Annotated in this window: 57 protein-coding genes and 2 pseudogenes (2 of these 59 cut by a window edge); 26 read left to right on the forward strand and 33 right to left on the reverse strand. The window is 68.3% G+C overall.

Translation table 11 applies throughout. The annotated features are described in order from the left end of the window. From KBO27_RS01880 to KBO27_RS01910, 7 genes are all read right to left on the reverse strand, one after another. A protein-coding gene (locus KBO27_RS01880) for a bifunctional DNA primase/polymerase (protein WP_210968243.1) crosses the window boundary here: on the reverse strand, positions 1-381 show its beginning. The gene continues 627 nt to the left of window position 1, outside the view; 381 of the gene's 1,008 nt are visible here — the first part of the coding sequence; it begins with the start codon at positions 379-381; its stop codon lies off the left edge, out of view. Between the two features lie 27 nt (positions 382-408). Further along, positions 409-663 (reverse strand): hypothetical protein, encoded by a 255-nt coding sequence (locus tag KBO27_RS01885; protein WP_210968244.1) that lies wholly within the window; start codon positions 661-663, stop codon positions 409-411. A 141-nt stretch (positions 664-804) separates the two neighbouring features. Next, positions 805-3,000, reverse strand: a complete 2,196-nt coding sequence (locus KBO27_RS01890) for an FtsK/SpoIIIE domain-containing protein (protein WP_210968245.1) — start codon at positions 2,998-3,000, stop codon at positions 805-807. Continuing rightward, the gene (locus KBO27_RS01895) at positions 2,997-3,848 is read right to left on the reverse strand and encodes an ABC transporter permease (RefSeq protein ID WP_210968246.1); all 852 of its coding nucleotides are present in this window, start codon (positions 3,846-3,848) and stop codon (positions 2,997-2,999) included. The genes KBO27_RS01890 and KBO27_RS01895 overlap by 4 nt, the downstream gene beginning before the upstream one ends. Next, positions 3,845-4,129, reverse strand: a complete 285-nt coding sequence (locus KBO27_RS01900) for a hypothetical protein (RefSeq protein ID WP_210968247.1) — start codon at positions 4,127-4,129, stop codon at positions 3,845-3,847. The genes KBO27_RS01895 and KBO27_RS01900 overlap by 4 nt, the downstream gene beginning before the upstream one ends. 121 nt (positions 4,130-4,250) lie before the next feature. Then, positions 4,251-4,793 carry a hypothetical protein gene (locus KBO27_RS01905; protein WP_210968248.1) on the reverse strand — a complete coding sequence of 181 codons (543 nt, stop codon included), beginning with the start codon at positions 4,791-4,793 and terminating at the stop codon, positions 4,251-4,253. Next, the gene (locus KBO27_RS01910; protein ID WP_246536096.1) at positions 4,790-5,110 is read right to left on the reverse strand and encodes a hypothetical protein; all 321 of its coding nucleotides are present in this window, start codon (positions 5,108-5,110) and stop codon (positions 4,790-4,792) included. Before KBO27_RS01910 ends, KBO27_RS01905 begins: the two co-directional genes overlap by 4 nt. Before the next feature lie 165 nt (positions 5,111-5,275). Here KBO27_RS01910 and KBO27_RS01915 point away from each other — a divergent pair, with 165 nt between their 5' ends. After that, a complete protein-coding gene (locus KBO27_RS01915; protein WP_210968249.1) occupies positions 5,276-5,605 on the forward strand; it encodes a helix-turn-helix domain-containing protein in 330 nt (109 codons plus the stop codon). A 6-nt stretch (positions 5,606-5,611) separates the two neighbouring features. Here the strand turns inward: KBO27_RS01915 and KBO27_RS01920 are convergent, their stop codons facing one another. Beyond that, positions 5,612-5,887: a hypothetical protein gene (locus KBO27_RS01920; protein WP_210968250.1), complete on the reverse strand. Its 276-nt coding sequence runs from the start codon at positions 5,885-5,887 to the stop codon at positions 5,612-5,614. A 114-nt stretch (positions 5,888-6,001) separates the two neighbouring features. Here KBO27_RS01920 and KBO27_RS01925 point away from each other — a divergent pair, with 114 nt between their 5' ends. Continuing rightward, complete coding sequence (locus KBO27_RS01925) at positions 6,002-6,742, forward strand: helix-turn-helix domain-containing protein (protein WP_210968251.1); 741 nt, start codon at positions 6,002-6,004, stop codon at positions 6,740-6,742. 11 nt (positions 6,743-6,753) lie between these two features. Next, positions 6,754-7,230: an NUDIX hydrolase gene (locus KBO27_RS01930; RefSeq protein ID WP_210968252.1), complete on the forward strand. Its 477-nt coding sequence runs from the start codon at positions 6,754-6,756 to the stop codon at positions 7,228-7,230. On the opposite strand, the gene KBO27_RS01935 is transcribed toward KBO27_RS01930, so the two are convergent. The 4 genes from KBO27_RS01935 to KBO27_RS01950 all read right to left on the reverse strand — a co-directional run bounded on the left by KBO27_RS01935 (position 7,218) and on the right by KBO27_RS01950 (position 9,760). After that, positions 7,218-7,766, reverse strand: coding sequence for an HD domain-containing protein (locus KBO27_RS01935; RefSeq protein WP_210968253.1), 549 nt, complete (start codon positions 7,764-7,766; stop codon positions 7,218-7,220). The two genes, KBO27_RS01930 and KBO27_RS01935, sit on opposite strands and share 13 nt — an antisense overlap. Before the next feature lie 273 nt (positions 7,767-8,039). Then, positions 8,040-8,234, reverse strand: coding sequence for a hypothetical protein (locus tag KBO27_RS01940; protein WP_210968254.1), 195 nt, complete (start codon positions 8,232-8,234; stop codon positions 8,040-8,042). Beyond that, positions 8,231-8,461, reverse strand: a complete 231-nt coding sequence (locus tag KBO27_RS01945; protein WP_210968255.1) for a hypothetical protein — start codon at positions 8,459-8,461, stop codon at positions 8,231-8,233. Before KBO27_RS01945 ends, KBO27_RS01940 begins: the two co-directional genes overlap by 4 nt. A 90-nt stretch (positions 8,462-8,551) precedes the next feature. Then, the gene (locus KBO27_RS01950; RefSeq protein ID WP_210968256.1) at positions 8,552-9,760 is read right to left on the reverse strand and encodes a helix-turn-helix domain-containing protein; all 1,209 of its coding nucleotides are present in this window, start codon (positions 9,758-9,760) and stop codon (positions 8,552-8,554) included. Positions 9,761-10,035: 275 nt separating this feature from the next. Between KBO27_RS01950 and KBO27_RS01955 the strand changes: the two genes are divergently transcribed. Continuing rightward, positions 10,036-10,344, forward strand: a complete 309-nt coding sequence (locus tag KBO27_RS01955) for a hypothetical protein (protein ID WP_210968257.1) — start codon at positions 10,036-10,038, stop codon at positions 10,342-10,344. Between the two features lie 78 nt (positions 10,345-10,422). Here the strand turns inward: KBO27_RS01955 and KBO27_RS01960 are convergent, their stop codons facing one another. From KBO27_RS01960 to KBO27_RS01985, 6 genes and pseudogenes are all read right to left on the reverse strand, one after another. Then, positions 10,423-11,928 carry an AAA family ATPase gene (locus KBO27_RS01960; protein WP_210968258.1) on the reverse strand — a complete coding sequence of 502 codons (1,506 nt, stop codon included), beginning with the start codon at positions 11,926-11,928 and terminating at the stop codon, positions 10,423-10,425. A 1,089-nt stretch (positions 11,929-13,017) separates the two neighbouring features. Continuing rightward, the gene (locus KBO27_RS01965; RefSeq protein ID WP_210968259.1) at positions 13,018-14,205 is read right to left on the reverse strand and encodes a hypothetical protein; all 1,188 of its coding nucleotides are present in this window, start codon (positions 14,203-14,205) and stop codon (positions 13,018-13,020) included. A gap of 384 nt (positions 14,206-14,589) precedes the next feature. Further along, positions 14,590-15,669, reverse strand: coding sequence for a pentapeptide repeat-containing protein (locus tag KBO27_RS01970; RefSeq protein ID WP_210968260.1), 1,080 nt, complete (start codon positions 15,667-15,669; stop codon positions 14,590-14,592). Between the two features lie 109 nt (positions 15,670-15,778). Then, positions 15,779-16,705, reverse strand: a pseudogene (locus KBO27_RS01975) (tyrosine-type recombinase/integrase); the annotation flags it as partial. Between the two features lie 246 nt (positions 16,706-16,951). Beyond that, positions 16,952-18,355 carry a hypothetical protein gene (locus tag KBO27_RS01980; protein WP_210968262.1) on the reverse strand — a complete coding sequence of 468 codons (1,404 nt, stop codon included), beginning with the start codon at positions 18,353-18,355 and terminating at the stop codon, positions 16,952-16,954. Between the two features lie 285 nt (positions 18,356-18,640). Then, on the reverse strand, positions 18,641-19,093 hold the full coding sequence (locus KBO27_RS01985; protein ID WP_210968263.1) for a hypothetical protein: 453 nt from the start codon (positions 19,091-19,093) through the stop codon (positions 18,641-18,643). Between the two features lie 804 nt (positions 19,094-19,897). Between KBO27_RS01985 and KBO27_RS01990 the strand changes: the two genes are divergently transcribed. Continuing rightward, positions 19,898-20,347, forward strand: coding sequence for an ester cyclase (locus KBO27_RS01990; RefSeq protein ID WP_210968264.1), 450 nt, complete (start codon positions 19,898-19,900; stop codon positions 20,345-20,347). Between the two features lie 158 nt (positions 20,348-20,505). Here KBO27_RS01990 and KBO27_RS01995 read toward each other — a convergent pair whose 3' ends face one another. Next, positions 20,506-20,775: a hypothetical protein gene (locus tag KBO27_RS01995; RefSeq protein ID WP_210968265.1), complete on the reverse strand. Its 270-nt coding sequence runs from the start codon at positions 20,773-20,775 to the stop codon at positions 20,506-20,508. 616 nt (positions 20,776-21,391) lie between these two features. Beyond that, a complete protein-coding gene (locus tag KBO27_RS02000; RefSeq protein WP_210968266.1) occupies positions 21,392-22,144 on the reverse strand; it encodes an SDR family oxidoreductase in 753 nt (250 codons plus the stop codon). A 257-nt stretch (positions 22,145-22,401) separates the two neighbouring features. Here KBO27_RS02000 and KBO27_RS02005 point away from each other — a divergent pair, with 257 nt between their 5' ends. Further along, complete coding sequence (locus tag KBO27_RS02005; protein WP_210968267.1) at positions 22,402-22,812, forward strand: hypothetical protein; 411 nt, start codon at positions 22,402-22,404, stop codon at positions 22,810-22,812. A 75-nt stretch (positions 22,813-22,887) separates the two neighbouring features. Here KBO27_RS02005 and KBO27_RS02010 read toward each other — a convergent pair whose 3' ends face one another. The 6 genes from KBO27_RS02010 to yczE all read right to left on the reverse strand — a co-directional run bounded on the left by KBO27_RS02010 (position 22,888) and on the right by yczE (position 28,729). Further along, complete coding sequence (locus KBO27_RS02010; protein WP_307870197.1) at positions 22,888-23,532, reverse strand: esterase/lipase family protein; 645 nt, start codon at positions 23,530-23,532, stop codon at positions 22,888-22,890. 337 nt (positions 23,533-23,869) lie between these two features. After that, positions 23,870-26,221, reverse strand: a complete 2,352-nt coding sequence (locus KBO27_RS02015) for an ATP-binding cassette domain-containing protein (protein WP_210968615.1) — start codon at positions 26,219-26,221, stop codon at positions 23,870-23,872. Positions 26,222-26,232: 11 nt separating this feature from the next. After that, the gene (locus tag KBO27_RS02020) at positions 26,233-26,643 is read right to left on the reverse strand and encodes a VOC family protein (RefSeq protein ID WP_210968269.1); all 411 of its coding nucleotides are present in this window, start codon (positions 26,641-26,643) and stop codon (positions 26,233-26,235) included. Between the two features lie 10 nt (positions 26,644-26,653). Then, the gene (locus KBO27_RS02025; RefSeq protein WP_307870198.1) at positions 26,654-27,094 is read right to left on the reverse strand and encodes a helix-turn-helix transcriptional regulator; all 441 of its coding nucleotides are present in this window, start codon (positions 27,092-27,094) and stop codon (positions 26,654-26,656) included. A gap of 56 nt (positions 27,095-27,150) precedes the next feature. After that, positions 27,151-27,738 (reverse strand): TIGR03086 family metal-binding protein, encoded by a 588-nt coding sequence (locus KBO27_RS02030; RefSeq protein ID WP_210968271.1) that lies wholly within the window; start codon positions 27,736-27,738, stop codon positions 27,151-27,153. Between the two features lie 343 nt (positions 27,739-28,081). Then, positions 28,082-28,729, reverse strand: a complete 648-nt coding sequence (gene yczE / locus KBO27_RS02035) for a membrane protein YczE (RefSeq protein ID WP_246536098.1) — start codon at positions 28,727-28,729, stop codon at positions 28,082-28,084. 61 nt (positions 28,730-28,790) lie between these two features. On the opposite strand from yczE, the gene yczR reads away from it, so the two are divergent. Continuing rightward, complete coding sequence (gene yczR, locus KBO27_RS02040; protein WP_210968272.1) at positions 28,791-30,236, forward strand: MocR-like transcription factor YczR; 1,446 nt, start codon at positions 28,791-28,793, stop codon at positions 30,234-30,236. Between the two features lie 374 nt (positions 30,237-30,610). On the opposite strand, the gene KBO27_RS02045 is transcribed toward yczR, so the two are convergent. Beyond that, positions 30,611-31,561: a hypothetical protein gene (locus tag KBO27_RS02045; RefSeq protein ID WP_210968273.1), complete on the reverse strand. Its 951-nt coding sequence runs from the start codon at positions 31,559-31,561 to the stop codon at positions 30,611-30,613. A gap of 286 nt (positions 31,562-31,847) precedes the next feature. Between KBO27_RS02045 and KBO27_RS02050 the strand changes: the two genes are divergently transcribed. The 4 genes from KBO27_RS02050 (at position 31,848) to KBO27_RS02065 (ending at position 36,792) form a co-directional block, all read left to right on the forward strand. Further along, positions 31,848-33,005 (forward strand): S8 family peptidase, encoded by a 1,158-nt coding sequence (locus tag KBO27_RS02050; RefSeq protein ID WP_307870199.1) that lies wholly within the window; start codon positions 31,848-31,850, stop codon positions 33,003-33,005. A gap of 123 nt (positions 33,006-33,128) precedes the next feature. After that, positions 33,129-33,713 (forward strand): RNA polymerase sigma factor, encoded by a 585-nt coding sequence (locus KBO27_RS02055; protein WP_132671856.1) that lies wholly within the window; start codon positions 33,129-33,131, stop codon positions 33,711-33,713. Beyond that, positions 33,710-34,183, forward strand: coding sequence for a hypothetical protein (locus tag KBO27_RS02060; protein ID WP_210968274.1), 474 nt, complete (start codon positions 33,710-33,712; stop codon positions 34,181-34,183). Before KBO27_RS02055 ends, KBO27_RS02060 begins: the two co-directional genes overlap by 4 nt. Further along, positions 34,180-36,792 (forward strand): CHAT domain-containing protein, encoded by a 2,613-nt coding sequence (locus tag KBO27_RS02065; RefSeq protein WP_246536099.1) that lies wholly within the window; start codon positions 34,180-34,182, stop codon positions 36,790-36,792. Before KBO27_RS02060 ends, KBO27_RS02065 begins: the two co-directional genes overlap by 4 nt. 101 nt (positions 36,793-36,893) lie before the next feature. Here the strand turns inward: KBO27_RS02065 and KBO27_RS02070 are convergent, their stop codons facing one another. Further along, entirely contained in the window at positions 36,894-38,063 is a 1,170-nt protein-coding gene (locus tag KBO27_RS02070; protein WP_210968275.1) for a pyridoxal phosphate-dependent aminotransferase, read from the reverse strand. 257 nt (positions 38,064-38,320) lie between these two features. Between KBO27_RS02070 and KBO27_RS02075 the strand changes: the two genes are divergently transcribed. Next, the gene (locus KBO27_RS02075; protein ID WP_210968276.1) at positions 38,321-39,529 is read left to right on the forward strand and encodes a DUF445 domain-containing protein; all 1,209 of its coding nucleotides are present in this window, start codon (positions 38,321-38,323) and stop codon (positions 39,527-39,529) included. A 33-nt stretch (positions 39,530-39,562) separates the two neighbouring features. Here KBO27_RS02075 and KBO27_RS02080 read toward each other — a convergent pair whose 3' ends face one another. Beyond that, positions 39,563-40,108, reverse strand: a complete 546-nt coding sequence (locus tag KBO27_RS02080; RefSeq protein WP_210968277.1) for a CGNR zinc finger domain-containing protein — start codon at positions 40,106-40,108, stop codon at positions 39,563-39,565. 102 nt (positions 40,109-40,210) lie between these two features. Here KBO27_RS02080 and KBO27_RS02085 point away from each other — a divergent pair, with 102 nt between their 5' ends. The 6 genes from KBO27_RS02085 to KBO27_RS02110 all read left to right on the forward strand — a co-directional run bounded on the left by KBO27_RS02085 (position 40,211) and on the right by KBO27_RS02110 (position 43,512). Next, positions 40,211-40,591 (forward strand): VOC family protein, encoded by a 381-nt coding sequence (locus tag KBO27_RS02085; protein ID WP_210968278.1) that lies wholly within the window; start codon positions 40,211-40,213, stop codon positions 40,589-40,591. A 93-nt stretch (positions 40,592-40,684) separates the two neighbouring features. Then, positions 40,685-41,101, forward strand: a complete 417-nt coding sequence (locus tag KBO27_RS02090) for a helix-turn-helix domain-containing protein (protein WP_210968279.1) — start codon at positions 40,685-40,687, stop codon at positions 41,099-41,101. 8 nt (positions 41,102-41,109) lie between these two features. Next, a complete protein-coding gene (locus tag KBO27_RS02095; protein WP_210968280.1) occupies positions 41,110-41,802 on the forward strand; it encodes a hypothetical protein in 693 nt (230 codons plus the stop codon). Positions 41,803-41,918: 116 nt separating this feature from the next. Further along, positions 41,919-42,203, forward strand: a complete 285-nt coding sequence (locus KBO27_RS02100) for a DUF2516 family protein (protein WP_132621619.1) — start codon at positions 41,919-41,921, stop codon at positions 42,201-42,203. After that, the gene (locus KBO27_RS02105; protein ID WP_210968281.1) at positions 42,203-42,943 is read left to right on the forward strand and encodes an alpha/beta fold hydrolase; all 741 of its coding nucleotides are present in this window, start codon (positions 42,203-42,205) and stop codon (positions 42,941-42,943) included. Before KBO27_RS02100 ends, KBO27_RS02105 begins: the two co-directional genes overlap by 1 nt. Positions 42,944-42,963: 20 nt before the next feature. After that, positions 42,964-43,512, forward strand: coding sequence for a YbaK/EbsC family protein (locus KBO27_RS02110; RefSeq protein ID WP_210968282.1), 549 nt, complete (start codon positions 42,964-42,966; stop codon positions 43,510-43,512). A 50-nt stretch (positions 43,513-43,562) separates the two neighbouring features. Here KBO27_RS02110 and purU read toward each other — a convergent pair whose 3' ends face one another. The 4 genes and pseudogenes from purU to KBO27_RS02130 all read right to left on the reverse strand — a co-directional run bounded on the left by purU (position 43,563) and on the right by KBO27_RS02130 (position 46,684). Then, positions 43,563-44,435 (reverse strand): formyltetrahydrofolate deformylase, encoded by an 873-nt coding sequence (gene purU / locus KBO27_RS02115; protein WP_210968283.1) that lies wholly within the window; start codon positions 44,433-44,435, stop codon positions 43,563-43,565. Positions 44,436-44,467: 32 nt separating this feature from the next. Further along, on the reverse strand, positions 44,468-45,193 hold the full coding sequence (locus KBO27_RS02120) for a maleylpyruvate isomerase family mycothiol-dependent enzyme (RefSeq protein WP_210968284.1): 726 nt from the start codon (positions 45,191-45,193) through the stop codon (positions 44,468-44,470). 43 nt (positions 45,194-45,236) lie between these two features. Further along, positions 45,237-46,086 (reverse strand): annotated as a pseudogene (locus tag KBO27_RS02125) (class I SAM-dependent methyltransferase). A gap of 79 nt (positions 46,087-46,165) precedes the next feature. Further along, positions 46,166-46,684, reverse strand: a complete 519-nt coding sequence (locus KBO27_RS02130; RefSeq protein ID WP_210968285.1) for a DUF2505 domain-containing protein — start codon at positions 46,682-46,684, stop codon at positions 46,166-46,168. A 37-nt stretch (positions 46,685-46,721) separates the two neighbouring features. Here KBO27_RS02130 and KBO27_RS02135 point away from each other — a divergent pair, with 37 nt between their 5' ends. From KBO27_RS02135 to KBO27_RS02170, 8 genes are all read left to right on the forward strand, one after another. Continuing rightward, positions 46,722-47,834 (forward strand): UDP-N-acetylmuramate dehydrogenase, encoded by a 1,113-nt coding sequence (locus KBO27_RS02135; protein ID WP_210968619.1) that lies wholly within the window; start codon positions 46,722-46,724, stop codon positions 47,832-47,834. A gap of 77 nt (positions 47,835-47,911) precedes the next feature. After that, the gene (locus KBO27_RS02140; protein ID WP_210968286.1) at positions 47,912-48,919 is read left to right on the forward strand and encodes a chymotrypsin family serine protease; all 1,008 of its coding nucleotides are present in this window, start codon (positions 47,912-47,914) and stop codon (positions 48,917-48,919) included. Positions 48,920-49,196: 277 nt separating this feature from the next. Further along, positions 49,197-50,333, forward strand: a complete 1,137-nt coding sequence (locus KBO27_RS02145; RefSeq protein WP_210968620.1) for a L,D-transpeptidase — start codon at positions 49,197-49,199, stop codon at positions 50,331-50,333. A 208-nt stretch (positions 50,334-50,541) separates the two neighbouring features. After that, positions 50,542-51,837, forward strand: a complete 1,296-nt coding sequence (gene mshA / locus KBO27_RS02150) for a D-inositol-3-phosphate glycosyltransferase (RefSeq protein WP_372448811.1) — start codon at positions 50,542-50,544, stop codon at positions 51,835-51,837. Continuing rightward, on the forward strand, positions 51,834-52,316 hold the full coding sequence (locus tag KBO27_RS02155; protein ID WP_210968288.1) for a type III secretion system chaperone family protein: 483 nt from the start codon (positions 51,834-51,836) through the stop codon (positions 52,314-52,316). The genes mshA and KBO27_RS02155 overlap by 4 nt, the downstream gene beginning before the upstream one ends. A 640-nt stretch (positions 52,317-52,956) precedes the next feature. After that, on the forward strand, positions 52,957-53,700 hold the full coding sequence (locus KBO27_RS02160; protein ID WP_210968289.1) for a phosphoglyceromutase: 744 nt from the start codon (positions 52,957-52,959) through the stop codon (positions 53,698-53,700). A gap of 251 nt (positions 53,701-53,951) precedes the next feature. After that, positions 53,952-55,190: an ATP-binding protein gene (locus KBO27_RS02165; RefSeq protein WP_210968290.1), complete on the forward strand. Its 1,239-nt coding sequence runs from the start codon at positions 53,952-53,954 to the stop codon at positions 55,188-55,190. Further along, on the forward strand, positions 55,187-55,328 hold the beginning of the coding sequence (locus KBO27_RS02170; RefSeq protein ID WP_132621411.1) for a response regulator. Its footprint extends 539 nt past the window's final position; 142 of the gene's 681 nt are visible here — the first part of the coding sequence; the start codon lies at positions 55,187-55,189; its stop codon lies off the right edge, out of view. The genes KBO27_RS02165 and KBO27_RS02170 overlap by 4 nt, the downstream gene beginning before the upstream one ends.

Here is a 55,328-nt window from a genome sequence, read left to right on the forward strand (position 1 = left end):
CGCGCTGGCGGCGATGGTCAGGGCGTCGAGGGCTTCCAACCCGTCGCCGACCGGGCTGGGCACGTCGTGCGCGGCGGGGGCCGGTGCCTTGGGCTTGCGGTCGAGGTCGAGCACGACCAGGCCGGACGGTCCGGTCGCGATCCCGACGCCGGCACGAGGCGTGCGGGTCCACCACTGCCGGATCAGCTCCTGATCGGTGGTGGCGGCGAGCAGGCCGTGGCAGGGCTGCTCGGCTGTCAGGCACGGGCACGCGGTCGGTGCGGTGTGGCCGGCCTTGCAGTGCGGGCAGTTGGCGAACGGGCGCTTGCTGCCGGGCCGGAGCGGGAAGACGTGCATGTCCTGGGCGGCGAGCCAGCTGGCGATGTCGAGGTGAGTGCTCATGCGGGATGGGCCTTCCAAGTAGGACGGTCAGTCGCGGTGGTGGGCGCGGTGGACGCGGCGAGCGGCGTTGATGGCTCGACGGCCAGGGCGCAGGCGAAGGCCGGTGCCGCCGCAGCGCCGGCAGAGGCGGATCGCGCGGCCGAACGGGGAGCGGAGCTTTCCGCCACCTCGGCAGCTGCGGCAGGCCTTGAACGGCCAGAACCAGCACGTCGCGCCGTAACCGAACGTGACCAAGAGGAGTGCGAGGAACAGGAGGGTGCTAGCGGGGTCAGTGGGGGTCACAGGTGGCCTCCAGGGCGGTTTTTGGGCGCACTGGCCCGCAGCGCGCTAGGAGCTAGAGCGCTGGTCAGTGGGAATGAAGGTCGTTAGCGGGGCCGCTAGGTCTAGCGGGCTGGTCGGCTAGACCTAGCGGCGTTGCTGGGCTTAGCCAGCACCCCGCCCGTGGTCACGCTGCGTGTGGGTTTCGGCGACGTCGGCGCGGTGGAAGCCGCGTCGGTTGCGGCCGGTGCCGTGCTCGTCGGTGCCCCAGATCTGGCGGTTGGCGCGCACGCCGTGGCGCTTGAGCGCGGCGGTGAGCTCGTCGGCCTCCCACTCGCCGTAGACCTCCGGGCGTAGCTCGGCGAGGCGGGCAACCGCGGTTTCGTTCCACACCTTCGCCTCGGCCTCGGAGAACACCGCGAGGATGTCTTCGAGCAACGTGTCCTTCTTGGACGCCGACTCGTCGACGTCCGGGGCCTCGCCGATGGCGTGGCCGGTCAAGGTGCCAGCCTGCTCGCGCAGCGTGCGGGCGTAGGTAGCGACCTTTTCCGAGGCCGGGCCGTCCAGACCTGCGACGGTGCGGACGATTTGGGCGTCGGAGCCTTCGCCGACCAGGTAGCCGATGCCCTTGTCAGCCCACGCGAATGTCGTGGCCCGCACGCCCTGCTTGTACTTGGAGGTGCCCAGGACCATGTCGTTTTCGGTCTGGCCCTGCACCTTCAGGCAGAACCGGGTCGACACGTTCGCCGAGATGCCCGTGGGCAGGCTCTTCGCGTCGGGGCGCTGGGTGGCCAGCATGATGATGATCCCGAGCGCGGGTCCTCGTTTGACCAGGTCGGTGCAGATGGCTTCGAATTCCTCGCCGTAGTCGGGGTGCTCGAACCACACCTGGCACTCATCCACCCCGATGACGATCGGGTGCAGACCGAGCGACTTCTTGCCCGCCAGTTCGGGGGTGACCTTGTTCTCCGGCGCCAGGCCCTGCTTGGCCAGGTCCCGGATCAGCTTCGCCCTGCGGCGGAGCTCGTCGCGGAGTTTCCGCAGGTCACCAATAGCCTTCTCGATCTCCTCGTCGTCGTCTCCGACGCCGTGGGCGTGGGTGACCTTTTCCAGGGGGTCGAGGTCGCCGGTGCCCTTGAGGTCGTAGGTGTGCAGCTCGGCGCGGGGGTCGAGTGCGGCGATGAGCAGGAGCTCGCGGAGGGCGAAGGTCTTGCCCATGCGCGGGATCGCCCCGATCGCCACGCTGGTGAACATCAGCCGGAGGTCAACCCAGCGGCCGCGCTGGTCGGTGCCGAAGGGCTGGGGTTGGAAGAGGTCGACCTTGACGCCCTTGCGCAGTGCCCAGGCGGGTTGCTTGGCCTTGCGCATGTCCTGATCCCCCACCCACAGGATCAGCCGGGCCGCGTGCTCACTGTTGTCGGCCTCGGGCCACACGCAGCCGAGCGGCCGGCGGAGACCGGAGGCGAGCTTTTCGCGGCGGTCCATGATGTCGCCCGGCGTCACCCCGTGCGGCAGGTCGATGTCGGCCCGCCACCCCTTGCCATCGCGGGAGATCGGCTTGGGGAACCCGATCCCCTCGCCGCCCTTGCCCATTGCCTGGTTGATCCCGGAAATGCCGAGTGCGGACAGGGCGATTTCGACGGCGTTGCTGGTCAGCTTCGGCACCTTCGTCGCCTCCACCGCCCTGCTGGCGATGGGCTGATCCGCCGGAGCACCCAACCAACCCACAGCACCCACGGCGCCGGCCACGATCGCGTACTGGACCAGCTCCGGCAGCAGCTCGCGGCCGAGGAAGAACGCCGCCAGGGCGGCCACGCCCATGCCCACGGTCGTGTAAACCCGACCTCGCACGCGGCTATCACGCTGACCAGAGAGCCGCAGGTACTCGGCGGCATCAGCACGGTCAGCGGCAGCGTGCCGAACCGGCCGGCCTTCAGCGTCGGTCACCCACCGCAGGAAACCGCGGAGCAGCCGCAGGGTCCCTTGCGGAACGCGGATGAGGATGCGGGCGATGTAGACCGGGCACCGCACCGCGTGGAAGGCCAGGGTGTGGCCGGCGTAGCCGACCGCCCACTTCGCAGTCTCGCGGAACTCCTCGACGCTGCTCGCCCACTGGGGCAGAACGGGTTCGCGCTTCTCCCGGCGAACCAGACTCGACCCATCCCCAGCGGGCTCGGTCCGATCGACCTGCGGGGCCTGGTCCTCCTCGACCAACTCGCCGTCGAAGACCTGCGGGTCTGCCTCGGCTTCGGCCTGCTCGTGGTTGAGGCGTTCGGAGGGGAAGCGCAGCACCCGCGCGGCCTGCTCCTCGGCCTGGTGCTCGTTGTCCTCGGGCTTGGGGGTGTTCGGCTGTTCGGTCATCGCTGCACCTCCCGGTGGGTGTCTTTGATCAGGTGGGCCAGGCCGGCGCCCATGCCGAGCACGGCGACGGGCAGGCAGGCCACGGCTGCGGTGATGAGCCAGGGCGCGGAGGTCATGCCGGCGGCCTTCATCAGGTGGAAAGCGATCTGCCCCAACGCCCCCAGCCCGAGCGAGCCGAGCGCGGAGTACTTCGCAAACCGCCGAGCACGAGCCGGGACCTGGCCGGACAGCCAGACCCGCAGGGCGTAGGCCGCGTAGGTCTCCACCCCGATCGGCAGCGTGATCGCGGTATTGATCGCGAACCCATCGGCGATCCCCGGCAGCGGGTGCACGATCCCGAACCCGGTCAGCTGACCGAGTCCGACCCACCCAGACCAGATCGCCACGAACGCCGGCAGCGCCAGCAGCATCACCGGCCACACCGCCACCGGCCTCGACGTGGACCCCTCGGCGGGTTTAGCCGGGTCCGCGCCCGTGGTGATCGGCTCAGACTCCGCCTCACGCACCGGCTCCAACTCCTCGGCCGAGACCGTCTCGGACTCGCCGACCGGTTCCACGTGGGCAGTCTCGGACTCGGCCTCGGTGGTTTCGTCCTCGTGGGTCTCGGTGGGTTCGTCGGTGTCCGGAGTGGGTCCGGCGACGACGTGCAGACCCGCCGGGTTGGGAGCCTTGACCGGCTGCTCGTCTGCGAGGCGGTCCAGGATTTCCCGGGCCTTCGGTGCCCCGATCCGCAGCTCAGCCATCAACTGGTTCCGGCTCGGCATCCGCCCCATGTCCTCGGCCATCTGACGCGCCTGCGGCAGCAGTTCGTCGATTGGCACGGGGTAGGCGCTCTTCGCGGTGGTCATCGGAACACCCCCACCGGAAGCCGCGGAGCAGGCACCCGAGCACCCAGCCCGTCAACAACGGCCATGACCAGGCGTAGGGCCACGCCCAGGCCGACCAGCCCGACGCCGATAGTGCGGGCGATGCCGGAGGTCACTGCGAGTGCGAACAGGGCCACGACGGGCAGGACGGTCACGAGGGTGATCCGCAGCAGGCTAGCCACTGCCAGCAGTACCAGCGGCAGCACCACAACCACCACGAGTTCCAGAACCAGGCTCAACAGCCCGATAACCAGGGTTTTCATCGCACACCCCCACGGGGGCTGGTGGCGATCCGTAGCATCAGAGATCTCCTAACGGTTTCGTGATCGGTGGGAGACCCGGCCCAGCAGTTGGTTTGGCGACTGGCCTGCTGGGTCGGGGTCATCAAAAAGGCCAGGTGGTCTCGCCGCCGTCGACGCGATCGGCGGCCCGAAACAGGGCCTCGGCCATCCAGGCGTCGTTGTTCTGATCGGCCCAGTAGGCCTCATCCCGCGCCGCATTCGGCCCGTACCGCTTGACGTACTCCCTGGCCTTCCGGTCGCAGCGCAGCTCGCGTTCCGCCCGCTCCGACGCGCACGCCTCGACCGCCGGTTCGTCGGCCGGTTCGGTGCGCTTGACCAGCAAGGGCTTGCCGGTGATCTGGGACCGCCACGGCCCCTTCTTGCCTTGAAGCCCTCGGCGTTCCATCTCCAGGTAGGCCGCCGTGGGGACCTCATCGACGTGCGGCGGGGGCGCGTCGATCTCGAAGCGGTACGCACCGCAGTCACAGGTCCACCGCACCGACACCTCGCTGACCTGCTCACCACTGCTCGGCTTGTGCTCCGGGCAGGTCAGCTCACGCCGCCGCCTGGCACCCCTCGATCCGTCCTCGGTCGAAAACCGCGGCGCCCGCCGCCCGGACAACAGCCAACTCATCAGCCCGTTCACGCCGCCTCCCCGGAGTCCGAACCCGCGTCCACCTCGGTCGTGATGAGCCGCAGCGTGGCGTTGGCCTCGCGGCGGTCGTAGCGCCGAAGCCGCGTGCGCTCCGCTGCGCCGAGCTCCGACCAGACGAAGGGCGCCACCGGCAGTTCGCCCAGTTCCTCGGCGATGACGTGCGACCAGTAGTCCTGCACCGCCTGCTGCTCGAACTCACTCAGTTCGACCTCGCAGTTGGCCAGCTCGGCGCCGAACGAGGCGTAGGCCTCGATGTCGTGCTGTTCGTCCAGGTCAGCGGCGAACGGGTCGTGGTTGTGAGAGTCCATCTCTCTGGCTCCTTCCTTGAGCAATGCGAGAACATTAGCGCAATTATTAGCGCTACGGAAGCGACGGGAGGTGGCCACGGAAAACTCCGGCGTGGGATTTTTCGGGGAAGGTGGAATTTCAGCGCTAGGATTTGCGCTGATAGGAGTGGGTCAACGGGAGGTGTCGTGGGCAAGGACTGGGACGCAGTAGCGACCGCAATCAACACCCGATTGGCGGAGCTCGACCTGACGCAGCGGGAGCTCTCCGAGCGGTCCGGGGTGAGCACCGCGACCCTGCGCCAGCTCCAGAACAACTACGAGCCACGCCGACGCAGCCCGCGCCTGCTCGCCGCCATCTCCGAGGCGCTCCGGTGGCCACCCGACCGCCTGGCCCAAGTCCTCGAAGGTGAGGCCCCGGAGGACGAGGGGGGCCTTCGGGCGGACGTCGTCCGACTCCGCCAGGAGGTGGCTGAGCTGCGGGAACGTCTCGTCGCGCTGGAGGAGAAGCAGGTCTGACATCGGTCAGCCGCCGATCGCCTGCAGGAAGGTCGCCAGGGCGTCGCCGGCGCCGGTGAACTTCGTCCACAAGTCGCCGATCACGTGAGCGGACTCGACCGGCTGCTTGATGATCATCGATCCAACCGCGAACAGGACCAGAAAACCGATCAGCTTCGGCATCACGCCGCCGCCGGCCTTCGGCATCATCGGAAACGCGTTCTTCGCCATAGTTGCCTCCTCGGTCATCCCCGCCGCCGACTTGGTGGTCGGGGTCTTTTCCGTCTCTGGCAACAAGTTCACCGCGAAACCGCAGACGTTCCCACGGGTCTTTCCGGGTCGCTTGCAGACGTCTTCGCAGCTCTATACCGTCTGCTCGACGTCCCGAAAGATCCTCAAAACGTCCCTGGGGGTGAGATGGCGAACGAGCGTCTGCGTGCTGCGGTACGCGCGGCCGGCCTCACGATCTACGAGGTCGCCGCCAAGGTGCGAGTCGATGAGAAGACCGCCGAACGCTGGATCACCATGGAGCGGAAGCCTCACCGGCAGACCCGGAGAAAGGTCGCTGAGCTGCTCGGTACGTCCGAGCTCCAGCTGTGGCCCTCTCTGGCGGAGGATCCGCACACCACCCCGAACCAGGGCGTCGAGCTGGTGCACCTCTACCCGTCTCGGTCGGCCGTGCCGTTCGAGCTGTGGAACGAACTGATCCACGGCGTGAAGGAGCGCATGGAGGTGCTGGTCTTCTCCGGCCAGTTCCTCGTGGAGCAGCACAACATCCTGCCGGTGATCAGGCGGAAAGCCGAAGAGGGCACGGTCTTTCGCTTCGCAGTGGGGGACGAGACCTCACCCGCGGTCATCCAACGTGCTGTTGAGGAGGGCACGACCGGCGGTCTGGAAGGCCGGATCCAGATGATGCGGCGCTACCTGAGCAAGGTCGCCGAGCTGGACAACGTCGAGATCCGAACCCACGGGACGATCCTCTACAACTCGATCTACCGGTTCGACGATCAGATGCTCGTCAACGGGCACGCCTTCGGCTCACTCGCCGGCGAGAACCCCGTGCTGCACCTGCGGGAGGTGGAAGACGGCCCGATGTGGGAGCACTACCTGCGATCGTTCGAGCGCGTGTGGCAGGAAGCCACGCCGGAAACCGTTTGAGGAGCGCAACTGTGGCTCGCGTGGACTACTTCAACGACCCGAACGCGCCGGCGGCCAACTCCGTCGTTCCTTCGGTGACCGCAGCCATCCGCAACGACGCCGGCGACATCCTGCTGATCCACAAGATTGACAACGACCTGTGGGCGCTGCCGGGTGGCGGCCACGACGCCGGCGAATCCCTCACCGACACCGTGGTTCGCGAGGTCAAGGAGGAGACTGGCCTGGATGTCGAGGTCGTGCGACTGGTCGGCACCTACACCAACCCCAACCACGTCATGGCCTACGACGATGGGGAAGTGCGGCAGCAGTTCTCGCTGTGCTTCGAGGCCAAGTGGGTCGGTGGCCGGCCGCGCGAAGACGGCAGCGAAACGAAGGAGGTCCGCTGGGTCGCCCCAACGGACCTCGATCGCCTGAACATCCACAGCTCGATGCGCCTGCGCATCGATCACGCGCTGGACGAGACGCGCACGCAGCCCTACTTGGGCTGACCGGCGCGGCGCTGTTCGGTGCGCTGGACGGCTTCAGCCAGCACCGGACGCGCCTTGACCCACGTGCGGTGAACCGGGTCCTCGGGGGCGTAGCGGCTGAAGATCTCCTCGATCCGCTCGTCGTAGGTCAGGCGTTGTCCTGCCGGCCCCGTGGTGAGGTCGGCCGTGACCAGGGCATCCAGCAGGACGGAATCCTCGAACGGGAACTCGGCGAGCTCGTCGGACATGCCGCGTTCGGCCGCCTCGAACCGCGCCCCGGAGTGGTGCGCAACGAGGTTCACGATCACCTCGGGCCATCCCTGGTCCCGCAGGTAGCGGGCACCGTCGAGTGGGTGGAACTTGGTGTGGCCGATCTCGGGTGCGTATCCGATGTCGTGCAGCCAAGCCGCGGCGACCAAGGTGTCTCGGTCCTGCGGTGGCACGGCGTCGCTGAGCTCGGACGCTCGTGCAGCGACTGCCTGAACGTGCTTCCAACGGCGCCCCAGCGGGGCCACGAAGCGTTCGGCGGTCTCGGCGGCTTGCTGGACCAGCTCCATGTGCGCTCACGCTACCTTTCACGGTCTCAATCGGTCATCGGCGAGTTGGGTTGTGCATCGGAGCCCGGCGATTACGGAGCGCTGTGCCGGAATCTCGCGGATCTTTCGGGGAGGCCCGGCCTTGTCCTTGCCTCGCTGGTCAGTGGTGGTGTCGGCGATTTCATGGCGCGCTGAGAGCGCCGTACGCAGCTTGTTCACGCAGGTCTGGAGGGATGGGAGGGGTGTGGAACACCGAGGGGCGCGGAGTTCGGGGCCATCCGCACCCCTCGGTGGCTAGGGGATCTCGGATGCAAGGTGTTCGGCGATGCAGTTTCGGCAGGCTCGGGCGGAGTTTGGGTGGTTGCTCTCGCCGGCATTGAGGCCACAGAGGGTCAGGCCGTGGTCGTTCTGGCGGCGTTCGTGCACGACGCCGAGGTGATCGGTCCACACCTGCGCGTAGCGCTGCTCGGACTTCGTCGGGGCGCTCATGCCTCGGCCTGCTTCCGGCACATGAGGTCGCAGGCGTGGATGCGGGCGTACTCGCGCAGGCTCACCGCGACGCAGTCGTCGCAGGCGTGGGTGGGTTGGGTGCCGTAGTTGCCGACGGGTTGGCCGCAGAAGGTGGTTCCGGTTCCGGCGTTGCGGATGTGGACGCAGCCGTCAGGGCTGGTCCACAGGCCCGCGTCGAGCGGTGGCGTTGGTCGTGCCGCATCCATGCACCCAACGCTGCCGAAGCAACACCGGACGTGGTCGGAAATGCGGAGCTATGCGCATCAACGGTGGGCTGATGCGCATAGCCATGATGGTTAGCGGCTGGTCATGGTCCGGTAGGAGTCCTGGAGCTCGCCTGCGGTTGGGAGCTTTCCTGCGGTGACGTGGTTGACGACTTCGCGGACGCGCCACCAGTTGGACGGGGCAACCTGCCCGGACTCGATCGCGGTCTGGGCGGCGTCGGCGGCCTCGTCTAGGCGGCCGTTGCGGGCTGCGCACAGGGCGAGGTCGACGTGGGCGGTGGCGTAGCGGCGGGGCCAGGGCTGGAAGTCGTTGGTGGGGCGGAAGCGGTCGATGACCTGGCGGGCGTGCTGTTCGCCCTCGGGGTCGCCGAGCCAGGCCAGGGTGGTGGCGGTGTATGCCGCGGCTTTGCCGGGGTCGTAGCGGTAGTGATGTTCGGCCGGCACCGGCTTCGGCAAGTGCGCCGATAGCGAGTGCACGCGCTCAACGGTGCGGTAGGTGGCATCGGCTTTACCGAGCCGCGCCCACGCCCGGCCTTCCTGCGCGGTCGCCTGGATCTCCGCCGAGCTCCCGGACGGGGCGATCGATTGGGCGTGCTGGGACAGCTCGGCGGCGCGTCGGTAGTCGCCGCCGGTCAGCGTGCGCCAGGCTTCGGTTTCGTAGCACCAGGCGCGGATCTCGTCCTGCTCGGCATGGGTGGCCAGGCCGGCTGCGGTGCGCAGCCGGGCGGTGGCCGGCGCGTGCTGGTTCAGGTCGATGTGCACGGTGGCGGCCAGCAGGGAGAACCAGCCGCCGAGCACCAGGAGGTGGCGGTGTGCGGCGAGGGTTTTGCGGGGTGCGTCGATGAGCTGGGAGATGTAGCCCAGGTGCTCCCGCAGCCGAGGCAGCAGATCGTGCGGACTGGACGCGGGGTAGGCCGTGGCCAGATCGTCGAAGGCCATTTCCAGCTGGGCCAGCGTCTCGGCGCTGATGTCGGAGGCCGCGACCCTACGGGCCAGCTCCATCGCATCAGTCTCATCACTCGGCTGCACCGCGCCGGCGGCCGGGATGCCCCTGGTCGCAGGTCGCGGGGGAGCGGCGGTGGCCCGAGCGCGGAGCTCGCCGCCGGCGCACAGCAGCGCGTCTAAAGCGTCCACGGTCGCGGATTCGGGGCGTTGCCGGTCATTTTCGTACCGGGAGAGATTGCCCTGGTCGAGGTGCAGTTCCTGGGCAAGTTGGGCTTGAGACAGGCCGGCCGCACGACGATGCCGCCGCAAGGCCTGCCCGAAAGACTCCTCGGACATGGTCCTCTACCTTCCCGCCGGAAACCCCCACCGGCGCCCCCAGAGCGTCCCCTGGGGGCTAGTACCTCCGGCGGGAGGCCAAGATCCAGCATGCCAGCCACAACACGGCTCAATCGAGTACAACGCCAAACTGGCGATCATTCGAACTCTCGTTCTACGATGCTGTGCAAGTCGGGTCAGGGCGATGGGGAAGATCCCCTGACCCGATGCGGGCCGGTCGACCTGCACCCCAATTCGGCCGGCCCGCCCCACGGGCACACCAGAGCGGGCACCACATGGCAGACAAGGACGGGGACTGGCAGGGCACCCGGCGACGACCAGACACCCCAGTCCCTATCTGGATCAAGCTCGCGTACGTGCTGCCGCCCAGGGCACGTCCTCGCGGTCTCGACGGCGTACCGCTCCGAGTCCGCGCCGCCGGTATCGACATCACCAAGACCATTCCCGGCGTCCTGCTGGCGTGGCACCAGACCATCACCGGTGACTGGTGGGCGCTCGCGACTTTCGAGCTCACAAACCGCTCGCAAAAGCCCGGCCTGGTGGTGACTCAGCTCGTACCGGCTGCCGCTGTGAGCCCGCGCTGAGAATCGGGCGAAATGCTCCCGAGGGTGTGGACGGGATCGGCAGCTGCTACCTGTCGATACCTACGGAACCGTTTCTTGCTAAGTGCGGCTCCACGAGTCGCGGACGTGCGCAAACACCCGTCGAAACTCGTCTTCGACCTCTACGGTGCGCAGCCAGAGGCTTACCAAGTGCTCTACGAGCACGTGTTCTTCGACGGCGAGGTGCCGAGCGGCGCGGGTGAACCAGAATTGGTGATGGGCGAACCGCACCTGGTCCAGTGCCAGGACGAGGTCGTCAACGTTGCGGGCCAGGAGGTCAGCCAATGCCTTGGGATCGGCGTGTACCTGCCGGAGCAGCTCCTCGTCGGGCACGTTGCCGGGAAGGAACTCCACCGGGAACCCGCGGTCCCCTTCGACATGTTCCCTCTGGTCGCCATCGAGGAGTACGCAGACCTGCAATGCTTGCGACCGGCTTAGCACGCGGGCGCCGGCCAGCGCCTCGTCTCGCCCGCCGGCGTCGACAACGTCGACCTGCTCGGCCAACGTCCGGTCACACCGCACCAACGCTGCGGTGACTATTCGCCTAGCCAATTCGTCCTCGACGAATACGAGGCCACCGAGAGACGTACGGTGTCCCAGGGTCCGTAGCGCTGCCTCATTTGTCGCGGGTCGAATCATGCGGGCGCCGTCCGGTCCCGGCGTTAGCATGCGCAGCATCGACGCTGGCGTGCGGGCGATCATGGCTGTCGAGTGCGTAGCGATGATTGTCTGGATGTTGTGGGCCAATGTGGAGCGGGCTAGTTCGTCGAGTAGGGCGACGTGCCCAACTGGCGACAGGTGGGTCTCAGGCTCGTCTATGAAAATCGTGCTGCCAGGTCGGGCCGTGCGCACGACGTAGAGGAGGAAATGCACCCACAGTTCTCCACGGCTCATCCGCTCGGCGGGAACAGTTCGTCCGTCGACGATACCCTCAGGGCGTGGCACGATAAGGTCCTTCTCGGCTTCGTAGCTGTACCAGCGGAGTTCGTCGTAGTGACGGCCGGTGATGTCGCGTAGTACGCGTAATTCCGCCGCGCTGTAAGGGAACGGACCCGCCGTGTGTTTCTCGGCCTCGTCGTCCCTCCCATGTTCGAACGCCCAATTGAGGTTGATGTCGAACGCTGTCACAACGTCCACGTACTCCCCGTAGGGCGGTGGGTATTCGTGCGGCCATGAATAGCCGCTGAATTCCTTACCTATCGGCTGTTCTAGGTCAACTTCCCATGTCGTCGAAACACCGTCTGCGTAGTGACGCATGGTGTGCTTCCCACTCACCCCATTGCTGTTTTCGAGGTAGGTGAACGAGCCGTCGCCCTTCTTTCCCAGGCGGGTGTAAGGCTCCGTAGGCGGACCGCTCAAGCCCAGCTGCGGGCGGTCCGGGAGCGAAGTGACAAGCGTCCGCAGGAGATAGGTCTTTCCCGCGCCGTGATTACCTGTGAGGACAGTGAATCGGCCCCAGTCCATCTCGTCCGGCGCGAATACGGGCGATGACGTGATCGAGACGCGCTCCAACCCGAGGGGGCCAGCCTCAGACAGCCTTCGCCAGATCTTCTCCCGAGCGTCCACGCGTCGCCCTCTTCTCGTCTAGTGCCGCTGCAAGGACTATTGCTTCTTACCAGTTGATCTAGTGGTGCACCCAGGGGCAACTCCTCGGACATGGATCTCTACCTTCCCGCCGGAAACCCCCACCGGGCCCCAGAGCGTCCCCTGGGGGCTAACACCTCCGGTGGGACCCAGCACCGTCGATCGCGATCGAGTGCAACGGCGCACCGACTCGGACTACAGCATCTGTCCGCGTTCGCATTCCCGGAAGCTAGTCCGATCGTTCGTACCACTTCATACGAATGGGCGTACGGTAGCGAAATTACCGTAGACCTCAGCAGAATTACCGTAGGCAAAACGTTTCCCTTGTTTCGCGAGGCGCGGCAGGCTCAAGCGCAGCACTGCAAGGCGGATATCGCAGAACAAAGCAGAAGGGAAATCATGGCAATCCGAGACAAGTCACTGAGTGAGGTTCCGGTGCGCTATCGTGGGCGACCCAGGGTGCATAAAGAACCGCCCGCGCTGTGGATGGCTTGGACGCTCCTCGTGGGCCTAGGGAGCGATGCGGTGCGATGGATTCTACCGGATCAATTCCGTCCTTAGCCCCTTCGCATCTGACCATCTGAACGATGGCTCTACCCAGGCTTGTTCTGATCCAAGCACCCGGCTACTCGTCCGATTCTACGCGAAGCGTTACTCCGAATGGGCTTACTACATCAAAAGTGTCGCATGCGATCGCAAGTTTGTAGTAGCGATCGCACTTTCCCCGTCGCCCAAAGCAAGCAAGCATTAATCACCGCCGTGTGACCACCGCCGAAACCGCGCCGCGCAGCGTGGAAAGAACGACAAAAGAAGGGATCTCATGGGCAGCCGAAAAAGGAGAGGGAACACGATTCTGATGCGCAACCATCCGCGCCGCGTGAGCGAAGAGCGGCCCGCACTTTGGATGGCTTGGACACTCTTCGTAGGGGTAGTACGCGAAGCGGTACGGTGGATACTCCACGATCAATTCCGCTCCTAGTTCAAGGCGACTTGGTCGAACTGAGGACTGCCCTCAGTTCGGCCAGGTTGCGTTGCACCGGCACACCGCTCCGTAGTTGGTGCCGACACTCTTTATTGAGATGACCAGTCTTGCGACATGCCGAACACAGCGTGCGCACTTTCATTTGATCTGGCGTGCAAGAGCATGCCGCCGTTGGTGAGTCGTGTGACAGGGAACGGTAGATTTTCCGGGTCGATTGGGCGTCTTGCCCAGGGATTCAGCCAGAGCCGTGGGAGCTTACTGGCGGGCTCCCAAAGTTCGGAACCTCCTCCGATAAGAACCGCCGAGATACCAGATCCTTGCTCCGGATTTTTTCTCCAAACGCCGTTATGTGCACGGTCCCACTTGGCTTGTTGGCCAACTGGACCATTCTCGATATAGCTGAGACGAAGTTCGCCAAACAAGGCATCCACAGCGTCGTCCTGGTGAAAATAAGGAGCCCAAGGAAGAAGTGCGATCATATACGGTTTATCGAGAACACCATATTTTGATCGTTTCTTCTTCAGCGTTCGAACAGCCGCCTCGCGATCTTTTACCATCCCGACGGCCATCGGGTAGACTTCGAGGTGAATACCCTCTTCTGTGCGATTCTCGGGCGGGATCGGGTAAGCCGAAAATCGCAGTCGCCAATCCCTAACCGAGATGACCGTTACGGGCGGCCATTCAATCGTATCTGCATCGTGCTCAACGGTGGTTGGGTCTAGCGACTCCAGCCAGTTTTTAAGGGGACTCGTTACCTCCGTGATGCGAGGACGTTCTGTACCGAACACCTCGAACTCAAGTCCTACAAAAAAGTTCGGATTGCTCAGCTTGTTGACGGCATCGTATATCCAGCCCGCACGCTCGCTTTGGCTGCTGTCGACTATGTCTGAGAAAAATGTAGCAGCCTCAAGGTAAAATTCCAAATCGTCACGCGTTGCGAGGAAATCCGGATGATTTCCGGAGTCCGCCAGCTCGGGGTGTACCTCGATCTGGAACCCTAGGGCATCAAAGAGGGTATAGACGTACAATTCCCACCAAGCTGGAAAATGTTGTTCTCGGTTATCGGATTTGAACCGGCTAGCCAAGTCGATTGCGTTATCCTCTGGGTATTCCAGAAACCACTGCTCCAGCAAATTTCGTAAACGTTCGAAATATGAATTTTTGGCGCGGTTGAGGAAAGAGTACGCGCCTTCTCCGTGCGCCTTGGGCGATAAATCTGTCCGCTCGAACTCGTCAAACAAGCTGGAGCGCGAAGCTTCATCTGAGATTTTAGTCACACCAAAGATGTTACAGATCGTTATCTCTCCAGCGCGCAACTCATGCCCGCGGCGCCTCGTGCAGGCACATGCTCGGGCCGCCAGCGTGGGCGCACCTGGTCTCAGTTTGGGTCTCATTCGAGGGCGTTCACGGAGGTTCGGAACGGGCTCGGCGCGTTCACGGCGATCCTCTGACCTGCCGATTTTCCGTCCGTGGCCTCCGCTGAACCGGTGATCGTAGAACTGAAAAGCGGAAGGTCGGCGGTTCGACCCCGCCCCTGGCCACCGCTCATAGCTGCGAGAACAGCCCCCGTCGATCTCGACGGGGGCTTCTTCGTCTCATTTTTCGTCTCAGTTCCCACTCCCGGGCGTGGGCTTCGCAAAGCCTCCACCCGTGGGAGAAGTTCACAGATCGCCAGTGCGGGTATGCGTGAGGTCCACGTCCCTAAGGTCTGTGCCAACAAGCGTCGTGGCCCTCAAATCGGTGCCGCCGAGGTTGGCTCCATCGAGAAGAGCACCGGAGAGGTCCATGCCGACGAAGCTGATGTTGGATAGGTCCGCGTCTTTGAGGACAGCGCCAGCGAGCTGTGCGCTGACGAAGTTGGCGCTAGCAAGATCAATGCCGACAGCGCTAATGCCAGTGAGGTTGGTCGCATTGATCTCCGTACGGGTTACGCTCGCGCCCGTCAAACGTGCGGATCGCAGATTGGCGTTGATGAGGGAAGTGTCCGCGAGGTTCGCGTTGGTCAAGTCTGCTCCGGCGAGCGTTGCGCCGAGCAACTTGGCGCGACTCAGGTTGGCTCCGGTGAGATTCGCGCCGGTGAGGTCAATACCGCTCAAGTCCGCGCCAGAGAGGTCTACGCCGGCGAAGTCCATCTTCGCCAACCGTGCACCGGAAAGATTGATGGGTTTGGCCTCTGCGCTGTGGCTTTGGCTTTTGATGATGTCTGCTGCGGTGTAGAGGTCGGCCGCCGCAGTGGTGTCTACTGGCGGCCACATCAGCAGGGCGTCTGTTAGCGGAGCAGGCGGATGTGTACGGACGAACGCGGCCAGTACGTCCATCGCAGCTGAGTGGTCCCGCGGCGAGTCGGATGCGATCCGGTTCAGCGCATAGGCACCCCCGATACGGACCTCGGGCTTTTCAGCGCCTAGTTGCTCGACCGCCTTGGTGAAGCGGTCGGTGATTTGTCCCTGCTCAGCTGTATTCGCCTGATCACGTGCGATCACGACGTTGACAGCCGTAAAGATCAACGCCGCCGCCGTTGCAACACCCGTTATGAAGGTGCCGATTTGCCCCCAGTCGACACGCCTGGCGGTCCTTGGATCTGAGGGTTGCCCGTTGGGTGGCTCCCATGGTTCGTGGGTAGCGCTCCTAGGCTCCTGTACTCGAGTATCAAGAGTTCCGGGCGGTTTCAGTCCGATACGACCATGCCCGGCGATTTGGCGTCGGGTGTTGGGGGTGTGCCGCCGATCCATGGTGATCATGATCCCAGCCTGGTTCCCCGTTAGAGGGATAAATGCCAGATCCAGTTGATCGGCTGAGGGCTGTGCACCGGGCGGGCGCCGCAACAGCAGCTGGCACCCGCCCGGTATCTCACCGCATTCCCCAGAAGTACGTGTTGAGGCGGTCCGCAACGTCCCGTCTGAGTGCGTCGGTGACGTGCATGTAGCGCTGCTTCATGGAGATCGTCGACCAGCCCATGAGGTCCATGACCGTTCGATCTGGCACTCCGAGGATGAGTAGAACTGTGGCTGCCGTGTGCCGGGCGTCGTGCAGCCGGGCCTCGCGGACATTGGCTTCAGCAAGTAGTGACTTCCACTCATCGAGGTCCTGGCGAGGATCCAGTGGTCGGCCGTTCGGTTGGGCGAACATCCAACCTTCCTCGCGCCATTCGTTGACTGCCTGCTCGCGTTCGGCGTTCTGAACATCCCGGTGCCGCAGGATGAGCTCGAAGAGCTCATCGGGAAGCGAGATCGTCCTCCGTCCGGCCTTCGACTTGACGTCGACCTCGACCAAGCCTCCCCCTTTGCGCTGGGGGCACCAGCGGGCGTGATCGGTGCAATCCGTGGAACAGGGTGGTGGGCACGCGCGAGTGTGGCGCTTGCACGCGGGCGGGCACGGCTTCGTCTTGTGGTACTTCTGCCCGCACTGGTGCGGGTCGTCGCACCCGTGCTGCCATGTCTGCCGTTGGAGAGCCCTCTTGATCCGCAGGGTTTTCCGCCGCTCGTCGAGGCAGTCCCACTTCAGAGCAAGTGACTCGCCTTGCCGAGTGCCGAGGGCCAACGCGATGACGAAGCGGACGCCGTTTCGGCGGCCCAACGCGACCTTGAGGATCTGCTGAACCTCTTCGGCATCCAGTGGCTCGATCTCTTCCTCGTCGACACGAGGCGCTTTGGCGATCTCCAGGGGGTTACGCACGATATAGCCGCGCTTCATCGCCTCGCCGAAAGCCGTGCGGGCAGTCCGGTGCACCTGGTGCGCCGTACCAGGCTTCAACCCGGACTCCATCATCTTCAAGTACAACATCACTAAAACGTCCCCGGCGTCCTACTGGCCTGGCACCAAACCCTCACGGGTGACTGGTGGGCGCTCGCCACCTTCGAACTCACCAACCGTTCGGGTAAGCCCGGCCTCGTGGTCACCCAGCTCGTGCCAGCCAACGCCATCAAACCGCGCTGAGGACCGGCCTCCAACTCGTGTCAGGTGTTGGCGTTTCGGTTGTGGATGTGCGCCGCGTCCACGGCGCCTGCGCGTAGTTGACAGGGTTCAGCGAGTCAGCGCGGTGTCGAGGAGCATGAGGGTGCGCGGTTGCTCGGCCGAATCCAACACCTGCCAGCGAGCCACTTCCCGACCGGACGTAACCCCGACACCACTGAACGCAAGTTGGTAACGCGGTAGTGGCGTCGAAGTCAATGTCTCGCGGTGGGCCCAGTTCCACCGCAACAAGGTCTGCTTGAGCGGCCCGGCACCACGGTAGCGTTCATCCAGCAGCGGCCGTGTCACGGCCGGGTGGGTGAGGTAGTCCACAATGGGGACCGGCGCGTGGAAAGCCAACGCACCTACTTCCCCAGGGCTGCCGACGGGCTGTCCGCCGGTGAGTCGTCCGAGATCCGCGGCGACGGCGGCGTACTGCGGGGTGCTGGCATAGTTTCCAGTCAGGTAGGCCATTGTCCAAGGGGCTGGCAACGACGCGACCAGCGATCCGGTAGCTAGCACGAGAGCGGCTACGAGTGTGGCGAGCCCGAGACGGTTCGAGCAGTACAGGCTGAGCGCCGTAGCCAGGACCGAGCAGGCCACCAATGGCGCGAAGTACCAAAATTGCGGGTAAGCCCCACCCAGCCACATCACCGCCCAATGCGCCCAACCCGCAATAAGCGCTGCCAACACAACGCGCGCATGACGGCCACCCCGGGTCAGAGCCCACACGCCGCACGTCAAGCCCATCACAACCGGCAGCGCGGTCAAGAACGTCGCGACCGGCCACCGGGCGAAGTAGTACGAACCCACTGACGTCGCCATTGTGAGCGACGCGCCGCTGCTGCTCTTGAGCCATGTCGTGTCCGGCACCGCGCCGCCGAGGGCGAACCACGACCACACGTGCCACGGCACGACCACCATGGAGCCAACGGCGGTCGCTGAAATTGATCGCCGCCACGGCAGCAAAGCGAAGATCAGCACGGCCGCTGGCACGATCAGGTCGAGTCGAGTCAGCAGCGCTACACCTGCGACCACTCCGGTGGCCGCGGCACGGTCGGCGGCCGCGTAGCGGGCGACACCGGTGAGCGTCGCGACCGCGAGGTAGGTCTCGAGACCCACGGTGGATGCCAACAGGGGTGAGCACGCCACCAAGGTCAACGCAAGGTACGACGCTGCCCAGTGAAGCCCGAGACAACGGCGTAGCCCTTCGGCCCACCGGCCGGTCACAGCGAGGGTCAGGGAGAGAACAATCCCGACGGCATACACCACGTGACCATTGGCGAGTAGGCTCCCTGCAGCCAGCAGCAACATATTCAGGGCGGAGCTCTGCGTGTTTGCAGTAACCCCTGGCAATGCGCCCCATACGCCGTGCTCAGCGAGGTTCCGGGCATAAGTCAGCGTGATCATCGCATCGTCCGACATGGCTCGGTGCGTGACCAGGAACAGCGCCAGCCCGAGCACAGCGCCGTACATGGCGGAACCCCACCGGCTCATCCCAAGACGCCACCAGCGGGCCGAACTACCACCCTCTAGGACTGCGGGTGCTGGCAACTTGTCCAACAGTGTGCTCACCCAGCGAAGGATCCGCGTGAAGCGCTTTATAAAGCCGCAGGTCACTCGAAAGAGGGCATGTCAGGCAGATGGGGCAAATGCGACACCGACCACCGATGGCCGAGTCGGGCAGGCTGGAATGTCGGGGTGTGCGGTGGGGTGGGTGCGGCTGCTCGGTTTTGGTGATCGTTTGACGCGCGGACAGATCTAGTAAAACCCTTTGTCGCGGAATTGGTCTCGCAGCTCCTTGACGACTTCCTGCCGCTGGGTGTCCTCGGGCCACGGGGCGAGCTTGTAGGTGCCCAGCACTCTTCGCACGGTGCTGACACCAGCACGACTTGTGCAACGCCCGCATACCGAGGGAAAGACACGCTTGGGATTGGCCAACATGTCCAGCAGCTCAGCCGGGGTGAACGCCCACGCGTCGCGGCGATCATCGACTAAACGGCATGGGTCATTCCGGTCGATGGGATCGAACTCCGCATGCAGCTTCACGGTCAGATTGCCCGGTTCAGCATGTTGCTGCAGCAGAAACCTGGGCGGGGTCGTGACCTGTCCACGCAATCCCATCTGCTGGAGCTGACGCTCCAGCAGGTCGCGAAAGTAGTTGATCTGCTGGTCGGATAACTCGCCGACCACATCCACGCTGATCCGAGTCATGGCACGTAACCCTAGCCCGAATGGGTGAATGATCGGCAGTTCGCTCCCGTAGCCCCACGTTTACCGCGGTCGTCGATGCGCGGTCTGTGGTCTCAGTTCTGGTCTCATTCGTACGCGTTCACGGCAGTTCGAATGCGGCGCGGCGTGTTCACGGCGATCCTCTGCCGAGTGTCGGTTCGTGATCTCCGCTGAACCGGTGATCGTAGAACTGAAAAGCGGAAGGTCGGCGGTTCGACCCCGCCCCTGGCCACCGCTCAGAGCTAGAAAGCCCCTCCCGGTCCGGGAGGGGCTTTTTTCGTGAGGGGTCCTGATCGGTGTTTGCGCTGGTCAGGCCATCGAGTGTCACTTGACGCCCGGGATGTGGGGTCTAGGAACCACTGGGCGGTCATCCGTTCGGATTCTTGCCCTGCGGTGGTCGGAGTACGACCGGCTCCTGGGACTCCCACTTCATGCGGAACGCGCGCTGTCGGCGCCATTCCCCCAGTGGTCGGAAGGTGCGGGCTCCACGCTCGGCGCTCGGCCCCCGGCACAGATCAGACCTGAGGAGCGTTTCGCGATCTGCTGATCGCTAGGTCTAGGGCGGCCTTGGTCGTCCAGGCCACTGCGCTTCTCAGGTCGATCCCCGGGCATTACCCCGGCCCATCACACGGTGCCGGAGTTGTGCGGGGCACGACAGGGCACAAAGTCCTCCTCTGCGCAATGGCGTCCGCCGTTCTCCCGCCGGCCCACGACGAAAGACCCTGGCGCGAGGCTTCTGGGCAGGAGCACGGTCGGTTGTGCTTCAGCAGGAGAGGGGGCGCACCCATGACGGAGGCGAGCGAGGTCCAGCGGCGCATGTTCGAGTGCGTGTTGCAACGCGACTTCGACGGGCTCAGAGAACTGTGCCACCAGGAATACGAATACATCAGTCCCGACGGTGCACGGCATGCCGGCGCAGAAGCTGCCGTGGCTGTGGCCGACAAGTACACGACCGCCTTCTCCGACATGGTGTTCGAGGTGGTGGCGGAGTACACGTGCGGCGAATCCGCGTGCGTTCGGGTGTACGAGGTCAGCGGGGTCCATGAGAACGAGCTGGAAGGGATCGCGCCGACGTGGCGGGAAATCCACGTCCACCTGTGCAGCATCGTCGAGATCGAGGACGGCAAGATCCGCCGTGAGTACGACTTCTTCGACAACGCGAGCTTGCTGAGTCAGCTCGGAGTGGTGCCGACTCCCAGGTCTTCGGAGCAACGGGCCCAGTCCGCCTGGACGTGACGGCCGCCGACCGCACGCACCGGACGACCGCAGACCTTTCGTCTCAGACAGCTGGCACGTTGAGCGGATGCGTTCCAGCTGGTCGTTGGCGAGGTGGTAGGCGCGTTCCCATCGTTTCCAGGTGGGCTCGGTCTGCCACCAGGCGCGGAGTCGTTCAATCAGCCTGTTTGCTCGCTCTCTGGCTCGTTGTGACTCGGCCGCCTGCGGGCCCCTGTCGTGACCACGAGGTATGCCAGGGCCGACCAGATGAGTTGTGTTGCTGCGACTCCGGTGAAGAACACGACGGTTTCTTGCCAGGACAGCGGGTCGCTGATGTCGAAGAAGATGTGTCTTGCCGTGTGCCCGCCGAACATGAGCGCCATGAACCGGAGCCATCCGGCTCGCTCGTGCGTTTCGATCAGCAGGCAGGCGCGTAGCCGTTCACGCATGCCGATCACCCAGTGCGGCGCGTCGTTCTCGCCGCTGATCTACGAGTTCGACGCGTGATCGTCGGACGGCGTGAGTTACTTGCGGCGTCGGCCTGAGCTCGGAAGGCCTGCGGGGATTGCGTGGACGCTGTTCGAGGACTGGACGGGCCGCGCCTTCGATCGGACTGCCGGCTCTTCCACGCGCTTGATCTCGACGACCATCCCCAAGGCGGGGTCTCCGACGTCGACTTGTCGTCCTGAACCTGGGCAGCTCTCCGAGGTGCCGGGCGCGTTGTGGGAGTACATCTGGCCGTCGCGGGCGCTGACCTTGATGTCTTGGGCGCAGTCCCGGCACCGGTGAGTGCGAAGCTCGTGGCCGGCCTGGTCGGTCTTCGTTCCGGAGTCGTTCGGCGGGTCGGGCTCAACCATCAGCGTGTTGGACGCGGGACAGGTCGTGCGCGTGCCCAACCGCGATCCGGCAGGCCGGTGGATCTTCATCCGGCCGGTTCGCAGATTGACAGCCGTGTTCTTCCCGCAGAGCTCGCACTCGTGCTCCACGGCCCAGGGGCTAAGACGTGAAACCATGCCCCGATCTTCGGGCAGGGCACCGACAACCGTCCTTCTTGACGCGGGACGGTCACCGCTCTGTCGTGGTGTTGGTTTCGGTGAGGTGTTGGGCGAAGGTTTTGGGGCTTCGGGTGTGGTCGCCTTGGGGGAGGAGGGCGCCGGTGGCGAGTTGTTCGCCGAGGCGGCCGGGGATGGGGAGGGGGAGGACCGGGCGGTGTCGGCCGCGGGCGGTGAGGAGGCGTCGGGCCATGTCGGTCATCTGGAGTCGTTCGGGTCCGGCCAGGTCTGGGGCGTGGCCGGCCGGGGCCTGCGTCGCGTAGCGGGTCAGCGCTTCGGCGACCTCGTCGGCTGCGACGGGTTGCGAGAGCATGCGGGGGATCACCGCGATCGGCGATTTCATCGCCAGCAGGGGTTCGGGGAATTCGAAGAACTGCGTGGCGCGCAGGATCGTCCACGGCACGTCCCCCGCCTCGACGAGTTCTTCCTGGACGCGCTTGCCGAAGTAGTAGCCGAGGTCGACCGCGTCGCAGCCGACGATCGACAACGTGACGAGGTGATCGACGTCGGCTTGCCGCGCCGCGCGCAGCAGGTTCGCCGTGGCGCGGGAGAAGAAGTCGATCGAGACCTTCTTCCTGGTGGTGACCACGTTGCTGACGTCGATCACCGCGCGGCAATCGCGCAGTGCTTCGAGCAGGCCTTCCCCGGTGATCAGGTTCGTCCCGCGCGAACGCGCGATGACGACCGGCTCGTGCCCGGCGGCGCGCACCTTCGCCACGACCTTGCTCCCCACCAGTCCGGTGCCCCCGGCGATCGCGATCTTCACAGCAGCTCCCGCTCGTGCTGGCCGGCATTGCCCGGCGTCGCGGTGAAGACGAGATAGCCCGGCCTCGGTGTGACGTGAAGTGAGCCACGTCGCGTCGGCGGCGCGCGCTGTCACGGATGCCGGCTCGGTCTCGTCGTAACCGCGACCAGCATTTCGTCCGGCGCCTCGCGATTTGAGGTGGAGGGCGAGAGCATCGAGGACAGGAGAAGCTCGTGATCAGCTCAAGCGAAGCACTGCAGAGGAGATCTCCGAAGGTCGTGATCGATCGTGCGTGCCTGGGGATTCTGACCTTCGCATCCGTGCTCCCCGGCGCGTGGGCGTACTTCGCGCCGAGGTTCTTCTACGACGCGTTCCCCGGTCTAGGCCTGAGCTGGCTGCCGCAGTTGGGGCCGTACAACGAGCACTTCGTCAAGGACGTCGGCGCGATGTTCCTGGCGTTGGCGGTGCTCAGCGTGATCGCACTCCGGCACGCCGATGACGGGCGGTCGTCGCGGATGGCCGGTGCGGTGTGGCTGGTGTTCAACGTCCTGCACTTCGGCTACCACGTGACGATGCTGCACATGTACGAACCGCTGGACCAGGTCCTCAACGTGATCGTGCTCGGGGCCCTGATCGTCGTGTCGGTTCCCCTGGTGGTGCCACCACGACGCGGAAGCTCGGGGAGCTGACCGCGAATATCCACAGTGTACTGGAGTGAGGGGCGGGCCGAGATACCCTGGCCCGCCCCGGTTCTCAGGTCAGCGTCATGCGACGAAGGTGCGGACGTCCTGCGAAACGCCGTCGTCGGTGAGGAACCCGAGGTGCATGATGCACCCGGTCTGGGTGTTGCGCGCACCCGAGACGACCGTGCTGTCATCGGGGTCGATGGTCTCGTCGCAGGTCGACCACCACGTGCCGTAGTTGACCGCGCCCGGTGATTCGTCCCCGTCGTTGAGGGTGGTCAGGAATTCCGACCCGGGCCGCATTTCCACGCAGGACGCGTCGAAGCAGGAGTTCGCCGACGTGGTGCCGTGGTTCGGGCCCGCCAGCGAGACCCAGTCGTCGACCTTGTCGGCTCCGCCGACGAACTTGAGGTACCAGCGGCTGTTGAGCCCGCCCATCGAGTGCGTGACGATGTCGACCTCGGTCGCACCGGTCCGGGCGAGCACGTCGTCGACGACGGCGGAGAGCTGGTCGGCGGTGGTCTTGTTGGACTGCGCGGTGTTGTAGTTCCAGGCGGTGAGCTCGCCATCGGTGTAGCCGTCGGCCTTGAAGTCGGCAACCAGCTCGTTCCAGTTGGAGGCGCTGCCGTTCCAACCGTGCACGAAGATCACCGGGTTGCGTTCGACTGCGGTTGCGGGGCCTGCGGTGAGGGGCAGAGCGGTTGCTGCCGCTAAGGCGGCGGTCACGAACAGACGGGTTCCACGCATGGGGTTCCCTTTCGCTTGGAGGCAACATCGCCGGGCGGATGTACCAACGGGTTGGCCCTCGCAGAGGTGCGCCTGCCCCGTTCTCATCACCCCGATGGCCGCTAACCGCGTTATAGGGCGTTTTCGGACGCGTGCGCGAAGAACCTGGTCGCGGAGGGTGGACGCCCGAAGCGGTGGACATCACTCCGGAAGGAGTGTGGGGCGCGCCGCTGCGCCCCCGACGTTCGCGGAGCAAACGGAAATCCCCTCCCGATCTCGGGAGGGGATTCCTCGAAGCCCGCTGGTCCGCTTGGGGCGAAGGGTGTTTCGTCCGGGCTCAGGCTCGGACGTAGTCGGCCAGGTGCTGGGCGGTCAGGGTCTTGCCTGATGCGACCAGGTCGGCCGGGGTGCCTTCGAAGATGACCTGGCCGCCGTCGTGACCGGCACCCGGGCCGAGGTCGATGATCCAGTCCGCGTGGGCCATGACGGCCTGGTGGTGCTCGATGACGATGACCGACTTGCCGGAGTCCACGAGCCGGTCGAGCAGGCCGAGGAGCTGTTCCACGTCCGCCAGGTGGAGACCGGTGGTGGGCTCGTCGAGGACGTAGACGCCGCCCTTGTCGCCCATGTGCGTGGCCAGCTTGAGGCGTTGCCGCTCACCACCGGAGAGCGTGGTCAGCGGCTGGCCGAGGCGCAGGTAACCCAGGCCCACCTGGTCCATGCGCTCCAGGATCTTGTGCGCGGCGGGCGTGCGGGCGTCGCCGCCGCCGAAGAACTCCTCGGCCTGGGCGACGGACATGTCCAGCACCTCGCTGATGTCGCGCCCGCCGAAGCGGTACTCCAGCACCGAGGCGTTGAACCGCTTGCCCTCGCACTCCTCGCACGTCGTGGCAACGGTTTCCATGATCCCGAGGTCGGTGTAGACGACCCCGGCACCGTTGCAGGTGGGGCACGCGCCTTCGGAATTCGCGCTGAACAGAGCGGGTTTCACGCCGTTGGCCTTGGCGAACGCCTTGCGGATCGGGTCGAGCAGCCCGGTGTAGGTGGCCGGGTTGCTGCGCCGCGACCCGCGGATGCCGCTCTGGTCGATCGACACCACGCCTTCCCCTGCCGGGATCGAGCCGTGGATCAGCGAGCTCTTGCCGGAACCCGCGACGCCCGTGACCGCGCACAGCACGCCCAGCGGCACGTCGACGTCCACCTCGCGCAGGTTGTTCGCCGTCGCGCCGCGGATCTCCAGCGCCCCGGTCGCCTCGCGGAACTCCGACTTGAGCGAGGCCCGGTCGTCGAAGTGCTTGCCGGTCACGGTGTCGCTGGTGCGCAGACCGGCCACGTCGCCCTCGAAGCAGACCGTGCCGCCGTCGGTTCCGGCGCCCGGACCCAGGTCGACGACGTGATCGGCGATGGCGATCGTCTCCGGCTTGTGCTCGACGACCAGGACCGTGTTGCCCTTGTCGCGCAGCCGCAGCAGCAGGTCGTTCATCCGCTGGATGTCGTGCGGGTGCAGCCCGATCGTCGGCTCGTCGAACACGTAGGTCACGTCGGTCAGCGACGATCCGAGGTGCCGGATCATCTTGGTGCGCTGGGCTTCACCGCCCGACAGGGTGCCGGCGGGCCGGTCCAGCGAGAGGTAGCCGAGGCCGATCTCGACGAACGAGTCCAGGGTGTGCCGGAGCTTGCCGAGCAGCGGTTTCACCGACGGTTCGTCGAGCCCGCTGACCCATTCGGCAAGGTCGCTGATCTGCATCCGGCAGGCGTCGGCGATGGTGATGCCCGCGATCTTCGACGACCGGGCCCCTTCGCTGAGCCGCGTGCCGTCGCACTCCGGGCAGGTCGCGAAGGTGATCGCGCGGTCCACGAAAGCGCGGATGTGCGGCTGCATCCCCTCGCGGTCCTTGGACAGCATCGACTTCTGGATCCGCGGGATCAGGCCCTCGTAGGTGACGTTGACGCCCTCGACCTTGACCCGCGTGGCCTCCTTGTGGAGGAGGTCGTGCAGTTCTTTCTTCGTGTAGGAGCGGATCGGCTTGTCCGGGTCGAGGAACCCCGAACCCATGTAGATCCGCCCGTACCAGCCGTCCATGGTGTAGCCGGGGATGGTCAACGCGCCCTCGCGCAGCGACTTCGAGTCGTCGTAGAGCTGGGCGAGGTCGAAGTCGGAGACGTTGCCGCGCCCCTCGCACCTCGGGCACATGCCGCCGGTGATGCTGAACTCGCGGCGCTCCTTGACCTTCGTCCCGCCGCGTTCCATCGTGACCGCGCCGGCCCCGCTGATGGAGGCGACGTTGAACGAGAACGCCTGCGGGGAGCCGATGTGCGGTGTCCCGAGCTTGCTGAACAGGATCCGCAGCATCGCGTTAGCGTCGGTGGCGGTGCCGACCGTGGAACGCGGGTCCGCGCCCATCCGCTCCTGGTCGACGATGATCGCCGTGGTCAGCCCGTCGAGCACGTCGACGTCGGGTCGCGCCAGGGTCGGCATGAAGCCCTGAAGGAACGCGCTGTAGGTCTCGTTGATCATCCGCTGCGACTCGGAGGCGATGGTGCCGAAGACCAGCGAGCTCTTGCCCGATCCCGACACGCCGGTGAACACGGTCAACCGGCGCTTGGGGATCTCGACGCTCACGTCCTGCAAGTTGTTCACCCGCGCCCCGTGAACCCGGATCAGGTCGTGGCTGTCGGCGATGTGCATCGCGGCTCCGTTCACTGCGCTTCCTGGATTCGGATCATGTTCCCGGCGGGGTCCCGGACGGCGCAGTCGCGCACGCCGTAGGGCTGGTCGGTGGGTTCCTGGACGATCTCGGCGTCGCCGGCCTGCAGCGCGTCGAACGTGGCGGTGAGATCGGGTGTGGCGAGCAGGATTCCGGCGTAGGTCCCCTTGGCCATCATCTCGCTGATCAGCTGTCGCTCGTCGTCGGTGATGCCCGGGTCGACGCCCGGCGGGTGCAGCACGATCGAGGTGCCGGGCTGCCCGGGCGGGCCGACGGTCAGCCAGCGCATCCCGGCGTAGCCGACGTCCTTGCGGACCTCGAAGCCGAGCAGATCGCGGTAGAAGGCCAGGGCCGCCTCAGGGTCGTCCTGCGGGAGGAAGCTGGCGTTGATGCTGATGTCCATGGCAATCACGCTATGAGCTGCTCTGCGACGGCGCTTCTCGATTCCTGACCGGTCTGGTGACCTGCTTGGCCAGGCACGGCACGATCGCCGCCGTCCCGGCCGCCTCGCGCCGGTACGTGCTGGGCGGGACGCCGACGAGCTCGGTGAACCGGGTGCTGAAGGTGCCCAGCGACGAGCAGCCGACCTCGAAGCACACCTCGGTGACGCTCAGGTCACCTCGCCTCAGCAGCGCCATCGCCCGCTCGATCCGCCTGGTCATCAGGTAGGCGTAGACGGATTCGCCGTAGGCGGCCCGGAACCGCCTGCTGAGGTGCCCGGCGGACATGTTCACCCCGCGCGCCAGCGCCTCGACGTCCAGCGGTCGCGCGTACTCGCGGTCGATCCGATCCCGGACCCGTCTCAGCAGCGCGAGGTCCCGCAACCGCGCCGATCTGCCCGATGAGCCACCCACCTGCGAAATCCTGCCACGCCGGTCCGACAACCGCGCCCGTTTCATCCCGAAACGGATCAGGGCTCGCGGCCGGTGAAGGCCAGCAGCTCCTCGAACGGGCTCGCGTCCCCGGGCGCCGGCGTGGCCGCGGCGAACATCCCTTCGGCGCGCAGGTCGTCCTCGCTGCTCTGGGACTGGAACCGCATGACGGCGTCGACGGCGGCGTCGTCCGGTGAGTACGGCAGCCCGGCGGTGCGGGCCAGGTCCCAGCCGTGGATCACGGCCTCCGACAGGCTGATGTTGGCGACGACCCAGCCCGGTGTCGGGCCGAACGCGAACTCGAGCTGCTGATCGAGAACGCCCGGCCCGCTGAAGGCGGCCACGTTGAACCGCGCCGCTTCGCCGAACGCCGCCGCGACCTCGTCGGCGGGGAGCTGCGGGTCTTCGGCGGGCAGCTCGGAAGCCTGCCCGGCCGCGACCTGCCCGAAGTACCTCGCACCACCGACGAGATGGTTGCCGACCTGGCCGGCGGTCCACCCCTCGCACGGGCTCGGATCCCCGAACCGCTGCGGCGGCACCGCCCGCAGCACCGCCGAGGTGGCCTCGAAGGCTCGCTCCAACAACCCGACCAGCTCGGGGCCGGTCACCGGTTCCCGCTTCTGCATGCCCGCTCCTCGTCTCCCGCCGTCGCAGAGGTAGACCGGCGATCCCGCGGAAAGTCATCGCCGCCTTCTTGTCGGTGTCCGCCGGTAGTGTCCGGATCACCGAGGACGGGGAGGGATCGTGATGCCGGCGCTGCCGTCCGATGTGGTCGAGCCACCTTGGCCCTCCGGCGGCAGGGGTGGAACGCGATGCCGGGTGCGCTGAACAGGGCACGCGCGGTCTGGATGTAGCGACGCCCCCGCGCTCAACCGGCCTGGGGGTTACCGGGAGTGCGGGGGCGTCAAGGTCCACCCCTGGGGGTCAGGTGGACGGCGTCAATGCTACTGCGTGGTATCCGAGATGTCTCTAGGGGCAGAGATCTTTTTTCACTCGCACGGCGGTGAACCGCAGGCAGGTTTGTGTGAGTGGCCCGATCGCCATCGCGTAGAGGACGGTCCCGAGCCCCGCGGTGCCGCCGAGCAGCCAACCCGCTGCGAGCACGCAGACCTCGATGGACGTCCGCACCAGACGCACCGACCAGCCCGTTCGCTCGTGCAGCCCGGTCATCAGGCCGTCCCGAGGGCCCGGTCCGAGGCGGGCGCCGACGTAGGTCGCTGTCGCCAGCGCGTTGAGCGAGACCCCGGCGATCAGCAGCGGGACCCGGATGCCCAGAGCCTCCACCGGGGGGAGCAGCGCGAGGGTGGCGTCCACCGCCACCCCGATCAGCAGCACGTTGCCGACCGTTCCCACGCCCGGCCGCTGCCGCAGCGGTAGCCAGGAGAGCAGGACCGCGACGCCCACCACCGCGTTCGCCATCCCGATGCTCACGCCCAGCCGCTCCGAGATCCCCTGGTCGAGCACGCTCCACGGCGACAGGCCGAGGTCGCTGCGCACCATCAGCGCCAGGCTCGCCCCGTAGAGCAGGAGACCGCTGATGAGCTGCGGGAACCGGGCGTGCGGGCGGAAGCGCATCGACAGCGGCGAGAGGTCCACTGGAGCGGTGATCGAAGCCATGCGTCCTTCTTATCGGCCAATTGGACTTCATATCGATAGCCAATCGGGCTAGATTGGACCCATGTTGCCGACACCGGGCGCCCACATCTACGGCCAGAAGCTCGTCGATCTCCTCGGGGCTTGGCACGGTGCGTCGCGGCCTTCCTCGCAGCTGCTCGCCGAGGGCGTTCGCCAGCTCGTGCTCGACGGACGGCTCCCGCCGGGGACCCGGCTGCCCGCCGAGCGGGAGCTCGCCGCCGCCCTCGACGTGAGCCGGACCCTGGTCGCGAGGGCCCTCGAGCGGTTGCGCGAGGACGACTTCGTGGCGAGTCGCCGAGGTGCCGGCTCGTGGGTGAAGCTGCCGGATTCGCGGCGGGGCAACGAGATGCACGGCGGCTGGTTCCCGTCCAACGACCCGGGCGTGATCAACCTGGCCCAGGCGACCCCGGGAGCTCCGCTCGAGATGCGAGCAGCCGTGGAGCGCGCGCAGGTCCGCCTCGTCGAGCAGCTCGGCGACCACGGCTACCAGCCGCACGGGCTCCCCGCGCTGCGCACCCGCATCGCCGAGCGCTACACCGCGCGCGGTCTGCCGACCAACCCCGAGCAGATCCTGGTCACCAACGGTGCTCAGCACGCGTTCGCGCTGGTCCTGCGGACTTTGGTCGCTCCGGGCGAGCGGGTGCTCGTCGAGCACCCCACCTACCCCAACGCCGTCGAGGCCCTGCGCGGCCACGGGGTGACCCCGGTGGCCGTGCCGATGACCGACGACGGCTGGGACCTGGAGCTGCTCAACGCCACGCTCCGCCAGACCGCGCCTCGGCTCGCCTACCTGATCCCCGACTTCCACAACCCCACCGGCGTGCGGATGGATGCCGAGGGCCGGTCCCGGCTGGCGACGACCTTGGCGAGGACCTGCACGAACGCGGTCATCGACGAGACGCTGATCGACATCGACCTCACCGGGGAGGAACCCCCGCCGCCGATGGCGAGCTTCACCGAGCGGGCCATCACCATCGGCTCGGCGGGCAAGTCGTTCTGGGGCGGCCTGCGGCTCGGCTGGATCCGGGCGAGCGAGGAGTTCGTGCAGCGGCTGGTGCTCGGGCGCGCGGCCGTCGATCTGGGCACGCCGGTGCTGGAGCAGCTGGTGCTCGCGGAACTGCTCGACGACGCCGAACCGGTTCTGGCCCGGCGGCGGGAGGAAACCCGGCAGCGGCTCGACGTGTTGGTCGCCGCGCTTCGGGAACACCTGCCGGAGTGGCGTTTCCGCCTGCCCGACGGCGGGCTGTCGCTCTGGTGCGACGTCGGCGAACCCATCTCCAGCAGGCTGGCGGTCGCGGCCGAGGCGCACGCGGTGCGGTTGGCGCCGGGCGCTCGCTTCTCGGTCAACGGATCGCTCGAGCGCTGGATCCGCATGCCCTACACGTTGCCGGGTGAACGGCTGGTCGAAGCCATCCAGCGACTCGCTGCGGCAGCGGGTTCGGTGCGGCCAGGACCAGCACCGAACCCGCTCACCGTTCCGATCGCCTGAAGCTGACACCCCTCGTAGAAAGCTTCAGGCCCGCGCCAGGTGGAATCCGTGCGGATCCCGCACGGATTCCACCCAGGAGTAGTAGTCGGCCGCCCGTCGGCACGGCCCCTCGACGTGCCGACGGGCGGTTCGACCAGAGGGCGCCGCCCCGGTGCCGCAGGGGCAATCGCGGCACCGGGGCCAGGGCCCAGTCCTGTGCTTGGAGCAGGTCAGAGACGCTTAATCAGCGATGTTCTTGATCGACGCTGCCGGACAGGCTGGTGGCGCCCCGGTCCGATCCGGTCGGGCGCAGGCGTCCGGATCGGAGTTCATCGGGTGGTGGTGACACCAGAATCACCGCAGAAGCGGTGATGCGCAGGCCGGAACGGCCGCGATCAGTCAGGCGACGCCGTGGTTTCGGCCGATCGGGTGCTGACGTTCGGTCCGATGTCGCGCTGAGCCACCAGGATGGCAGCGGTGCCCGAGAGATCGGGTGCGGTGGGCAGGATGGCGTGCACTTGGCGCAGGCCACCGACACCACCGACGCTCGCCGCGGTCAGTGAGCTCGCGGGAGGCGAGCAGGGAGAGGGCACGGCAGGGCTCGGACCGCCCGACGGGTCGCCGTCCGGCGCTTCGTCCGCATCAGGTGCCCGGGGCCGTGCGTCATCGCGAGTGGTGCCCGTTCCCGACGCCTTCACCGATGTGCGAACCGTCGGCCCCGTGAAAACGGCGCTGGACGGTGCGTTCGACTGCTCGTCGGCGACGGCGTGGATGTTCTTGTGACGTGCGCTGTTGCCCTTGCCCAGCGAGTCGTGCTCGCCCTGGGAGGCGGAGTTCGCGTGGGCCGAGCTCCCGTGGGACGAGGAGTTGGTGTTCGCGGAGGTGTTCCCGTTCGACACCGCGTTCGCGTTGGCGTTCGCCGACGCGTTGCCGGTGTCGGGGGCCGCCGGAGCGGTGACAGCCGGTTCGGCGGGTGCGGCCTTATCCGGTTTCGCCGGTTCGACCTTCTCGGGCTTTTCCGCTTGAACCTTTTTCGGCGGGTCGGGCTTCTCGGTCTCGACCGCCTTCTGAGACCGGGTGCTCTTCTGCTGCGAGACCTTCTCGGCGGGCTTCGACGATTTTCCGGAGCCCGAGCCCTTGGCCTTTGATCCGGAAGGGTGATCACCGGAGTCGGGCTTGCTCGACGCCGATGCCGAAGCGGACTGCGATACGCCCGGTTTGTCGGCGTGCGCATTCTCGCCGGCCGAAGCCGCGGTCGCACCGCCGACCATCACTCCCAGGCACAAACCGCTGAAGAGCGAGGCCTTGACCAGGAACGCAGCGGTGCGCGAACGGGGACCGCGCACTGCGCGAATTCCCTTCACGGTCACCACCGCCAATTCCGGTCGAGTCGCGCCACGTGGCGCGGTGGAGCAACGGTTGCGCCATGATCGGCGCCTCCGGCTGACATTCAACCACCCCAGGGGGCGATTTCGGACCACCTTGAGCGACGATCACGACAGTTGGGCCAGCATTCTCCATGCATTTGGAGGACTCCGGAAGGGGCCAAATGTTGTCGGAAGGGGTGATCCCCTTTCCCCGAAGGGGTCTCGTCCGCTGTGGACCTAGCCCGAAAGCGGCACAGTGTCCGCTGTGGATCAGGATCAGAATCAGGAACGGCTGGGTCTAGCCGAACTCCATCGCATCTGGACGTCCTACGGGCACGAGATGCTGCTGCACGATCCCGGCGGCGATGGCGAATGCCTGGTCAGGCGCGGTGAATTGCTGGCCCCGGCGGACTCGCTGGACCCGGTGCTCGACCGGTACCGCAGGTGGATCGATCGGGTGCACCACGACGAAGACCTGCTGCTCGCCCGAATTCGGCTCCGCGATGCCGAACGCGACCACTGCGTCGACCTGGCCGGAGAGGGCGCGGGTGCGTCGGTGAACAACGTCCACGTCGGCAGTCCGGTCATGTTCGGAACGCCGGTGATGTTCGGAACCGGGGAGGAACCGGAATTCACTCATCCGGTCGCAGAGCCGCCTTCGACCGAATGGGATCCACCGGTGTTCGTCGGCGTGCTCGACACCGGTTGCGACCCGCACCCCTGGTTCACCGGCCGCCCCGGATTCGAAGCGGTTCCGGAGGAATTGGACTCCGATGACGATTCCGGGCAGGACCGGCAAGCCGGGCACGGCACGTTCGTCAGCGGAGTCGTCCTGCAGCACGCCCCGGGCGCGGTCATCCGGCCCAAGCGCGTGCTGTCCTCGCTGGGATTCACCGACGACTACACCGTCGCCTCCGGACTGCGCACCCTGCGGCGTTCGGCCCAGCGCCGGGGCGAGCCGGTCGACGTGGTCGTGCTGACCTCCGGCTGCCACACCGCCGACGACCGCTGCCCGGAGGTCCTGGCCTCAGCGCTGCGCGCGATGGACCCGGCCGTCGTGGTGGCCGCGGCCGGCAACCACGGGCGGACCCGGCCCTTCTGGCCCGCCGCGATGCCCGAGGTGCTGGCGGTCGCCGCGACCGGGGCCGACGGCAAGATCGCCTCGTTCTCCAACACCGGCGACTGGGTCGACGCCGCGGCACCGGGCGTGGACGTGCGCAGCTGCTTCGTCCGGATGGCGCCGGGCGGCGCCCGCGACTTCGGCTACGCGCGCTGGAGCGGGACGTCCTTCGCCGCGCCCCGGGTCGCCGCCGTGATCGCCACCGCCCTGCAAGCGGACCGGGACCCCGCGCGGGCCCGCGAACTCGTCGAGCACTGCTACCCGTACGCCACCGCACTGCCCGAGCCCGTCGCGGCCGAGTGATCCGGTACCGCTTTTCTTGACCCGATCGTGGGGTATCCAGCGCCAACTGAATCTTTGAGCACCCCTTCGTCCTCTTACTCGGTGGGAAGGAAGAGAGATCACCGAGCTCCGGAGGTGCTGGTCGTGTACGAGGTCGGGGAAGCCGGTCCGGCTGCGGTGCTGCTGAATCGGGTGGCGTCCGGGGACGAACAGGCGTGGCGGGAACTGGTGGATCTGTACACGCCGGTGATCTGGGGTGTCTCGCGGGCGTACGCCGGCAACACCGCGGACGCCGAGGACGTCTGCCAGGCGACCTGGTTGTCGTTGGCGGAGAACCTCGAACGGCTCCGCGAGCCCGACGCCCTGCCAGGCTGGCTGGTCACCACCGCCAGACGGGAGGCCATCCGGTTGCGCCGCGCGCGGTCGCGGGAAGCGCCCGTCGGCCTGGACACCGATCACCTGGGTGCGACCGAGCACTCCGAGGCCGCCGAGAAGCTGGCGCTGCGCGTGGTCTCCGGTACCCGGTTGGCGCAGGCGTTCGGCGCGTTGCCGCAGCGCTGCCAGCAGCTGCTGCGGGTCCTGGCCGTCGCGCCGGAGACGACCTACGCGCAGGTCAGCGAGGCGTTGGGAATACCGAGAGGAACGATCGGCCCGAAGAAGAGCCGGTGCCTGGCCGAGCTGCGCAGGCGGCTGGTCAGCGCCGAGCTGCCCGAGGAGGTGGCGGGATGAAGCAGCGGATTCCGGCGGAGCTGCGCCGACTGCGCGAACTGTTCCAGGCCCAGGACCCGGTCCCGGACCGAGTGCTGGCCGGGTCGTACGCGGCGGTCGCGATGCGCGCGGCGCGCGGCGACCGCGGCGAGCTCAAGCTCGTCGGCGACTCCGCGGACGAACGCATCGGCGTGCGGGCCGGCGGCTCGCAGTCGCGCGTGCTGACCTTCGCGATGCCCGGCCGGGTGCTGGAGATGGACGTGGTGCCCACGGCGGCCGGCCTGGTCCGGGTGTCCGGGATGGTGCTCAACCGGTCCGGGCAGGCACCCCCGACCGGCGAGGTCGTGGTGCGGCACCCGTCCGGTGAGCGCAGCGGGGAGCTGGACCGGGACGGCGCGTTCCAGGTGGCCGACGTGCCGCGCGGCCCGGTGAGCGTGGTGTTCCGCCCCGAGCGGGCCGAGCCCGCCATCGCGGATTGGCTGGTCTGTTGAGCGCGGCGACGGCGGTGGCACCGCCGAATGCGATCGAGGCCGCGCTGCGCTGGCGCGACGAGGCGACCGCGGCGCCGCAGGAGGCGTTGCGAGAGGCCGGACGGTTGCTGTCGGGTGCGGCTCCCGACGGTGAGCTGCGGGTGCTGGCCCGGCACATCGCCGCGCTGGCGGCGGTCGAGCTCGGCCGGGTCGACGAGGCCCGCAGGCACGTGCGGCTCGGGCTGTCCACCGCGCAACGCGGTGGCTGGTCCAAGCGGGCCGCGCAGCTGCAGCTGACCCTGGCGTGGATCGAGCTGGAACGGGGCGCCACCGGTGCGAGCTGGGCGAACCTGGCCGCCGCCGAACCGCACCTGCCCGCCGAGGACCGGCCCAGGGCGACGTGCCTGCGCGGGTTGCTGCACTGCCAGCGCGGCCACCACCGGGACGCGAGGCTGCGCCTGACCAGCGCGTTGGTCCACCTCGACGGCGACAGGCGGTGGAAGGCCAACGCGCTGCTCGGTCGGGGCCTGGCCAACCTCTACACCAACAGGTTGGAGGAGGCCGAGCAGGACCTGGCCGACGCCGAGCGGATCTTCACCGCCGACGGTCGCGGTGCGCGCGCAGCCGGGTGCCGGCACAACCGGGGCTGCGTGGCGTTCCGGGCGGGTGATCTGCCCCGGGCGCTGCGGCTGTTCGAGCAGGCGGTGGCGGCCGGACTCGACGTCACCGCGAACCCGGAAGCGCTGGTGGACCGGGGTGAAGCGCTCGCCGCCGCGGGGCTGACCCAGCGCGCCCGCGCGGTGATGGAGCAGGCGTCGCAGCGCTTGGCCACCACCGGACGGCACGGACGTCTCGCCGAAACCCGGCTCGCGCTGGCCGAATGCGCGCTGCGCGATGGCGACCCGACCGCGGCGGCGGAGGCGGCGAGTGCGGCGAGGCGGTTGTTCCGCGGCCAGAAGCGGCCCGCGTGGGCGGCGCTGGCCTCCGCGATCGTGTGGCAGGCGAAGCTGCGATCCGGGCAGAGCACGCGGTACGCGCTGTCGGCGGCGCGGCGGGCGGCCAACGCGTGCGAGGACTTCGGGTGGCGCGCGACCGCCGCCGAGCTCCGGCTCACCGCCGGGCGCACCGCGCAGCTGGCGGGCCTGAACTCGGTGGCGCGCAAGCTGCTCGGGCGCTGCGCTGATCTGCGCGAGCTCGCGGTGCCGCCGCAGTTGCGAGCCCTGGGCTGGTTGGCCGAGGCGCTGCTCGCCGAGCAGGAGGGCAACACCGCCCGGCTGCTGCGGGCGTGCCGCGCCGGGCTCAAGGCCGTCGATGGCCAGGCCGTCGGCATGGCCGCCTTCGAGATGCGGGTGCACGCGCTGGGGCTGGGCGACGAGCTCGGCGCTGTCGCGGTGCGCGCCGCGCTGCGCATCGGCGACCCGCAGCTGGTGCTGCGCTGGACCGAACGCTCCCGGGCCAGCGCGCTGCACCGCCGGGCGCTGCGACCACCATCGGATCCGCAGCTGAACGCGGCACTGGTCCGGCTGCGCGGCGCGGTGCTCGACGCGCAGCGCGCGGCGGACCCGAAGCGGGCCATGAACACCGTTGCCGAGCTGGAAGAACAGGTGCGGCACCAGGCGATGCTGGTGGAGGGCCGCACCGATCGGCTGCGGGCGCCGGCCGAGATCGGCGAGATCAGCGCCGAACTCGGCGACGCCGTCCTGCTGAGCCTGTTCTCCGAGAACGGCAAGCTCTTCGCGGTGTCCATCGTGGACGGTGAAGCCGCGCTGCACGTGCTCGGTCCGGAGGCCTCGGCGGAGAGCCAGGCCGTCCGGCTCCGCCATCTGCTCGCGCGGCAGGCGTGCGGCGTGGACTCCCGCGCGGCCCCGATGTTCGAGCACGGGGTCGAGCTGGCCGCGGCCGAACTCCAAGCGCAGCTGCTGGCACCCGTCCTCCCGGCCCTGAAGCGGGGACGCGAACTCGTCGTGGTGCCGACCGGTCGGTTGCACCTGCTGCCGTGGGGCGCGCTGCCCGCGTGCCGGGGCAACCCGGTCACGGTCAGCCCGTCGATCCGCTGCTGGCTGGGCGGTGCCGAGCGGGCGCGCGCGGCGAATCCGGCCGGCGGCAAGGCGTGGATCGCCGGGCCGCGCCTGGACCACGCCGAACGCGAGGTCCGCACGCTGCACCACCGCGGTGGCGGGCGGCTGCTCACCGGGTCGGGCGCGAGAACGGATCGGGTTCTGTCCGCGTTGGACGGAGCTCGTGTCGCCCACCTGGCCGCGCACGGCCACTTCCGCGACGACCAACCGCTGCTGTCCTGCCTGGACCTGGACGACGGCCCGCTCTACGCGCACGACCTCGACGGCCTCCGCCGCAGCCCCACCACGGTGGTGCTGTCGGCCTGCGACGTTGGGAAGTCCGCGATCAGCAGGGGCGATCAGCTCAGCGGGCTGACCGCGACCCTGCTGGACCGGGGCACGGCGACGGTGATCGCCAGCGTCGTCCCGGTCCCCGACGAGCGGACCGTGGAGGTGATGCTGACGCTCCACGACGGGCTCGACGCAGACCTGCCACCTGCCGCTGCCCTGGCCGAAGCCCAAGCGCGGCACGGCGAAACGGGCTTCATCTGCATCGGGTACGGAGGTGGTTGAGGACCAGGAGCCGGCACCGCCGCGGGTTCTTCAGAGCTTCCGTGACCGACGGAGTCCACGGCGGTGCTGAGGCGCCGCGCGAAGGACTTCCCGAACAGCTCTCAGCGCAGCTTGTGCAGCCGGCGGATGCCTTCGTCGAGGACCTCGTCCTTCTTGCAGAACGCGAAGCGGACCAGGTGCTGGAAGTCGCCCGGGTTGTCGCAGAACACCTGCACCGGGATGGCGGCGACCCCGACGCGCTCGGGCAGCGAGTGGCAGAAGTCCGCGCCGTCGGTGAAGCCCAGCGGGCGCACGTCGGCGCAGATGAAGTAGGTGCCTTCGCTGTCGAGCACGTCGAACCCGGCCTCAGCGAGGCCGTCCGAGAGCCGGTCCCGCTTGCGCTGCAGGTCGGCTCGCAGCTGGTCCACCCAGGCCAGCTCGTGGCGCAGCGCGTGCGCGACGGCCGGCTGGAACGGCGCGCCGCCGACGAAGGTCATGAACTGCTTGGCGGCGCGCACGGCCGAGACCAGCTCGGACGGGCCGCAGACCCAGCCGATCTTCCAGCCGGTGGCGCTGAAGCTCTTGCCCACGCTGGAGATCGACACGGTCCGCTCGGCCATGCCCGGCAAACCGGCCAGCGGGTGGTGCGCGCGCCCGTCGAACAGCAGGTGCTCGTAGACCTCGTCGGTGACCGCGACGACGTCGTTGTCCCGGCAGACCTCGGCGATCGCGGCCAGCTCGTCATCGGTGAGCACGGTGCCGGTCGGGTTGTGCGGCGAGTTGAGGATCAGCGCCCGGGTCTGCGGGCCGACGACCGACCGCAGCTGGTCGAGGTCGAGCTCGAAGCGGTGGTCGGGCCCCTGGCGCAGGCCGACGGTCTTGCGCACGCCACCGGCCATGGCCACCGCGACCGGGTAGGAGTCGTAGTACGGCTCGACGAGCACGACCTCGTCACCAGGCTCGACCAACGCCATCATCGTCGCGGTCAGCGCCTCGGTGGCGCCGACGGTGACCAGGACTTGGTCTTCCGGGTCGTACTCGGTGCCGTAGCGGGCGGCGCGGTGCTCGCTGATGGCCGCGCGCAGCTCGGGCTCACCGGCTCCCGGCGGGTACTGGTTCACGCCGCCGGCGATCGCCTCCTGCGCGACCCGCAGCATGCTCTCCGGACCGTCGGTGTCGGGGAATCCCTGGCCGAGGTTGACCGCGCCGGTGCGGCGGGCCAGCTCGGTGATCTCCGCGAAGATCGTGGACGTGAACGGCCGGAGGCGGGAGGTCAAAGCAGGAGTGCGCACGCCTCCGGATGCTAATGCATCGGACGAAGCCGGTGACCAGCGTTTTAGCGCGGCCGGTGGTCGTCTTGCGCAGTGGGACCCCGAGGCGCGGCAGCGGCTCCGAGCAGCCGTTCCCGGGCCTTCGCCAGGTCGTCGTGGCTGCTGTTACCAAGGCCACGTGGTCGTGTTCGCCCCGGCTCGTCCGGAATCGCTGCAACAATCGATGCGTGCACCCCACATCGGTTCCCGACTCGGAAAAGCGCCGGAGTCTTCGGCGAATGAAGACCGTCGCCACCGCGTTCCTGCTGGTGGCGGCAGCGGTCTACTTCTTCGCTCGCTGGCAGGAGACCTCCGGGGCGGGGCCGTGGGTGGGCTACGTCCGAGCCGCCGCCGAGGCGGGCATGGTCGGTGCGCTGGCGGACTGGTTCGCGGTGACCGCGCTGTTCCGGCGCCCGCTGGGCCTGCCGATCCCGCACACCGCGATCATCCCGACCCGCAAGGACACCATCGGCCGCAGCCTCGGTGACTTCGTCGGCACCAACTTCCTCGCCGAGAACGTGGTGCGCGACAAGCTGCGCAGCGCCGGTATCAGCCGCCGGGTCGGGCTCTGGCTCGACGACGCCGACCACGCCGAGCGCGTCACCTCCGAGCTGGCCACCGCCGTGCGCGGTGCCGTTCAGGTGCTCCGCGACGACGACGTGCAGGCGATCATCGAGCACGGTGTCGTGCGCAAGCTGGTCGATCAGCAGTGGGGTCCGCCGCTGGGGCGGATCCTGGGCCAGGTCTTCACCGACGGTTCGCACCACAAGCTCGTCGATCTGGTCTGCGACCGCGCCTACGACTGGGTGCGCGACAACCACGAGACCGTGCTGCGGGTGGTCAGCCAGCGGGCGCCGTCGTGGTCGCCGAAGTTCGTCGACGCGATGCTGGCCGACAAGATCTACGCCGAGGTGCTCTCGTTCGCGTGGGCGGTGCGGACCGACTCCGAGCACCCGATGCGCCAGGCCGTGGACCGCTTCCTGGTCGAGTTCGCGCACGACCTGCAGCACGACGAGAAGACGATGGCCAAGGCCGAGCAGATCAAGCACCAGGTGCTGGAGCACCCCGAGGTGCAGAACCTGGTGTCCTCGGCCTGGGGCACGGCCAAGAAGATGCTGCTCGACGCGGCGGAGGACCCCTCCAGCGAGCTGCGCGTGCGGGTCCGGGACGGTCTGCGCTCGCTCGGCGCCCGGCTGCACACCGAGCCCGAGCTGCGGGAGAAGGTCGACGGCTGGCTGGAAGGCGCCGTGACCTACGTGGTGTCGAACTACCGCGACGAGCTGACCACGCTGATCACCGACACGGTGGAGCGCTGGGACGCCCAGGAGACCTCGCGCAAGATCGAGCTGCAGGTCGGCCGCGACCTGCAGTTCATCCGCATCAACGGCACCGTCGTCGGCGCCCTCGCGGGTCTGGCGATCTACGCGATCTCGGACCTGCTGTTCTGACGCACGGCCTGGGAGCGGTGGCTGCGCGGGTTCTCAGGCGGGCGTGTGCCTTTCGCGCCAAGAGCGGGCCTTCTCGCGGTTGCCGCAGACGCGCATCGAGCACCAGGTGCGCGATCTGTTGCGCGATCGGTCGTAGAAGGCCCACAGGCAGTCCTCGGCCGGGCAGATCTTGATCCGGTCCCAGTGCTCGGTGTGCACCAGCCGCGTGGCGGCGACCAGCACGCTGCCCAGCGCGTCCACCCCGACCAGCGAGGGGATGCCGTTGCGCAGCTGTATCTGCACGGGCCACGTCGTGTTCGCCAGGCCGGAGGGGCGCATCCCGTAGGTCACCGCCGACCGCATCGTGTCGCGGATTTCGCGGGCGGCCTCGACTTCGGAAACCACGACCAGACCGCGATCGGTGCACCACCGCTGCCATCGGACGTGATCGTCGAGGACCTCGGTGCCCTTCTCGGCGTCGCACGTGTTGAGGAAGGCCAGGACTAGCTCGATGTCGTGGTCGAAGTCGAGTTCGACCGCCTCCAGCACAGGCGCACGGCCCACTTCCGGAGCGACAGCTCTGCTGTTCACGGACACCATCGTAAGCCAGTAGGGGGTTGCGGCCGACCCCTGTAACCAGCATTCTGCTTATTGACGGTTAGTAACCGCCAACACGACGACACTGGTTTGAGAGGGAGTTCGATGAGTGCGTTGAAGCTCGCCGCGTACGCGATCGACTGCGCCGACCCGCGTCAGCTCGCCGAGTTCTACGGGCGGCTGCTGGGCTGGCAGATCGACGAGGAGGAGTCCGGGGATCGCTGGGTGGAGCTCGCCGATCCCGCTGGCGGCGCCCCGCTGGCCTTCCAGCTCGACCCCGATCACCGGCCGTCGACCTGGCCCGATCGGGAGGTTCCACAGATGGCGCACCTCGACGTCCGGGTGGACACGCTCGACGAGGGGCATGAGCGGGCTATCGGCGCCGGTGCGGTGCAGCTGCCGCAGCCGCCCGACCAGCTCGACGCGAGCTTTCGGGTTTACGTCGATCCGGAAGGTCACCCCTTCTGCATGTGCGCAGCTCAGTAGGGTTGTTGACCGAGCGCTAGCAGGGTGTTAGCTGGGTGCTTGCAATAGTTAGCACTCGGGGTTATGGTGGGTCGTGAGCCGGAGAGGTGCCCGATGGAACGCATGGACAAAGCCGTCCCCAAAGCCGTGAACCAGGCGGTCAGCGACCTCGGGAGCTACATCCGGACCCAACGCAACAACGCGCAGATCTCGTTGCGACAGCTGGCGAAGCTCGCCGGCGTGTCCAACCCGTATCTGAGCCAGGTGGAACGCGGACTGCGCAAACCGAGCGCGGAAATCCTGCAGCAGATCGCCAAGGGGCTGAGGATTTCCGCTGAGGCCCTCTACGTGCAGGCCGGAATCCTGGAAAGCCGCGAGTCCGGGCCCGTGGTCGACGCCGTCCTCGCCGACCCGGAGCTCAACGAGCGGCAGAAACAAGTCCTCCTGGACATCTACTCCTCGTTCCGTCGCGAGCAGGGCGCGGCGGAGGACGGGGACGCCAACGGGAACACCCACCAACCCGAGGAGTGAATCGCGAGATGCCGACCTTCCCCAAGACCGACGACGTCAACAAGGCCTTCAAGGACGGCGTCGACCAGGCCCGCACCCCGCTGCTGGCCGCGCTCGGCGCCGGTGACCTCGCCGCGCAGGCGGTGCTGGACGCCGTGAACAAGTTCCGCACCGAGGTCAACGAGCGCACCGAGTCCGCCAAGGCCGAGCTGCCCAAGGACTTCAGCGAGTTCAAGGCCAAGCTGGACCCGTCCGAGGTCCGCAAGCAGCTGGAGACCTACGGCGAGACCGCCAAGAAGATCTACGACCAGCTCAGCGAGCACGGCGAGGAGACCTTCAAGAAGCTGCAGGACTCCTCGCAGGTGAAGAAGGTCCGCGAGCAGGTCGGCACCGCTCAGGGCCGGGTCGAGGACACCGTCGGCGACGTGCGCGGCCTGGCCGACGACGTGCTGGGCAGGGTCACCCGCACCTTCGCCAAGGACGAGGCCGAGGCTCCGAAGACCGAGACCGCCCAGGCCGAGTCCACCAAGGCGGAGACCGCCCAGGCCGAGACCGCTCAGGCCGAGACGGCCCAGGCCGAGACCGCCGCCGAGAAGCCCGCCGCTGAGAAGCCCGCGCCCAAGCCGGCTGTGGCGAAGACCACCCCGGCTGCCAAGGCGACGGCCCCCAAGGCGACCCCGGCCGCCAAGAAGTCGACCACCACCAAGCCCAGCGGCAACTGATCACCGCGAGCACCGGTCCCGGTACCCGATGCGGGTGCCGGGACCGGTCGCTGTGAAGGTGGGTGCTTTCCGCGTTGACTAGCACGTAAGGTGGGGACGTGGGTTTTTCGAGCGGAATGCCGCTGTACTGGTGGATCCTGACGGTCATCTGGGTCGTGGGCATCCCGGTCGGTGTGTTCGCGTTCGTGCACGCCGCGCTGCAACGCGCGGATGCCTTCACGGCCGCGGACAAGCTGAACAAGCTGGCCTGGATGGGGATCACCGGTGCCGCCGCGCTCCTGCTGATCCTCGACATGCGCGGCCCCTACGGGATCATCTGGATCGCCGGTCTGGTGGCCGCCCTCGTCTACATCGTCGACGTCCGTCCCAAGGTGAGGGAAGTCCAGGGGCGGTCCTGGTAGTGCACGCCCGCTGGCGGGTGCTCGGCAGCGGCACCCCGGTGACGCTGGTCGTGCACGGACTCGGTGCGACCGAGGGCGAGGCGCGCATTCCCGCTTCCGGGCTGCGCGGCACCCGGGTCGTGGTGACCCTGCCCGGCCACGGCTCCGCGCCGGACGCCCCGGTCGGCTACTGGAACTACGGTTCTGTCGCGTCCGACGTGCTCGCGGTCGCCGACGAGGTCGGCGCGACCCAGGCCGTCGGCGTCTCGCTCGGCGCGGGCGCTCTGACCCGCATCGCCGCCGAGCGCCCGGACCGCTTCGAGCGCCTGGCGCTGCTGCTCCCGGCGGCTCTCGACCGTCCTCGCGAACCCGCTGCGGCCTGGGCCTTCGAGCGCCTGGCGGCAGCGGTCGCCGCCGACGACGGCGGGGCGAGCCTGCACGAGGTGCTGGCCGCGGAGATCCCGCCGGGCGTCGAGGTCGGCGACCACCTCGACCAGCGGGCCCGGGCGCTGTCCCGGCTCTCCGAGGCGCTGCGCGACCTGCCCGAGCAGGTCCCGGTCCCCGAAGCGGCCGCGCTGTCGGACGCGGTCGCGGAGGTCCTGGTCATCGGTGCCACCGACGACCCCATACACCCCGCCACGGCGGCGAAGGCGACCGCTGCGGCGTTCCGCTCCGCACGGCTGGAGCTGCTGGAATCGCAGGCCCCGATGCTCACCCACCGCAGGCAGCTGCGGGACCTGCTGACGAACTTCCTGCGCTGAGCGCTCTATCGTGGGCGACCATGGGTTTCGATTGGTCCGCTGCCGCGGGAAAGCTGGAAGTCACGACGGCGCTGGAACGGCTCGACCTGCTGGCCGAACCGGTCGCCGAGGTCGTGCGCTCGCTCGGTGACGACCGGGTCGGCGCCACCGAGATCGACCCGGAGCTCGCCGACACCGCCGCGTTCTGCGAGGAGTACGGGTCGCCGCTGGAGCGGTCGGCCAACTGCGTGGTGGTCGCGGGCAAGCGCTCCGGCGAGGTCCGCTACGCGGCCTGCGTCGTGCTGGCCACCACCCGCGCCGACGTCAACGGCGTGGTCAAGCGCCGCCTCGACGTGCGCAAGGCGTCCTTCGCGCCGATGGACGAGGCGGTTGCGCTCACCGGCATGGAGTACGGCGGGATCACCCCGTTCGGGCTCCCGGGCTCGTGGCCGATCCTGATCGACCCGAGGGTGGCCGAGGCTGGCGCGGTCGTCGTGGGGAGCGGGCTGCGCCGAAGCAAGATCGTCACCCCGGCGGACGTCCTCACCGCGCTGCCCGGAGCGGAGCTCGTCGAAGACCTCGCCCGCTGATGCCCGGCTGCCGCTGAATTCCTCCGGGCGACGAGACGCGAAGACGGGGCTCAGAAGACGACGGTGCGCTTGCCGTGGACGAGGACCCGGTCCTCCACGTGCGCGCGCAGACCGCGGGCCAGGACCATCTTCTCGATGTCGCGGCCCTGGCGGACCATGTCGGTGACGTCGTCGGTGTGGTCGATGCGGATCACGCCCTGCTCGATGATCGGGCCCGCGTCGAGCTCCGCCGTCACGTAGTGGCAGGTCGCGCCGATCAGCTTCACACCGCGCTCGTAGGCCTGGTGGTACGGCCGGGCACCTGCGAACGACGGCAGGAAGCTGTGGTGGATGTTGATGGCCTTGCCCGCCCACCGGTCGCACAGCTCCGGAGGCAGCACCTGCATGAATCGCGCCAGCACGATCGCGTGCGGGTCGTGCTCCTCCGCCAGCGCCCTGACCTGCTCGAACGCGGCGGCCTTGGACTCGGGGTCCTTGCTGAAGGGCACGTGGTGGAACGGGATGCCGTGCGCCTCGGTGATCGGTCCGAGCTCCGGGTGGTTGCCGATCACCGCGCACAGCTCGACGTCCAGCTCCCCGGACCCGACGCGGCCCAGCAGGTCGTGCAGGCAGTGCGCCTCCTTGGACACCAGCACGACGACCCGGCGCCGCTCACCGGTGTCCCAGACCCGCCACTCCGCGCGGTCGCTGAGCTCCTCCGCGACGGCCGCGAAGCGTTCGCGCAGCTCGTCGATGCCGAAGGGCAGCGAGTCCGCGCGCACCTCCTGCCGGGTGAAGAACCAGCCGGTCGCGGTGTCGGTGTGGTGACCGGCCTCGACGATCCAGCCGCCGAACTCGGCCAGGAATCCGGAGACCCGGGCGACGATCCCGGTGCGGTCGGGGCAGCCGAGGCTGATGACGAAGCGGCGTTCGGAAGAGCTCACGACCATGATTGTCGCAGGTGGGATGGGTTACATCAGCGTCCGGCCGCCACTGCGGCGAGTGCTGCGTCGCCGGTGACCAGCGCCGAACTCGGACGTCCCCACACCCGGCGGTAGAGGGCGTCTGCGGTGCCCGCCGCGGTCGCGTCGGTTTCCAGCCCGGCGTCCGACGGAGCGCCCGTCGTGGGCGGTTCGCCCGGCCGGTAGGTCACCAGCCAGGCCCGACCGGCGTCGGCCGCGTGGTAGAGCACGGTGCCGCGGTGCTCGCGGGTCGTCCAGTCGCCCAGCGGCAGCAGCTTCGTCAGCATCTCGTCGATGCCGTCGGCCGCCAGCTCGGGGTCGAAGACCAGGTCGCCGCCCTGGCCGAGGACGAGTTCGACGTCGAGCCGGTGGATCGCGGTCTCGTGCGCGACCCGGCGCGCCCACCCGGCCGGGGTCCCGCCGGCGAAGATCGCGTACACCGGGAGGTCGGGGTCCACCGTGGACAGCCGAGTGCGCAGGTCGGTGCGGAGTTCGTCCCACCAGGACAGCGCGGCGTCGAAATCCGCCGGCGCTTCGGGTGCGTGCGGTCTGCTGCCGCCGCGTTCGAGCTTCAGCGACTCCCGGGCCCGCCAGTAGGCCTGCGCGACGTGCCCGGTCAGCTGCCGGACGTCCCAGCCCGGGCAGGTGGGCACGGTGGCGTCCGGGCCGGCCTTGAGCACCGCGCGGCGGAACGCCTCCGCCTGCTCGTGGAACGCATCGAGGTGGAAGTCGAGATCCATGCCCCCATTAAAGGTGCTGAGCCCGCGGTGCGAAACGGAAATCTCACACCTGCGGGGCGACCGCCGTCCAGGGGACGGTGAGCTCGCCGAGGCGCCAGCGGGGGTGCCGGTCGAGGACCGGCCACCGCTCGGCGAACAAGCGCGCCGCGTGCGCCCAGCGGGCTCGGGGACCGAAGGTGGCGTGCGGCGCGGCCTTCGCCCAGCAGACGTCGAGGTCGCTGAGCAGCTCGTGGACCCGTTCGCCGGGGACGTTGCGGTGGATCAGCGTCTTGGGCAGGCGTTCGGCCAGGTCGGAGGGCTTGTCGATGTCGGAGGGCAGGCAGGCCAGGGTGAGCGTGCGGGGCCCTTCCCGGGTGAGGGTCACCCAGCAGCAGCGGCGGCCGATCTCGTCGCAGGTGCCTTCGACGAGCAGTCCGCCCGGTGCCAGCCGGGAGCACACCTCGTCCCAGGCCTTCCACGCCTCGGGCTCCGTGTACTGGCGCAGCACGTTGAGCGCGCGGATCAGCGCGGGCCCGGGGAAGTCTCGGATCCCCGCCGCGAGCCCGGCGAGCTCGAAGCCGCCGCGCCGGAACTCCAGCCGGGGCGGGTCGGCCACGGCCTTGCCCGCTGCCACCCGATCGGGGTCGATCTCCAGGCCGACGACCCGCAACTGCGGGTGCAGCCCGGACAACCGCTGCGCGAGTTCGACGGTCGTCGTCGGGGTGGCGCCGTAGCCGAGGTCGATGACGACCGGCTCGACGGCGTCGCGCACCGCGCGCCACCCACGGGGTGCCTGCGATCCAGCGGTCGATGCGGCGCAGCCGGTTCGGGTTGGTCGTGCCGCGCGTCGGCACGCCCATCGCGCGGGCGCGGCCTGCGGCGAGCCGCGGATTGCGCTTCTTCGGGACGTTCATCGCGGGAGCGGCGGAGCTTCGAGGTGAGAGCCCGAGCGGGTGTCCCCCACCGCCGCGCGGCGGGACGTCGAAGCGCTCATCAGCCGTGCTGGACCAGCCAGGCGGCGGTGAAGTTGTCCTCGTCGACCAGCATCTTCTGCACCTGGTCGACGACGAGGTCCTCGAGCTTGCCGGAGACGAACGGGACGGTGACCTTGACCGAGCCCTCCACGACGAGTTCGCTGACCGCGGTGCCGGTCGGCGCCACGATGTCGCGCAACCACATCGAGCCGGTGATCGCGCACGGCGCTCCGGCGATCTCCGCGGCGATCTCGCCCGTGTAGTGGCCGTCCTCCTCGCGCCGCCAGGACTCGCTGCGATCGATGAGCAGGTCACCGCCGACGACCGTGCGGGCCAGCGACGGCAGCTTGTCGACGGGGACGCCCTGGCGGGTCTGGAAGCGCGCGCCCTCCTCGGTGCCCACGTGCTGCACGAGTGTCGCGGTGGAGCCGCCGAGCTCCTCCAACCGGGCTGCGAGGTAATCGGAATCGATCAGCGCCCGGTACACCTCGACGGCGGACCGTTCGGAGGTGCTGCGGTGCTCGATGCGGCGTGCCATGCAGCGGAGGTTACCTTTGGCAATCGTGAGTGCCTCTATGTCCGGTGCCGAAGAAGTGCGCGAGAACACTGCCCTGCCTGGTGAGCGGCCGGGCGGTGGGTCGCCGCTGGCCGAGTTCACCACCCTGCGACTCGGTGGCCCCGCGACCGGTCTGGTGGTCGCCACCAGCGACGACGCGCTGATCGACGCGGTCCGCGCGGCCGACGCGAACGGCCACCGGCTGCTGGTGCTCGGCGGCGGGTCGAACCTGGTCGTCGCCGATGAGGGCTTCGACGGACACGCCGTGCGCATCGCCACCAAGGGCCGCGAGTACGACAACGTCGGCGACGGGATCGTCCAGCTCACCGCGGAGGCGGGCGAGGACTGGGACGACGTGGTCGCCGACTCGGTCGAGCAGGGCTTGGGCGGGCTGGAGTGCCTCTCCGGCATCCCGGGCCTGGCCGGGGCGACCCCGGTGCAGAACGTCGGCGCCTACGGCGTGGAGGTCTCCGAGCTGCTGGTCTCGGTGGACCTGCTGGACCGGGCGACCGGGCGGGTGCGCACCGTGCGGGCCGCGGACCTGGGGCTGACCTACCGCAACAGCGTGCTCAAGCACAGCGACGCCGCGGTGGTGCTGCGCGCCCGCTTCCAGCTGCACGACAGCGGGCTGTCGGCGCCGATCCGCTACGCCGAGCTCGCCCGCACCCTGGGCGTCGAGCCCGGTGAGCGGGTCGACGCGGCGAAGGCGCGGCAGGCGGTGCTGGAACTGCGGCGCGGCAAGGGGATGGTGCTCGACCCCGCCGACCACGACACCTGGAGCGCGGGTTCGTTCTTCACCAACCCGATCATCGCCGAGGCCGAGCTGCCGGACGTGATCGCGCGCATCGCCGCGCAGGTCGGCGCGGACCAGCGGATCCCGCAGTACCCGGCGGCGGGCGGCGGGAAGCTGTCGGCGGCCTGGCTGATCGAGCGCGCGGGCTTCGCCAAGGGCCACAGCGGTCCGGGCGGGCGCGTCGCGCTGTCCTCCAAGCACACGCTGGCGCTGACCAACCGGGGCGGTGCCACCACCGCTGATCTGCTGGAACTCGCCCGCGAGGTCCGCGACGGCGTGCGTTCGGCGTTCGGCGTCACCCTCGTTCCCGAGCCGGTCATGGTCGACTGCGAGGTCTGACTAGCGGCCGTAAGGGTGACGCTTAGTGACTGATCGATAACCCTGAGTGTTAAATGGTGTGGGTGGAGGGGGCCACCATGTTGAGCATCAGGGAACTTCGGGATCGGGCGGTGATCCGCCCGATCAAGCGCGCGGTCGAGGATCAGCTGCTCGATCTGCCCGGCGTGACGGGCGTGGACATCGGCAGCCGGACGCGCGCGGGCACCCGCCTCCGGGAGCAGGTCATCGTCGTGTCGGTCGCGGGCAAGCGGCCGCGGGAAGCCCTCGGGCGCGACGACTGCGTGCCCGAGGAGGTCTTCGGCATCCCCACCGACGTCGTCGAGGAGCAGCCGCTCCTGCAGCACATCCACCGCGCGTGCGGCGAACCGCTGCGGTGGCCCACCCGGACCATCGGCTCCGACGGCGGCAGCGCGGGATGCCCGACTCGGGCGGTGCGCGGCGGCAGCGGTCTGGCGCCCTGCCGTGCGGTCCGGCTGGAGTCCGGCGAGTACCGCCGCGTCGGCACCCTCGGGGTGCTCGTGACCAGCGATTCCGCCGAGCCGATGGGGTTGACGACCTTCGACGTCGGCTGTCTGGACGACGCCTGGTCGGTGGGTGACCGGATGGCCGACGCCGACAGCGGGAGGGTGCACGCCGAGCTCGCGCGGGCGGCGCTGTCCGGTCGGGTCGATGCGGCGGCGGTCAGCCTCGTCCCGGGTCTGGCGGCGTCGCCCGAGGTCGGCGGGCTGGGGCCGGTGACCGGCCGCGCTCGCGCGTACCCGGGCGAGCTGGTCCGCAAGCACGGTTTCGGCACCGGTCTCACCGACGGTTTCGTGACCTCGATCGACGCCACCATCCGCGTGGATCACGGCGAGGCGCTGGGAGTGCGGGTGCTGCGCGAGCAGATCCGCATCGCCACCGACCGGCCGCGCTTCTGCGGTCCCGGTGACGCGGGCGCGGCGGTCCTCGACCCGGGCGGCCGGCTGGTGGGTCTGCACGTCGCGGGTGCTTCCGGTGGCGCGATCGGTTACGCGACGCCCATCGGTGACGTTCTCGCCGAACTCGACGTCCGGCTCAATCCGCAATCGCAGCCGCTCGGCGTGTGAGCGGTATTTCGCGCGAATTGTCTTCGCTTTTCCGGCTGAACGCCATTCGCGCGGAATGCGCGCATTTCGGGCCGGTTGACGTGCGGTTCAGCGTTTGTGATGCGATGCACAGCGAGGTTCGGACATCTTTTCGGCCCCTCGCACGTCTCTCTTGGTGGGGGCGAGGGAAAACCGTCGGCTGAAGAAGAAGTGGGCCGGTTCCCGCTTTTTCGGCGATGCCCCTTTCGTCATGTTTTGACTCAATTTCAGAGAGGATTTCTTCAAAGTGAGTGGTGTGATGCGGCTGCCGTGGCGCGTGTTGTTGGGGGCGCTGGCGGCCGTCCTGCTGATCTCGGGCTGTTCCGCGCAACCGGGCCGGTCCGAACCCGCTCCGCCGGTCGCCGCGGTCCACTTCGAACCGGGTGCCGGTGCGGGTGAGGTCAGTCCGACCGCTCCGATCAAGGCCACGGTCGAGGAGGGCCGCTTCGAATCCGTCCAGCTGACCAACGCCGACGGCAAGGCCGTCGCCGGGCAGCTGTCCGCGGACGGCACGACGTGGCAGGCCTCCGAGGCGCTCGGCTACGGCAAGGACTACACCTGGTCCGGGCAGGCCGTCGGCGCCGACGGGAAGAAGGCGCCGGTGCAGGGCTCGTTCCGTACCGTGCAGCCGAAGAAGACGGTCCGGGCGACGGTGAACCCGACCGACGACGCCCAGGTCGGCGTCGCGATGCCGATCAGCGTCAAGTTCGACGAGCCGGTCAAGGACAAGGCGTCGGCCGAGCGCGCGCTGAGCGTGCAGACCTCCACGCCGGTCGAGGGCTCATGGGCGTGGCTGTCGGACAAGCAGGTCGACTACCGGCCCAAGGAGTACTGGCCGGCCCACACCCACGTGACCGTCAAGGCCGATCTCTACGGCGTGCCCTACGGCAACGGCGCCTACGGCCTGGCCGACCTGACCAGCGAGTTCGACATCGGCCGCGCGCAGATCGTCAAGGCCGCGGTGGGCACCCACCAGATGGTGGTGATGCGGGACGGGCAGCAGGTCGCCAGCTACCCGGCCAGCTTCGGCGAGGAGTACGACCCGGGGCGCAACACCCCGAACGGCACCTACATCGTGATGCAGAAGAACCCGGTCGAGATCATGGACAACCCGCGCTACGGCTACCGCGACGTGCGCAAGACCTGGGCCGCTCGGTTCTCCAACCACGGCGAGTTCATCCACGAGAACCAGGAGAACGCCGCCGCGCTGGGCAAGGTGAACAACTCGCACGGCTGCATCAACCTCAGCGCCGCCGACGCCAAGGCCTACTACGACAGCGCCCTGCTGGGCGACCCCGTCGAGGTCACGGGCTCGGCCAGCGCGATGGAGCCCCGCTACGACGTCTACGACTGGATCCTCACCTGGGACCAGTGGAAGTCGAAGTCCGCTCTTTGATCGGGATGCGCTTCTTCTGCGCTGAAGGGCCGCTGTGATGGAAGCCACCGAGGGGCGGCGGAGTGGAGGGCTTCGCCGCCCCTTGGCGGTAGCGTCGAGCGTTGGCTCCGAGGTTTCGCCGGCTCGACGGGAATGTTTCCGCGGCGCGCGATGTCGGAGTTGATCAGCGTCCGAACGACTCGGGCGGACCGGCTTGCGAGGGCAGCAGATGACTTCCAGGACATTACGCATGCGGCCTCGCCGCGCCGCCGTCTTCTCGTTGCACACCTCCCCGCTGGAGCAGCCCGGCACCGGTGACGCCGGCGGGATGAACGTCTACATCGCCCAGACCTCCCGCAGGTTGGCCGAGCTCGGCACCGAGGTGGAGATCTTCACCCGCGCCACCTCCTCCGACGTCCCGCCGATCGCCGAACTGGCCCCCGGGGTGCTGGTCCGCAACGTGGTGGCGGGGCCGTTCGAGGGCCTGGACAAGAACGACCTCCCCTCGCAGCTGTGCGCGTTCGCCGCCGGCGCGCTGCGGGTGGAGGCCCGGCACGAACCCGGCTACTACGACCTCGTGCACTCGCACTACTGGCTGTCCGGGCAGGTCGGCTGGCTGGCGCGGGAGCGCTGGGGCGTGCCGCTGGTGCACACCGCGCACACCCTGGCGAAGGTCAAGAACGCCAACCTCGCCGAAGGGGATTCGCCGGAACCGCGGGTCCGCGTGCTGGGCGAGGAGCAGATCGTCGATCAGGCCGACATGCTGGTCGCCAACACCGAGTTCGAGGCCACCGATCTCGTCGACCGCTACGACGCCGATCCCGACGCGGTCGCGACCATCCCGCCGGGTGTGGACCTGGAGGTCTTCACGCCCGGCGACGGTGCCGCGGCCCGCGAGCGGCTGGGTGTTCCGGCGGACGCGCTGGTGCTGGCGTTCATCGGCCGGATCCAGCCGCTGAAGGCCCCGGACGTGCTGCTGCGCGCGGCCGCCGAGCTGCTGGGCCGTCGTCCGGAGCTGCGCGAGCGGCTGGTCGTGCTGGTCGTGGGCGGACCGTCCGGCAGCGGCTTGGAGCGACCCCGGGCGTTGCAGCAGCTGGCGGTGGACCTGGGCATCGACGACGTGGTGCGCTTCCTCCCGCCGCGCGGCGGCGCGGAGCTCGCGCAGGTCTACCGGGCCGCCGACGTGGTGGCGGTGCCCAGCCACAACGAGTCGTTCGGCCTGGTCGCGCTGGAGGCGCAGGCGTGCGGCACCCCGGTCGTGGCGGCGGCTGTCGGCGGTCTGCCGGTCGCGGTCCGCGACGGTGTTTCGGGACTGCTGGTCGACGGGCACCGCACCGGGCAGTGGGCCGACGCGCTCGGTTCGGTCGTGCTGGACCGCGGGTTGCGGGAGCGGTTGGCGAGCAACGCGCGCGAGCACGCGACCACGTTCTCCTGGACGCGCACGACCGAGTCGCTGCTCGACGCCTACGCGCAGGCCAAACTGGCCTTCCACCGGAGTCTGCGGATCGAGGAGGTGACGGCGTGAGCCCCGAGCAGGTCATCACGTCCACGCTGGAGGCCAACGAGCTCGGCTACCAGGACAAGGGCGGCGGCCGGTTCTTCGTGACGCTGCCCGGCACCAAGAAGCTGCAGACCAACTGCTGGCTCATCGTCGCCGAGCACGCCCTGCTCATCGAGGCGTTCGTCTGCAGGCAGCCGGACGAGGCGCACGAGGACGTCTACCGCTACCTGCTGCGCCGCAACGCCAAGCTCTACGGCGTTCACTACACGATCGACAAATCCGGCGACATCTACCTGGTGGGCCGGATCGGTCTCCACGCGGTCGCCGAGGAAGAGCTCGACAGGATCCTCGGCCAGGTCCTGGAAGCGGCTGACGGCGATTTCAACACCCTCCTGGAACTCGGCTTCGCCACGGCCATCCGCAGGGAGTGGGCCTGGCGCGAGTCCCGAGGAGAATCCCTCGCCAACCTCCAACCCTTCAAACAACTGGTGCAAGAAGACTGAGGCGGAAGCACCCAACCACCGTCAGGCAAGCGGCGAAGCCGCTTTCTCTTTCACCACCTGAGCAGCTCGCACCGCCGCGGGTTCTGAGCGGCGTCGTGGCGAGCACGCCGCGACGCCGTGTATTGGCATACATCAGGAGTGGCGCGTGGAGTCCACGGCGCCGCTCAGGTTCCGCTACTCGCACCGCTGAGCAACCCAGCCACGTGAAAACCACAGGGAAAACCCCCACGAGGGGGGCGGCTCGGGAGAGAGGGGGAGTCACGAGCTCGAGCCGCCCCACCACGTTGGTCCCGCCTGACGGGTCGTGAGGGCGGGGGGCACCCTGGACCCGGCGGGGTGCGGTTCGTTGGGGGAGCTGAACCGCGTTTCTCGCTCTCGCTGGATCGGGGAGTGCGTGGGAGCCGATCAAGGAGAGCATTGCCAACTTCGCAGAGTTATGTAGCCGCCACAAGGCTGCCGCATTACTCCATTCGTGTGATGTTCGGGAAGAAAACTAGAACAGGAGCCCTGGAGAAGGCCATATCTTCCACGGAAAGTGACGACCGCCACGGTCGTGTCACATTCGTACGGTGATCGCGTAACTCTCGGGTGAAGCGCACAACCTCACTGCGCTGCTCAGGGGTGCGGATAGCCTGGGGTCATGACTTCGACTTTGGTGCTGCTGCGGCACGGTGAGAGCACGTGGAACGCCGAGAACCTGTTCACGGGCTGGGTGGACGTCCCGCTGTCGGACAAGGGCCAGGCCGAGGCCAAGCGCGGCGGCGAGCTGCTGCGCGAGGCGGGCGTGCTGCCGGACGTGCTGCACACCTCCCTGCTGCGGCGCGCGATCTCCACCGCGAACATCGCCCTCGACGGCGCTGACCGTCACTGGATCCCGGTCAAGCGCGACTGGCGGCTCAACGAGCGCCACTACGGCGCTCTGCAGGGCAAGAACAAGAAGCAGACGCTGGACACCTACGGCGAGGAGCAGTTCATGCTCTGGCGCCGCTCCTACGACACCCCGCCGCCGGAGATCGAGCTCGGCGACGAGTTCAGCCAGGACGCCGACCCGCGCTACGCCGACCTCGGCGCCGACATGCCGCGCACGGAGTGCCTCAAGGACGTCGTGGCCCGGCTGCTGCCGTACTGGGAGTCGGCGATCGTCCCGGATCTCCAGGCCGGCAAGACCGTGCTGGTCGCCGCGCACGGCAACTCGCTGCGCGCGCTGGTCAAGCACCTGGACGGGATCTCCGACGAGAGCATCGCGGGGCTGAACATCCCCACCGGCATCCCGCTGCGCTACGACCTGGACGAGAACTTCAAGCCCACCAACCCGGGCGGCACCTACCTGGACCCGGAGGCCGCCGCGAAGGCCGCCGCCGCCGTGGCGAACCAGGGCCGCTGAACCGCGGACCGCTTCGGAGGGCACCCCGGCACGAATCCGAGGTGCCCTCCACGCGTCACTCACGTGGGTGATGAGTGGCGAGAATTCGCCCACTCGGGGAACGGAGCGCTACCGAGGCTCGGTCGGTAGCTGAACCCGCTCCGAGCAGGGGATGAACCAGAGGTGAAGAACGGCCCGATTCGTGTCACGGGCGTCACTGAACGCCCTTGTGGACTGGCCTTTCCCCACCCGCGCTTGCTTACGATGCAGATGTGACCGCTTTGGGCTACACCGCCCTGATCATCGCCGCGCTCCTGCTGGGCGCGGTCGGCGGATTCTTGGCAGCCGGAGGACCCCGGCCCTACCGCAAGTCCCAGCCGCAAGGCCCCACCGTCGCAGAGCTCCTCCAGCGCCAGGTGCACACCAGCACCAGCGGCGTCGTGCTGCTCAACCGCTTCGGCGACGTGGTGCTGCACAACCCGCGCGCCGCCGAGCTGGGCGTGATCCACGACTACCGAGCCGACCCCCGGGCGCAGAAGGCCGCCGAGCAGGCGCGCAAGACCGGGGAGACGGTGACCGTCGACCTCTGCCCGCTGGACGGGCGCGCCTCGCTGGCCGGACGCGGTCCGGCTGCCGTGATCGGCGACGTCCGGCCGCTCGGTGACGGCTTCACCGTCGTCGACGCCGCGGACCAGTCCGACTCGGTGCGCCTGGAGGCGACCCGGCGGGACTTCGTGGCCAACGTCAGCCACGAGCTCAAGACCCCGGTGGGCGCGCTGGCGCTGCTGGCCGAGGCGCTGCTGGACACCGCCGAGGACCCGGAGGAGGTCCGGCGCTTCTCCACCAAGATCCTGCACGAGTCCACCCGCCTCGGGACGCTCGTCTCCGAGCTGATCGCGCTGTCCCGCCTGCAGGGCGCGGAGCGCCTGCCGGAGCTCGGCTCGGTCGAGGTGGACGAGGTCGTCGAGGAGGCGCTGAGCCGGTCCCGGCTGGCCGCCGAGTCCGCGGGCATCGAGATCGCGGTGGACGGGCCGTCCGGGTACCTGCTGGAAGGCGACCGGGCGTTGCTGGTCACCGCGCTGACCAACCTGATCACCAATGCGGTCAGCTACTCGTCCCACGGGAGCCCGGTGTCGATCTCGCGCCGGCTGTCCGAGGACTTCGTCGAGATCGCGGTCACCGACCGCGGTATCGGGATCGAACCCGAACACCACGAAAGGGTGTTCGAGCGGTTCTTCCGGGTGGATCCCGCTCGCTCGCGGGCCACCGGCGGTACAGGTTTGGGGCTGGCCATCGTCAAGCACGTCGCCGCGAACCACGGAGGCGAGGTGAAGCTGTGGAGCAGGCCGGGGACGGGTTCCACCTTCACCATCCGGGTGCCCAGGCACGGCACCGGCGAGGCCGACGGCGACGAGGCGACCACCGAACCGGATCGGGCGGCACCAGCCGCGCGGTCGATCACCGAAAGTGCGGACGGCGTGACAACCGTCGAAACGGGAGGAGTCCGGTGACCAGAGTGTTGATCGTGGAGGACGAGGAGTCCTTCGCCGACCCACTTGCCTTCCTGCTCCGCAAGGAGGGCTTCACGGCCGCCGTCGCGACCAACGGCACCGATGCCCTGGACGAGTTCGACCGCAACGGCGCGGACA

The sequence above is a fragment of the Saccharopolyspora endophytica genome, from assembly GCF_018070075.1.
GTDB lineage: Bacteria > Actinomycetota > Actinomycetes > Mycobacteriales > Pseudonocardiaceae > Saccharopolyspora > Saccharopolyspora endophytica.

Excerpts from the sequence above, each read along its gene's own strand:
- KBO27_RS01970 (WP_210968260.1), bottom strand. The coding sequence starts at position 15,669 with ATGATCACCATGGATCGGCGGCACACCCCCAACACCCGACGCCAAATC.
- KBO27_RS01935 (WP_210968253.1), bottom strand. The coding sequence starts at position 7,766 with ATGGAGCTGGTCCAGCAAGCCGCCGAGACCGCCGAACGCTTCGTGGCC.
- KBO27_RS01925 (WP_210968251.1), top strand. The coding sequence starts at position 6,002 with ATGGCGAACGAGCGTCTGCGTGCTGCGGTACGCGCGGCCGGCCTCACG.
- KBO27_RS01895 (WP_210968246.1), bottom strand. The coding sequence starts at position 3,848 with ATGACCACCGCGAAGAGCGCCTACCCCGTGCCAATCGACGAACTGCTG.
- KBO27_RS02080 (WP_210968277.1), bottom strand. The coding sequence starts at position 40,108 with ATGGTGTCCGTGAACAGCAGAGCTGTCGCTCCGGAAGTGGGCCGTGCG.
- KBO27_RS02060 (WP_210968274.1), top strand. The coding sequence starts at position 33,710 with ATGAAGCAGCGGATTCCGGCGGAGCTGCGCCGACTGCGCGAACTGTTC.
- yczE (WP_246536098.1), bottom strand. The coding sequence starts at position 28,729 with ATGGCTTCGATCACCGCTCCAGTGGACCTCTCGCCGCTGTCGATGCGC.
- KBO27_RS01940 (WP_210968254.1), bottom strand. The coding sequence starts at position 8,234 with ATGAGCGCCCCGACGAAGTCCGAGCAGCGCTACGCGCAGGTGTGGACC.
- KBO27_RS01995 (WP_210968265.1), bottom strand. The coding sequence starts at position 20,775 with ATGCGTGAACGGCTACGCGCCTGCCTGCTGATCGAAACGCACGAGCGA.
- KBO27_RS02015 (WP_210968615.1), bottom strand. The coding sequence starts at position 26,221 with ATGCACATCGCCGACAGCCACGACCTGATCCGGGTTCACGGGGCGCGG.
- KBO27_RS01950 (WP_210968256.1), bottom strand. The coding sequence starts at position 9,760 with ATGTCCGAGGAGTCTTTCGGGCAGGCCTTGCGGCGGCATCGTCGTGCG.
- KBO27_RS02100 (WP_132621619.1), top strand. The coding sequence starts at position 41,919 with ATGCCGCTGTACTGGTGGATCCTGACGGTCATCTGGGTCGTGGGCATC.
- KBO27_RS01900 (WP_210968247.1), bottom strand. The coding sequence starts at position 4,129 with ATGAAAACCCTGGTTATCGGGCTGTTGAGCCTGGTTCTGGAACTCGTG.
- KBO27_RS02090 (WP_210968279.1), top strand. The coding sequence starts at position 40,685 with ATGGAACGCATGGACAAAGCCGTCCCCAAAGCCGTGAACCAGGCGGTC.
- KBO27_RS01980 (WP_210968262.1), bottom strand. The coding sequence starts at position 18,355 with ATGTACGGCGCTGTGCTCGGGCTGGCGCTGTTCCTGGTCACGCACCGA.
- KBO27_RS02160 (WP_210968289.1), top strand. The coding sequence starts at position 52,957 with ATGACTTCGACTTTGGTGCTGCTGCGGCACGGTGAGAGCACGTGGAAC.
- yczR (WP_210968272.1), top strand. The coding sequence starts at position 28,791 with ATGTTGCCGACACCGGGCGCCCACATCTACGGCCAGAAGCTCGTCGAT.
- KBO27_RS01985 (WP_210968263.1), bottom strand. The coding sequence starts at position 19,093 with ATGACTCGGATCAGCGTGGATGTGGTCGGCGAGTTATCCGACCAGCAG.
- KBO27_RS02095 (WP_210968280.1), top strand. The coding sequence starts at position 41,110 with ATGCCGACCTTCCCCAAGACCGACGACGTCAACAAGGCCTTCAAGGAC.
- KBO27_RS02020 (WP_210968269.1), bottom strand. The coding sequence starts at position 26,643 with ATGGACATCAGCATCAACGCCAGCTTCCTCCCGCAGGACGACCCTGAG.
- KBO27_RS02110 (WP_210968282.1), top strand. The coding sequence starts at position 42,964 with ATGGGTTTCGATTGGTCCGCTGCCGCGGGAAAGCTGGAAGTCACGACG.
- KBO27_RS02085 (WP_210968278.1), top strand. The coding sequence starts at position 40,211 with ATGAGTGCGTTGAAGCTCGCCGCGTACGCGATCGACTGCGCCGACCCG.
- KBO27_RS02135 (WP_210968619.1), top strand. The coding sequence starts at position 46,722 with ATGTCCGGTGCCGAAGAAGTGCGCGAGAACACTGCCCTGCCTGGTGAG.
- KBO27_RS02030 (WP_210968271.1), bottom strand. The coding sequence starts at position 27,738 with ATGCAGAAGCGGGAACCGGTGACCGGCCCCGAGCTGGTCGGGTTGTTG.
- mshA (WP_372448811.1), top strand. The coding sequence starts at position 50,542 with ATGACTTCCAGGACATTACGCATGCGGCCTCGCCGCGCCGCCGTCTTC.
- KBO27_RS01990 (WP_210968264.1), top strand. The coding sequence starts at position 19,898 with ATGACGGAGGCGAGCGAGGTCCAGCGGCGCATGTTCGAGTGCGTGTTG.
- KBO27_RS02120 (WP_210968284.1), bottom strand. The coding sequence starts at position 45,193 with ATGGATCTCGACTTCCACCTCGATGCGTTCCACGAGCAGGCGGAGGCG.
- KBO27_RS02145 (WP_210968620.1), top strand. The coding sequence starts at position 49,197 with ATGCGGCTGCCGTGGCGCGTGTTGTTGGGGGCGCTGGCGGCCGTCCTG.
- KBO27_RS02140 (WP_210968286.1), top strand. The coding sequence starts at position 47,912 with ATGTTGAGCATCAGGGAACTTCGGGATCGGGCGGTGATCCGCCCGATC.
- KBO27_RS01890 (WP_210968245.1), bottom strand. The coding sequence starts at position 3,000 with ATGACCGAACAGCCGAACACCCCCAAGCCCGAGGACAACGAGCACCAG.
- KBO27_RS01910 (WP_246536096.1), bottom strand. The coding sequence starts at position 5,110 with ATGGACTCTCACAACCACGACCCGTTCGCCGCTGACCTGGACGAACAG.
- KBO27_RS01955 (WP_210968257.1), top strand. The coding sequence starts at position 10,036 with ATGGCAGACAAGGACGGGGACTGGCAGGGCACCCGGCGACGACCAGAC.
- KBO27_RS02075 (WP_210968276.1), top strand. The coding sequence starts at position 38,321 with ATGAAGACCGTCGCCACCGCGTTCCTGCTGGTGGCGGCAGCGGTCTAC.
- KBO27_RS02130 (WP_210968285.1), bottom strand. The coding sequence starts at position 46,684 with ATGGCACGCCGCATCGAGCACCGCAGCACCTCCGAACGGTCCGCCGTC.
- KBO27_RS01945 (WP_210968255.1), bottom strand. The coding sequence starts at position 8,461 with ATGGATGCGGCACGACCAACGCCACCGCTCGACGCGGGCCTGTGGACC.